This is a genomic window from Fulvimonas sp. R45, from assembly GCF_030504985.1.
Lineage (GTDB): Bacteria > Pseudomonadota > Gammaproteobacteria > Xanthomonadales > Rhodanobacteraceae > Rhodanobacter_A.
In genome coordinates, this window is the sequence record NZ_JASERU010000016.1 from 1 (window position 1) to 56104 (window position 56104).

The window sequence follows — 56104 nt, forward strand, 5'->3', positions numbered from 1 at the left end:
CACTTGCTCGTCTCCCCCTTGCAAATTACCGCCTTTCTTGACAACCATGATCCGGCGATGCATGGCGCCGCGCCGACGCCCCGTCCACATCCGCCTGCGCAGACTGCCGCGCATGGGCGACGAACTCGCCAGGCTCTGGGCGCACGACATCTGGGTGCGGCTGGGCGTGACGGTCGCGGCGGCGCTGCTGCTGGCGGCGCTGCTGCGCAGCGTGGCCTACGCCGTGCTGCGCCGGCTGACCCGGCGGCATCCGGTGGCGGCCGGCATGATCGACCGCGCCAGCGCGCCGATGGAATGGCTGATGCCGCTGCTGATGCTGGTGATCGCGCTGCGCATGCTGCCCGAGGCCGCCACGCTGGGGCCGGTGGTGGTGCTGCGGCGGTTGCTGACGATCGCGCTGGTCGCGGTGGCCACCTGGCTGGCGGTGCGCTGCATCGGCGCGCTGGAAGAGGCGGCGCTGCGCCGCTACCCGGTGGACGTGGCCGACAACCTGCGCGCCCGCCGCGTGGCCACCCAGGTGCGCGTGCTGGGGCGCACCGCCGACATCCTGGCGATCCTGCTGGGCGCGGCGGCGATCCTGCTGACCATCCCGGGCGTGCGCCAGCTCGGCGCCAGCCTGCTGGCCTCGGCCGGGGTGGCGGGGCTGGTGCTGGGCCTGGCGGCCAAGCCGGTGCTGAGCAACGTGGTGGCCGGGCTGCAGATCGCGGTGACCCAGCCGATCCGGCTCGACGACGTGGTGATCATCCAGGGCGAGTGGGGCCGCATCGAGGAGATCACCGGCAGCTACGTGGTGGTGCGCATCTGGGACGAGCGCCGGCTGGTGGTGCCGCTGAACTGGTTCATCGAGAACCCGTTCCAGAACTGGACCCGGACCAGCGCGCAGCTGATCGGCACGGTGTTCCTGTGGCTGGACTACCGCGTGCCGCTGGCGCCGCTGCGCGGCGAGCTGGAGCGATTGTGCCGGGACGCGCCGGAATGGGACGGGCGGGTCTGCGTGCTCCAGGTCACCGACGCCAACGAGCGGGCGATGCAGCTGCGCGCCCTGGTCAGCTCGGTCGATTCCGGGCGCAACTGGGACCTGCGCTGCCGCGTGCGCGAGGGCCTGATCGCCTACGTGCAGGCCAACCACCCGGATGCGCTGCCGCGCTGGCGCGGCGAGATGGAGCCCGCGGCGGGCCGGCCGGCGCCCCCGGGCGGGCCGATCCTGCCCGCCCAGCCGGGCACCCAGCAGAGCCCGTCGCCGGAGGACGGCGGCCCCCGCCGCTGAGTGCTTTCCCGACCGGGTCGGGCCCACGGTGCGGCGCGCATCGACAGCCTGCGCGCGCGACCGTTATAAAGGCTGGCATCGATTCGGAGTATCCGGTGAGCGAAGAAATCCTGATCAACGTCACCCCCCGCGAGACCCGCGTGGGGGTGGTCGAGAACGGCATGCTGCAGGAGGTGCACATCGAGCGCACCTCGCGCCGCGGTTACGTGGGCAACGTGTACAAGGGCCGCGTGCAGCGGGTGATGCCGGGCATGCAGGCGGTGTTCGTGGACATCGGGCTGGAGCGCGCCGCGTTCCTGCACGCCTCCGACATCGTGCGGCCGCCGCTGCCGGAGGGCGCCGAGGGGAACGGCAACGGCCACACGCCGTCGATCAGCGAGCTGGTGCACGAGGGCCAGGAGATCGTGGTGCAGGTGGTGAAGGACCCGATCGGCACCAAGGGGGCGCGGCTGTCCGCGCACCTGTCGATCCCCTCGCGCTACCTGGTGCTGCTGCCCTACGCCAGGACGCTGGGCATCTCCGCCCGCATCGAGGACGAGGACGAGCGCCAGCGCCTGCGCGACGTGCTGGCGCCGCTGGTGGGCGACGACGCGGCCGGCACGAGCCGGCTCGGCTACATCGTGCGCACCAACGCCGAGGGGCAGAGCGCCGAATCGCTGGCCTTCGACGTCACCTACCTGGGCAAGGTGTGGCGCGTGGTGCAGGAGAACATCGCGAAGGCGAAAGTGGGCGAGCGCGTGTACGAGGAACTCTCGCTGCCGCTGCGCAGCCTGCGCGACTCGCTCAACGACGGCATCGAGAAGGTGCGGGTGGACTCGCGCGAGACCTACGAGAAGGTGGTCAAGTTCGTGCACAAGTTCATGCCGAACCTGGACGACCGCGTCGAGCACTACGACGGCGAGCGGCCGATCTTCGACCTCTACGGCGCCGAGGACGAGATGCAGCGCGCGCTGAAGAAGGAGGTGCCGCTGAAGTCCGGCGGCTACCTGATCGTCGACCAGACCGAGGCGATGACCACCATCGACGTGAACACCGGCGGCTACGTCGGCTCGCGCAACCTGGAGGAGACCGTCTACCGCACCAACCTGGAGGCGGCGCAGGCGGCGGCGCGGCAGCTCAGGCTGCGCAACCTGGGCGGCATCGTCATCATCGACTTCATCGACATGGTGGACGAGGAGCACCGCCGCCAGGTCATCCGCATGCTGGAGAAGGGGCTGGCGCGCGACCACGCCAAGACCACCGTCTACCCGATGTCCGCGCTGGGCCTGGTGGAGATGACCCGCAAGCGCACCACCGAGAGCCTGGAGCGCCAGCTGTGCGAGCCGTGTCCGGCCTGCGGCGGGCGCGGCACGGTGAAGACCGCCGAGACGGTGACCTACGAGATCTTCCGCGAGATCACCCGCGCCGTGCGCCAGTTCAACGCCGAGAAGCTGCTGGTGATGGCCAGTCCCGGCGTGGTGGCACGCATCCTCGAGGAAGAATCCGCCGCGGTGGCCGAACTGGAAGAGTTCATCTCCAAGAGCATACGCTTCCAGCCGGAAGAGCATTACGCACAGGAACAGTTCGATGTGGTCCTGCTTTGAGTCCGCGCTGGATCGCCGGACGTGAACGCATCATGGCAACGCCGCCTGCACCGCGTCGCGCGGGCGCTGGGCTGGACCGCCGGCGTCGGCGTGATCGTGCTGGCGATCGCCACCGCGCTGGCGCAGCTGCTGCTGCCGCTGCTGGCACGCCACCCGCAGTGGGTGGCCGCCCAGCTCAGCCAGCGGCTGCACCGCCCGGTGAGCTTCGCCTCGCTGGAAGGGCGCTGGCAGCCGTCCGGCCCGCTGTTCGTGATGCGCGACGTCACCGTGGGCGTGGGGCCCGGCGGCAGCGGCACGCCGCTGCACATTCCCGAGGCGGGGCTGAAGCTGGACTTCGGCGGCTGGCTGCTGCCGGCGCGGCATTTCCTCAACCTGCAGGCGCGCGGGCTGCAGCTCGACCTGGGCCGTGACGCGGACGGCGCCTGGCACGTCAACGGCATCGGCGTGGCCGGCGGCACCGACCGCCAGTCCACCGCGTTCGGCCGGCTGTCGCTGGGCCTGCGGCTGGACGACGTGCGGCTGGACATCGCCGACGCGCGCACCGGCCGCCACTATGCGGTGACGGCGGACGCGCTGCTGCTGAGCCGGCAGGGCCGGCGCATCCGCGTCGGCGCGCTGCTGCGGCGCAGCGGCGTGGCCGGGATGGTGCGCGGCGCCGGCAGTTTCCGCGACGACGGCAGCGCCGGACGGTTGTGGCTGTCCGTCCGCGAGGCCGACCTGCACAGGCTGCTCGATGGCGTCGATCTGGGCGGCTACGCGGTGCAGGCCGGCTACGGCGGCGCCTCGGCCTGGCTGGACTGGAAGCGCGGCAAGGTGACGCGCGGCCTGCTCCGGCTGATGCTGACCGACGTGGTGGTGGACGGCCCCGGCGGAACCCGCGCCACCGTGCCCTCGGTGCGGGGCGTGGCCGACCTGCGCCACATCGACGACGGCTACGCGCTGCGCTGGGCCGGCGACGACGGCGGCGGCCTGGCGCTGGACCTGCACCGCCCCGGCACGCCGCAGGCGGCCGCCGCCGCGGCGGCGCGCGACCTGCAGCTGGCGCCGCTGCTGCCATGGCTGGCGCTGAAGCCGGGGCTGTCGCCCGGGCTGGCCACCTGGCTGGGGCAGGGCCATCCGCACGGCCTGGTGGAAGACGCCGCGCTGCGCTGGAGCCGGGCCGGCGGCCTGCAGTCGCTGCAGGCGGAGTTCAACGACCTCGGCGTCGACCCGGCCGGCACGCTGCCGGGCGTGGACCACCTGCGGGGCACGCTGCGCGGCGACGCGGAGGCGGTGTCGCTGGAGCTGCCCGCCCAGGCCACGGTGTTGCGCTTCCCGCGCGTGTTCCGCCAGCCGTTCGACATGCCGAAGCTGGGCGGCACGCTGGCGCTCTGGCATGCCGGCGGCGACTGGCACCTGGGCATCGCCGCGCTGGACTTCCAGGGTCAGGGCTTCGCCGGCACGGCTCGCGGCGAGGTGGACCTGCACGACGCCGGCGGCCCGCCCTTCCTCGACGTGTACGCCCGGCTCACGCAGGCGGATGTGGTCGCCGCCAAGCTGTTCTGGCCCTCGACCATGCCGGCCTCGGCCATGAAATGGCTGGACCGCGCCTTGGCCGGCGGCCACGTGGACGACGGCGAGGTGCTGCTGCGCGGCGACCTGAAGGACTGGCCGTTCGAGCACAACGAGGGCCGCTTCGAGGCACATGCCGACATCAGCGACCTCGACTTCGACTACGGCGACGCCTGGCCGCGCGCCGAGCATGTCCATGCCAGCGCCTATTTCATCGACAACGGCATGCTGGTGCAGGCCGACGCCGGGCAGGCGCTGGACGTGAAGCTGGACAAGGCGGTCGCGGTGATCCCCGACTTCGCCCACACCACGCTGGACCTCAACATCGACGGCAGCGGCAGCGCCGCCAGCCTGCTCGACTTCGCCCGCAAGAGCCCGATCGCCAGCCGCCAGGCGGACGTGCTGTCCAGGCTGAAGCTGGGCGGCAGCGGCAGCTTCGGCTTCCACCTGTCGCTGCCGGTGGCCGACCCGGGCGACTTCGTCCTGGCCGGCAACGCCCAGCTCAAGGACGTCGACGTGGACGCGCCGGACTGGGGCCTCACGCTGGGCAAGCTGAACGGCCCGGCCACGTTCGACGGCCGCGGCTTCCACGCCGGGCCGCTGGCGGGCGGTTTCCGCGGCGAGCCTTCCACGCTGGACCTGGCCATCGCCGGCGCCACCGGCGATCCGTCCACCGTGCTGTCCGCCCGGCTGCGCGGCAACTACAGCGTGGCCGAGCTGGTGCAGGGCTACCCGCAGCTGGCGTGGCTGGCCGACGTGGCGCACGGCAAGAGCGATTTCACCCTCGGCTTCGACATCGCCACGCCGCCCGGCGGAGGGGCTGCGTCCCAGACGCTGGGCATCGACTCGCCGCTGACCGGCATCGCGCTCGATTTCCCGGTGCCGCTGAAGAAGGCCGCGGACGACGCCGGCCTGCCGCTGCACGCCGTGCTGGGCCTGCCCACCCCGGGGGCCGACCTGCAGGTGGCGCTGGGCGACGCCATGCGCGGGCGCTTCCGCCTGGCGGACGGCGACCAGCGTCCGCTGGCGGCGGACCTGGTCTTCGGCGACCAGATGCCCTCCGCCGCCGCGCTGCCCGCCAAGGGCCTGCGCATCCGCGGCCACGGCCGGCGCATGGACGTCACCGGCTGGGTGCAGTACGCCACCGCCGGCAACAGTGGCAGCGGCCCCGGGCTGGAGAGCCTGGACGTCAGCGCCGACCACGCCGAGGTGTTCGGTCACGACTTCCCCGACATGCGCATCCAGGCCGTGCCCAAGGGCGATGCGCTGGGCATCGACGTGGACAGCGCGGCCATCGCCGGCCACTTCGACGTGCCCGACGCGGACCTGCGCAAGCGCGGCATCACCGCGCGCCTGAAGCGGCTGTACTGGCCGCAGGAGACCTTCGGCAGCGGCGCGTCCGGCGCCACGCCGGCGCAGGACGGGTCGAACGCCGCTGGCGCGAAGGCCGCCGTGGTGCCGGTCGATCCGGCCAACACCGGCATCGAGCCGGCCTCGCTGCCGCCGCTGCACCTGTGGGTGGGCGACCTGCGCCTGGGCCAGGCGCGGCTCGGCGAGGCGCGGCTGGAGACCTGGCCCACCCCGCGCGGCATGCACATCGACCAGTTGCGCGCGCTGTCGCATGGCGTGCAGGTCACCGGCAACGGCAACTGGGACGGCACCGCCAGCAACAGCTACACCCACATGCGCATCGACTTCGCCGCCGACAACCTCGGCGACATGCTCGCCGCGCTGGGCTTCGGCAACATCTTCAACGGCGGCAAGACGCACGACGCGCTGGACGCCACCTGGCCCGGCGCGCCCTCGTCGCTGGCGCTGGCCAACATGACCGGCAAGCTCAGCGTGGAGGTCAGCAACGGGCGCATCCCCGAACTGGCGCCGGGCGTCGGGCGGCTGTTCGGCCTGGTCTCGCTGGGCGAGCTGCCGCGCCGGCTGTCGCTGGATTTCGGCGACGTGTTCGGCAAGGGCCTGGGCTTCGATTCCATCACCGGCGACTTCATCCTCGCCGACGGCAACGCCACCACGCGGAACCTCAAGATCCACGGCCCCGCCGCAGAGATCACCATCACCGGCCGCACCGGCCTGCGCGCCAAGGACTACGACCAGCAGGTGACCGTGGTGCCGCACCTGGGCAACAGCCTGCCGGTGGTCGGCGCGGTGGTGGCCGGACCGGTGGGCGCGGCCGCGGGCCTCGCCGTGCAGGGCCTGCTGGGCAGGGGCCTGAACCACGCCGCGCTGCGCCGCTACCACGTCACCGGCACCTGGGCCAAGCCGGTGATGACCCTGGTCGAGAAGCGCGACCTGCCGGCGCCGCAGGCCGCGTCCGCAGCTTCCGGAAGCCTTCAGCGGGCCCCGGCCGTTTCCGCGCCTGCGCCGCCCCGGCCGGCAGGCTCCGTGCCGTCGCAGCCGGTGCCGGCAACGGACAGGCACACCGGTGCAGCGCCCGCCAATGCCGCATCGGCCGGTGGCCGGCCGTGATCCTGCACCGCGCAGGCTTTAAGCTCCGCGTTTCGCCCCTATCTCCCCTACACGCCGTCGTCATTCCGGCGCAGGCCGGAATCCAGTCGGGTCGCTCGTGCGAAGCACGCAAAGCCTTTTGTTTCGAGTGCTTCGCACGGCATGTTCCACTGGATTCCGGCTGCGCCGGAATGACGGCCAAAGGGCCGGGTCACGCCGTGCCTTCCCTGAACCCCAACCGGTAGCCGCTCCATGGATTCCCTGATCGCCCAGGCCGAAAGCCGCCTGCTTGCCCCCGGCGGCCTCGCCACCGGCGACCTCGATCGCGTGTTCGCCCAGCTGATGGGCCCGTCGATCGACGCCGCCGACCTGTACTTCCAGCATTCGCGCAGCGAGTCGTGGCTGCTGGAGGAGGGCATCGTCAAGGACGGCAGCCACTCCATCGAGCAGGGCGTGGGCGTGCGCGCGATCAGCGGCGAGAAGACCGGCTTCGCCTATTCCGACGAGATCGTGCTGCCGCAGCTGCTGGAGGCCTCGAAGGCCGCGCGCGCCATCGCGCGGGAGGGCCAGGGCGCCGGCAAGCCGCTGGCATTGAACGGCGCGCGCCCGCTCTATCCCGCCATCGACCCGGTGGACAGCCTGCCCAACGCCGACAAGATCGCCCTGCTGCGCGAGGTGGACGCCTACGCGCGCTCGCGCGACCCGCGCGTGAAGCAGGTGATCGTGAGCCTGGCCGCCACGCTGGACACCGTGCTGGTGGCCGCCTCCGACGGCACCCTGGCCGCCGACGTGCGCCCGCTGGTGCGCCTGTCCATCCAGGTGATCGCCGAGGCCAACGGTCGCCGCGAGCAGGCCCATTCCGGCGGCGGCGGGCGCTACGGTTATCGCGAGCTGATCGAGAACGGCCGCGCGCTGGCGCTGGCCGACGAGGCGGTGCGCCAGGCGCTGGTGAACCTCGACGCGGTCGACGCGCCCGCCGGGCAGATGCCGGTGGTGCTCGGCCCCGGCTGGCCCGGCGTGCTGCTGCACGAGGCGGTCGGCCACGGCCTGGAAGGCGACTTCAACCGCAAGGGCAGCTCCGCCTTCGCCGGCCGCCTCGGCCAGCGCGTGGCCGCGCCCGGCGTCACCGTGGTCGACGACGGCACCTTGCAGGGCCGCCGCGGCTCGCTCAGCGTGGACGACGAGGGCACGCCCACCGAATGCACCGTGCTGATCGAGGACGGCATCCTCAAGGGCTACATGCAGGACAAGCTCAACGCCCGCCTGATGGGCATGGCGCCCACCGGCAACGGCCGTCGCGAATCCTTCGCGCAGCTGCCGATGCCGCGCATGACCAACACCTACATGCTCGGCGGCGCGCGCGAGCCGGAGGAAATCATTCGCTCGGTGAAGCGCGGCCTCTACGCGCCCAACTTCGGCGGCGGCCAGGTCGACATCACCAGCGGCAAGTTCGTGTTCTCCGCCAGCGAGGCCTACCTGATCGAGGACGGCCGGATCACCGCCCCGGTGAAGGGCGCCACCCTGATCGGCAACGGCCCCGACGTGCTCACCCGCGTCTCCATGATCGGCAACGACATGCAGCTCGACGACGGCATCGGCGTATGCGGCAAGGACGGCCAGAGCGTGCCGGTCGGCGTGGGCCAGCCGACGCTGAAGATCGATGCGATGACGGTGGGTGGCACGGCGGCGTAGGGAGCAAGCCGACGGGTCCCATGGCCAGCCGCCGGAAGAAGCGGGCCTTCGAACGTGGAGTTCAAGGCACGCCGCGAAGCGGCGTCAGGTTGGGTGGCGCCTGTGGCTGCGCGCCCGATGCGACAGGTTCATTCAAGGAATTTCCAGGTGTCCGCCCCGTCGAACCGCCGGACGACGAGCGAACCCAGCAGCGCGGGGTCGAAGTTCCGCAGGTTCACGCCGTGCCGAGCGCCGGGTACGGGTTCAACCGGTTCCCAGTGAGTGACGATGCCGCAGGTCTTGCACCGGAAGTTCCTGAGCGTCCGGTCGCCCCAGACGTAGCTTTCCGTGTTCCCGGGATGCCCCTGGATGGACACGGATCCAAGGTCGTAATACGCCCAGATTCCGCCAGTGCGCCGACACAGGGAACAGTTGCAGCTCGTGGCCGTTTCAGGCGCTGCCGGCAGCGTGAGGCGCACCGATCCGCAGTGACAGGAACCGTGCAGCGATGGCCGAGGCTGTTCCGTGTTCATGGAATGCACCGCTGGTTGCTGTGCCGCCTATTCGACCGCGCCCGGAGTGACCGACGCAACTCCTCGTTCTGCGGGGAACGTGCCGTTGCCGGCCAGGCCGGCAAGCAGGCGCATGACCGGACGAAAGCCATGAAGGGCCCGCCATGGGTCGGTCGCCAGCAGACGGCTATCGATCGGCCGGGTCGTCAGTCTTGCCCAGCTCCTTCAACACCCGGAAGATTTCCCGGTACGCCTTCGGCGGCTTGTTCGGCGTGGCCTTCTCGATGCGCGCCTGGCGGATCAGCGAGCGCAGGTGCTGGCGGTCGATGCCGGGGTGCCGGGCGAGCAGGGCCGAGAGCGTTTCGTCGCCTTCCTCGTCGACCAGCTGCTCGCGCAGCGCTTCCAGTCGGTGCATGGCGGCGGTTTCCTGGCGCAGGCGCTCGCGGTTCTCGCCCAGCGCGGCGCGCACCGCGTCGAAGGCTTCGTCGTCGTGGCGGCGCATCCGCTTGGCCAGGAAGGCGAGCTGGCGCTTGCGCGCGATGTGCGAGGTGATGCGGCGGACGTTGGCGACCTCGTCGCGCACGTCGTCGGGCAGGTCGAGTTTCGCCAACCGGGACGGCGGCAGCTCGACCAGCTGGCCGGCCAGCTCCAGCACGGCCAGCGCGTCGCGGCGCTGCTGGGTGCGGCTGGGGCCGTAGTCGACGTCGTCGAGTTCGGTCTGGTTGCGGCTGCGGCTGGGGCTCACGGTATCGGTCCGGGTGGTCGGGCTCAGGGAAGCGGGGCGGCGTCGGCCGGGTCGGCCTGTTCCAGCGCGAAGCGGGGGATCGGCTCGCCGTCCAGCTCCACGGTCTCGGCGAACATCGCGGCCGGGCGCACCCACAGGCCGTAGTCGCCGTACAGGGCCCGGTAGACCACCAGCTCGTCCTCCGTCTCGCTGTGGCGGGCGGTACCCAGCACGCGGTAGCGCTGGCCCTTGTAGTGCCGGTAGATGCCGGGCGTGACGGACATGCGCCTCATCCTCGCGCTTTGCAAATGGCCGCGGCGCCCCCATCTCGGGACGGCACGGCGCGGATCGTGCATTCTACCCGTTTGCCTCCCAGGAAAGCCCCCGTGAACCAAGTCGCCGCTCCCGCCGTGCAACGCGCCGAACAGGAACTGGACCGCCTGGCCCAGCTGGCCGAGGACGTGGTCCGCCGCGCACGCGCCGCTGGCGCCAGCCAGGCCGAGGTGGCGGCCGGCATCGACGCCGGGCTCAGCGTCAACGTGCGACTGGGCGAGGTGGAGACGGTGGAGCACACCCGCGACCGCAGCTTCGGCCTCACCGTGTACTTCGGCCGGCGCAAGGGTTCGGCCAGCACGGCCGACCTGCACCCCGACTCGATCCAGGCCACGCTGGACCAGGCCTGCGCCATCGCGCGCTACACCGAGGAAGACCCGGACGCCGGGCTGGCCGACGCCGCGCGCATGGCCACCGACTTCCCCGACCTCGACCTGTGGCATCCGTGGGGCATCGACACCGCGGCGGCGATCGAGCTGGGCCGGCGCATCGAGGATGCGGGCCGCGCGCACGCGGGCATCGCCAATTCCGACGGCGCCAGCGTGCAGGCCGGCGAGAGCCTGTCGGTGTACGCCAATTCGCACGGTTTCACCGGGCGCGAGCGCGGCACGCGGCATGCGCTGTCGCTGTCGCTGATCGCCGGCGAGGGCGACGCCATGCAGCGCGACTACTGGTACGACAGCGTGCGCGCCCCGGGCGATTTCATGGACGCCGCGGCACTGGGCGACAAGGCCGCCGAGCGCACGCTGGCGCGGCTGGGCGCGCGCAGCCTGTCCACGCGCGAATGCCCGGTGCTGTTCGCGCCGGAGATCGCGCGCGGCCTGGTCGGCCACCTGGTGAGCGCGGTCAGCGGCGGCGCGCTGTACCGCCGCGCCAGCTTCCTGCTCGACCACGCCGGCAAGGCGGTGATGCCGTCCTGGCTGGACATCGTGGAGCGGCCGCGCCTGCCGCGCGGCCTGGGCTCGTGCAATTTCGACGCCGAGGGCGTGGCCACCGCCGACAGCGCGCTGGTGGAAGGCGGCGTGCTGGCGCGCTACGTGCTGGGCAGCTATTCGGCGCGCAAGCTGGGGCTCGAGTCCACCGGCAACGCGGGCGGCATCCACAACCTGGTGGTGTCGCCCGGCGCGGCGGACGGCGAGGCCACGGGCTTCGCCGGCATGTTGCGCCGGCTGGGCACCGGCCTGCTGGTCACCGAGGTGATGGGGCACGGCGTGAACACGCTCACCGGCGACTATTCGCGCGGTGCGGCCGGCTACTGGGTGGAGAACGGCGTCGTCGCGCACCCGGTGCAGGAGGTCACCATCGCCTCCAACCTGCGCGAGATGTTCGCCGGCATACGCGCGGTGGGCACGGACGTGGACCCGCGCTCGCACCTGCTCACCGGCTCGATCCTGCTCGGGCGGATGACGGTGGCCGGCGAGTAGCGCCGGCACGCGGGAGCCGGCCGCCGCGCGGCCGCGCGCGGGACTTGCTAGCATCCCGGCACCGGCAGCGAGCCGGCATCCGAAAAGGAGTCGTGCCATGAGCGTTCCTCCCGAATCCAGCATGCCACCCCCGTCGCCGCCTTCGCCCCCGCCATCGACGCCGCCCACCGGCGAGCTGCAGCCGGAAGAGCGCACCTGGGGCATGCTGGCGCACCTGTCCTCGCTGCTGGGCGGACTGCTCACCGCGGCCTTCGGCGGCGGCTGGGGCTGCTTCGTGGGCCCGCTGATCGTGTGGCTGGTGAAGAAGGATTCCATGCCCTTCGTGGACGACCAGGGCAAGGAGGCGCTGAACTTCAACATCACCGTGGCGATCGCCTTCCTGATCCTGATGGTGCTGTCGGTGGCGACCTTCGGCATTGGCCTGGTCATCGCGATCCCGCTGTGGGTGATCATCGGCATCGCCTGGCTGGTGCTGACCATCGTGGCGGCGGTGAAGGCGAACGAGGGCGTGCGCTATCGCTATCCGTTCACGCTGCGGCTGATCAAGTGATGCGCGTGCCCGGCTCGGCAAACGGTCGCCGGGCTTGCTAGGATCGCCGGACGCCGGCGCCGCCGGTTCCGCACGACGAGGAGATGGCCATGAGCGTTCCGCCCGAATCCGCCGTACCGCCTCCGCCGCCGGACGACGTGCCGCCGCCCGAAGGCGGCCCCACCCACGAGGAGCGCCAGTGGGCGCTGTTCGCCCACTTGTCGGCCCTGCTGGGCGGCCTGGTGACCGGGCACTGGCTGGGCATCGGCTGCTTCATCGGCCCGCTGGTGATCTGGCTGGTGAAGCGCGAGAGCCTGCCGTTCGTGGACGACCAGGCCAGGGAAGCGCTGAACTTCAACATCACCGTGGTGATCGCCGCGGTGGTCTGCGGCCTGCTGAAGTTCCTGCTGATCGGCTACCCGCTGTGGTGGCTGCTGGGCGTCGCGTGGCTGGTGTGCGTGATCGTGGCCGCGATCAAGTCCAACGAGGGCGAGCGCTACCGCTATCCGTTCGCGTTGCGGCTGGTGAACTGACCACACCGCCGCGCGGGCGCGGCCGTCCGCGGGATCAGCGCTGGCGCTGGGCGGCGTAGAGCGCCAGCTGCTCCAGCGATGCGGCTTGCGCCCCCAGCGGCGCGATGGCGGCCCGCGCCTCGTCCACCAGCTGCGCCAGCCGCGTGCGCGAGGCGTCCAGCCCCAGCAGGGAAGGGAAGGTGGGCTTGTCGGCGGCGGCGTCCTTGCCGGCAGTCTTGCCGATCACCGCGGATTCGCCTTCCACGTCGAGGATGTCGTCGCGCACCTGGAAGGCCAGGCCCACCGCGGCGGCGTAGCGGTCCAGCATGTCCAGCGCGGCCTGGCCGGCGCCGGCGGCGAGTGCGCCCAGACGCACGGAGGCGCGGATCAGCGCGCCGGTCTTGCAGGCGTGCATGTGCTCCAGCTCGGCCAGCGTGAGCCGGTGGCCCACCGCGGCCAGGTCCAACGCCTGGCCGCCGGCCATACCCTCGGCGCCGCAGGCGGCGCCCAGCGTGCGCAGCATGGCCACGCAGCGGCCGGCGTCGCCGCAGGACTCGGCCAGGATCTCGAAGGCCAGCGCCTGCAGCGCGTCGCCGGCGAGGATCGCCATCGCCTCGCCGAACACGATGTGGCAGGTGGGGCGGCCCCGGCGCAGCGCGTCGTCGTCCATCGCGGGCAGGTCGTCGTGCACCAGCGAGTAGGCGTGGATCAGCTCCACCGCGCAGGCGGGCGCGTCCAGTTCCGGCCCGTCGCGGCCCAGCGCGTGGCCGGCGGCATAGACCAGCAGCGGGCGCAGCCGCTTGCCGCCGCCGAGCACGGCATAGCGCATGGCGCGGTGCAGCTCGGGCGGGGAGCGGTCCGCGGCGGGCAGCACCCGGTCCAGCGCCTGTTCGGCGCGGGCGACCAGGGCTTGCAGCGCGGGGCCGAGTTCAGCGTTCGGGTGCAAACGGTTCGGCGCTATCGGGGGCATCGGGGTCCAGCAGCAGGCGCACGCGCAGTTCAGCCTGTTCCAGCGACTGCTGGCACTGCCGGTAGAGGCCGATGCCACGCTCGAAGGAGGCCAGCGATTCATCCAGGCTCAGCTCGCCGACTTCCATCTTCGCCACCAGCTGCTCGAGTTCGTCCAGCGAGTGCTCGAAGGCGGCGACGGCGGAGGTTTCGGCGGGGGCGGAAGCAGGCTTGGCCATGGGCCGCAACGCTAGCGCAGAGGCGGCCTGGAATCAATGCGGCAGGGCGCCGCCATGCGCTTTCCGGGGCATGCCGGAGGGCGTGGATTCAGGCGCCCGGTCGCCATCGGGGACGGCCGCCGGCAGCGTCGAACAGGGCCGTTCCGGCGGCGCTGATCCAGCGGTCGGCCACGGCCAGCAGCTCGTCGCCGCGGTACAGCAGCGGGCAGGCAGGGCGCCGCCACGGCGGCAGCGCGGCCTGCTGGAACAGGTCGCGCAATTCGCGCGTATGCGCGTCGCCGGCGGGCCGGATGCGTTCGCCGCCGCGGCGCAGGCGCACCGTCAGCGCCGCCGGCAGGCGCGCATCGGGGACGGCCAGGCGCAGTTCACCGCCGTCGGGCAGGGGCAGCGGTTCGCCGTGCCAGTCGTGCCGCCAGGTCGGATCGACCGCCGGCTGCGGCGGCAGCGCCCACAGTCGCCCTTTCCACAGGTGCAGTTCCGCGCCAGGCCAGCGGATGCACGGCGTCTGGCCGGGTTTCGCGTGGCTCTGCCGCTCGATCTGCGCGCGCTGCGCGGCGGTGGGTGCGGGCAGGCCGCGCGCGTGCAGCCAGTAGTCGAGCAGGGGGCCGCGCAGGGCCTGCGGCAGCGCCAGCCAGCCGGGCAGGTCCAGGCTGCCTCCGGTCGGGTCGTGCAGGCGTTCGAAGAGCGGTTGCCATTGCGCGCGCAACGCATCGGCCGCGTCGCGGCTGAGCGCGGCGCTGTGCAGGATCGAATCCACCGCCTGCGGCCAGTGCGCGGCGAGGCGGGGCAGGACTTCGTGGCGCAGGTAGTTGCGCGACAGCCGCGCGTCGGCGTTGGAGGGATCCTCGATGCAGGCCAGCGCATGCGCCTCGGCATAGGCGCGCAACTGCGCCCGGGACAGCGGCAGCAGCGGGCGCCACAGCCGGCCACGGCCGAACGGGCGGCGTTCGCGCATGCCGCCCAGCCCTTCCGGCCCTGCGCCGCGCAGCAGCTTCAGCAGCACGGTCTCGGCCTGGTCGTCGCGATGGTGCGCCAGCAGCAGCCATTCGCCCTCGCGCAGTGCTTGTCCGAAGGCGGCGTGGCGCGCGCGGCGCGCGGCGGCCTCCAGGCCTTCGCCGCGATGGTTCTCCACCCGGACGCGCGTCACGTCGCACGGCACGCCCAGCGCATCACACAGGCTCCGGACATGGTTCGCCCAGGTGCCGCTGTCCGGATGCAGGCCATGGTCCACGTGCAGCGCGCGCAGGCCGCGCGCGCGCGCTTCCGGCAGGCCGGCCAGCGCGTGCAGCAGGGCGGAGGAATCGGCGCCGCCGCTGCAGGCGACGCACAACGCGCCGGTGGATTGTTCGCGCAGTGCGCGGCGCAGCCGGTTCGGCAGCGCGTCAGCCGGATTCACGGGGCGCCGGTTTCTTCTTGTTGCGCACGTAGATCGCCTTGGGGCGGCCTTCGCCGGGGCTGCGCCGGTCCAGCTCGAACAGGTCGATCGCGGCGATCAGCTCGCTGAGCTTGCCGTAGCCCCAGCTGCGCGGGTCGAAGTTGGGCCGCTGCTTGGTGATGATCGAGCCGACCCCACCCAGGCCGGCCCAGCCCTCCTCGTCGGAGGCCGCCTCGATGGCATTGCGCAGCAGGTTGATCAGGCCGCTGTCCTGCTTCAGCTGGGCACTGCTGCGTGGCTTCAGCGGTGCCTCTTCGTCGGGCTTGGCGGCCAGCACTTCGGTGTAGATGAACTTGTCGCAGGCCGCCACGAAGGGCTCGGGCGTCTTGCGCTCGCCGAAGCCGTAGACGATCAGCCCGGATTCGCGGATGCGCGCGGCCAGCCGGGTGAAGTCGCTGTCGCTGGAGACGATGCAGAAGCCGTCGAAGCGCCCGGAGTAGAGCAGGTCCATGGCGTCGATGATCATCGCCGAGTCGGTGGCGTTCTTGCCGCTGGTGTAGCCGAACTGCTGGATCGGCTGGATCGACTGGGTGAGCAGCTGTTCCTTCCAGCCTTTCAGGTGGTTGGACGTCCAGTCGCCGTAGGCGCGCTTGACGTGGGCGGTGCCGTATTTGGCGACTTCGGCCAGGAGTCCCTCGGCCAACCCCGGCTGCGCGTTGTCGGCATCGATCAGGACGGCCAGCTTGGTTTGCGTTTCATTGGCCATGGTCGGCTCCCGCGGTTTGCCGACGATGGTAGCGCGACCTTTCCGGTGCCGCTCCGCTACAAGGCGCCGGCATCGTGCAGCTCCTGTTTGAGCTTGGCCGTGCCCAGCCAGCCCTTGAACTGCTTCGCAAGCCGCCCGTCGCGGAAGACGTAGTAGGTCGGCATGCCCCAGTTGGGCAGCATGGACCATTCGTCCTGGTGCCAGGCGACGTACATCGGGAGGCCGGGGAACTGCCGGTCCCAGGCCGACACGTCCTCGATCGGCTGCGCGGGCGAGGCCAACCAGACGGAGTGTCGCTCGAACAGTGGCCGCAGTTGCGCATCGGCCTCGATCGCTCGCGCGGCATCTTCGCTGAAGTGGCAGCCGGCGATGACCACGATGCGCAGCGGGCCGCCGAGATTGAAAGCCTGGCGCCGCATGGTGTCGGAGTGCACGTCCACGCTGAGCGCTGTGGGCTGGTTGTCGACCGGTGCCGGTCCGGGAGTGAAGGCGGGCAGCGCCGCGACGTGCATGCCGGGGTATTCCCCGCGGAGCCGGGCGGCTGCATCGAACTGGCGTATGCCGATCTCGGCCTTGTAAAGCTCCTCGAAGTCCGCATCCCCGGTCATGCCGCGGCGCTGCATTTCCTGGAGCACGCGCCGCAGTTGCGCGACGTGTGCGGCGTCCGGTACGGCGTACAGCGTCGTGTAGAGGGCGCGCACGAGCAGGCGCAGGTCAGGATCGCCCAGGTTCCGCCATGCAACCGGGTCGTGGAAGAAGCCGCCGAACAGGCGGTCATAGTCGCGCTTCTCGGCGGCGAACCGCTGGGCATCGGGCAGGGAGAAGCGCGGCTTGATCGCGCTCAGCGCGTCGAAGTGCCGCTCGGCTTCGCTCTCGGGGCATTGCGCCGGGATACATCCGCGTCGCCGGGCGTCCTCGACGCGCTCGAGCCGGAGCTGCCGCTGCCGGGCCGGTGTCACGCCCAAGTCGTCGGAGGGTGGTGGCTGGCCGAACAGCGCGTACAGCTGCACGATCTGCGGATGCGTCAGTTCCGCGGCCGGTTCGTCATAGTTGATGTCGATGCCATGCGGGCGGAACCGCAACTGCGCGAGGAAGCGCTTGCGGCTGGCCGGCGGCAGCGGTGCCAGCGGCGTGGACTGGACTGGCGTCTCGCGCAGATAGTGCTGCAGCTCGGCCTGAGAGTGGATTGGCGGTGTGTTCCGCGTGGATGCCGCCAGTGCCGGGGTGGCCAGGCAGGTAGCGAGCAGGACGGAGGGAAGGCGGATCATGGGGCGCTCCATGCGGCCGGACTTCCAGAATCTAACGGATATGGCGCGCAACGGCAGCCGGCGCCGACGATCCCAATTCTATTCCTGGAACGCGCCGTAGCCGCGCAGGCGCCGGTAGCGCTGTTCCAGCAGGTCGGGCAGCGGCATGGCCTCCAGCTCGTCGAGCTGGTTCATCAGCACCGCCTTGAGGCGGATCGCGATCGAGCGCGGGTTGCGGTGGGCGCCGCCCAGCGGTTCGCGGACCACCTTGTCGACCAGGCCGAGTTCCAGCAGGCGCGGCGCGGTGAGGCCCAGCGCCTCGGCGGCGTCGCGGGCCTTGTCGGCGCTCTTCCACAGGATCGAAGCGCAGCCCTCGGGCGAGATCACCGAGTAGGTGGCGTACTGCAGCATGTTCACGCGGTCGCCCACGCCGATCGCCAACGCGCCGCCGGAGCCGCCCTCGCCGATCACCGTGCAGATCACCGGCACCTTGAGTTCGGCCATCACCAGCAGGTTGCGTGCGATGGCTTCGCTCTGGCCGCGCTCCTCGGCGCCCACGCCGGGGTAGGCGCCGGGGGTGTCGATGAAGGTGAGCAGCGGCAGGCCGAAGCGCTCGGCCAGCTGCATCAGGCGCAGCGCCTTGCGGTAGCCCTCGGGTCGCGGCATGCCGAAGTTGCGGCGCACCTTTTCCTTGGTGCTGCGGCCCTTCTGGTGGCCGATGATCATCACCGCGCGGCCGTTGATGCGGCCCAGGCCGCCCACGATGGCGGGGTCGTCGGCGTACATGCGGTCGCCGGCCAGCTCGTGGAATTCCTCGCAGACGGTGCCGATGTAGTCCAGCGTGTACGGCCGCGCCGGGTGGCGCGACAGCTGGGTGACCTGCCACGAACTGAGGTTGCGGAAGATGTCCGCGGTCTTGACCTTCAGCTTCTCGCGCAGGCGACCGACTTCCTCGTCGATGTTGAACGCCTGGCCGTCGCTGGCGTGGCGAAGCTCTTCGATCTTCGCTTCCAGCTCGGCGATGGGTTGTTCGAAGTCGAGGAAGTTGGGGTTCATTCGTTATGGTTCGTTGTCACAAGCGCGGCAGTATACCGGGGCACAGGAGGGGGCGGGAACGGGAGCGTATGGGCCCCTGCTGTTCGCCCTGGGCGCCGGAGTCGAAGGGCAAGGGAACGCATGGGCCCTTCGACTCCGCTTCGCTACGCTCAGGGCGAACGGGTTGGCAGGCCGAGCCCTCAAGCCAGCCCATCTCCCGGAGAGGAAGGCTCAATGGCTGCCTTTTCGCCGAAGGATCAGCTCTCGCTCCTGACCAGCCGCAGCCGTGCCGCCTCGACCCCGGGCAGGCTGCGCACCGCGCGCAGCAGTGCGGGGATGGCGTCCACGCGCCAGTCCTCGCCCAGTTCCAGGTCGGCCTGGGCGGACTGGTTGTGGTAGCCGCCGAGGACCACGCTGGCGCGGCCGCCGCGGTAGCCGGCCAGGGCCTGCTGCAGCTGCTGCACGAAGCCGGGGCCGATGCCGTTCAGCTTCACGTGCAGCAGGCGCGCCTGGCGGCGGCAGGCGTCGCCGAGGGTGGTGACGCCGCGCGCGCGCAGCTGGAAGCCGCCACCGGAGAAATCGTCGATGCGCAGGCCGCCCTCGACCACCAGGATCTCGTCGCGCACCAGCAAGGGCGCCGCCTGCTGGTACAGCTCGCCGAAGAAGCTCACCTCGATGATGCCGGTGCCGTCCTCCAGGCGCACGAAGGCGTCGCTGTCGCCGCGCTTGCGCACGGCCACGACCATGCCGGCCACGGTCCACGGCGTGTCGGGGCCGCGGCGGAAGCGGTTGCCGTCATCGCCGTCGCCCTTGCGCGGCCGGGGCGGCTGGTAGCGCTCGGCGATCTCGCCCAGCGGGCAGGTGGCGAGCTGGGCCAGCTCCTCGCGCCACGGGTCGGTGGGGTGGCCGGAGAGGTAATGGCCCAGGGTGTCGCGCTCGCCCTGCAGCTTCTGTTCGAGCGGCCAGTCGGGCGCGGTGGGCAGGTCCACCTGCACCACCGGCGCGGCGCCGCCCAGCATGGCGCCGAACATGTCGTTCTGGCCGGACTGGCGGTCGCGCAGGTGCTGCTCGGCGGCCTTGATGGCGTCGGGCAGCTGCAGCATCAGGCTGGCGCGGTTGGGTGCCAGTGCGTCCAGCGCGCCGGACAGGACCAGCGCCTCCAGCACGCGGCGGTTGAAACGGGTGGAATCGACCCGGCGGCAGAAATCGGCCAGGTCCTTGTACGGCCCGCCGCGGCGGCGTTCCTCGACGACGGACTCGCACGCGCCCTGGCCCACGCCCTTGATCGCGCCCAGGCCATAGCGGATGGTGCGCGAGCCGCGGCCGGCGGCGAGGCTGTCGTCGGCCATCGCCACGAACATGTAGTCGGAGGCGTTCACGTCCGGCGGCAGCACGGTGAGGCCGATCGCGCGCGACTCGTCGAGGAAGGTCACCACCTTGTCGGTGTTGTCCATGTCCGAGGAGATCGTCGCGGCCATGAACTCGGCCGGGTAGTGCGCCTTCAGCCAGGCGGTCTGGTAGGACACCAGCGCGTAGGCGGCGGCGTGCGACTTGTTGAAGCCGTAGCCGGCGAACTTCTCCATCAGGTCGAAGATGGCGTCGGCCTTGTCGCTGCCGATGCCACCCCGGGCCGCGCCCTCGCGGAAAGTCGCGCGGTGCTTGACCATCTCCTCGACTTTCTTCTTGCCCATCGCGCGGCGCAGCAGGTCGGCGCCGCCGAGCGTGTAGCCGCCCACGATCTGCGCCATCTGCATCACCTGCTCCTGGTAGACCATGATGCCGTAGGTCTCTTTCAGGACGGGCTCGACGCGCGGGTCGGGGTATTCCACGTCCTCGCGGCCGTGCTTGCGCGCCACGAAGCTCGGGATCAGGTCCATCGGGCCGGGGCGGTACAGCGCGCCCAGCGCGATCAGGTCCTCGAAGCGGTCGGGCCTGGCGTCCTTCAGCATGCGCTGCATGCCGGCGGATTCGAACTGGAAGATGGCGACCGTGCGCGCCTTCTTGAATACCTCGTCGTAGGTGGTGGCGTCGTCCAGCGGCAGCTGGGCGATGTCCAGCGGCTCCCCGCCGGCCTCGGCGCGGCGCGCGTTGATGGCCTTCACCGCCCAGTCGATGATGGTCAGCGTGCGCAGGCCGAGGAAGTCGAACTTCACCAGGCCGACCGCTTCCACGTCGTCCTTGTCGTACTGGGTGACCACGCCGCCGCCGCCCGGCTCGCAGTACAGCGGGGCGAACTCGGTCAGCGGCTTGGGGCCGATCACCACGCCGCCGGCATGCTTGCCGACGTTGCGGGTGAGGTTCTCCAGCTTCAGCGCCAGGTCGATCAGCGGGCGCGCCTCGTCCTCGTCCTGCTCGTACAGCTCGCAGAATTCCTTGACGACGCGCTCGGGTTCCTTTTTCGCCTTTTCCGTGCGGTTCAGCGCGTCGGACAAGGTGAGATCGAGCGGGCGCGGCGGGATCAGCTTGGCGATCTTGTCGACCGCGCCGTAGCCCATGCCGAGTACGCGGCCGGAATCGCGCAACACCGCCTTCGCCGCCATCGAGCCGTAGGTGATGATCTGGCTGACGTGGTCGCGGCCGTACTTGCGCGCCACGTAATCGATCACCTCGTCGCGGCGGTCCATGCAGAAGTCGATGTCGAAATCCGGCATCGACACGCGCTCGGGGTTGAGGAAGCGCTCGAACAGCAGCTCGAACTGCAGCGGGTCGAGGTCGGTGATCTTCAGCACCCACGCCACCAGCGAGCCGGCGCCCGAGCCGCGGCCGGGGCCGACCGGGATGCCGTTCTGCTTGCCCCAGTTGATGAAGTCCGCCACGATCAGGAAGTAGCCGGGGAAGCCCATCTCGACGATGACGTCCAGCTCGCGTTCCAGCCGCGCCTCGTAGTCGGCCAGGGTGTGGCCGGGCGCGAGCGGGGCGGAGGCCAGGCGCTCCTTCAGGCCTTCGCGCGCGGTCGCGCGGATGTAGCTGTCGAGGTCGTGGCCCTCGGGCACCGGGAAGTCGGGCAGGTAGTAGGTGCCGAAGCTCAGTTCCAGGTTGCAGCGCCTGGCCAGCTCGACGGTGTTTTCCAGCGCTTCGGGCAGGTCGGCGAACAGCGCCTCCATCTCCTCCGGCGTCTTCAGGTACTGCTGCTCGCTGTAGTCGCGCGGGCGCTTGGGGTCGGCCAGCACGCGGCCCTGGTGGATGCACACGCGCGCCTCGTGCGCCTCGAAGTCCTCGCGGGCGAGGAAGCGCACGTCGTTGCTGGCGACCACCGGCAGGTCCAGTTCGGCGGCCAGCGCCAGCGCGGCGGTGTTCCAGCTTTCCTCGCCCTCGCGGCCGCAGCGGGTCAGCTCCAGGTACAGGCGGTCGGGGAACAGCCGCGCCAGCGGGCGCAACTTCGCCAGCGCGGCGTCGGTGCCCTGGTTCACCGCGATGCGCGCGACTTCGCTCTCGCGCCCGAGCAGGGCGATCAGCCCGTCGCTGCCCTGCGGCGTGAGCCAGCCGGCCTCGACCAGCGCGCGGCCGCCCTGCTGGCCGTCGCGCCAGGCGCGCGAGACCAGCCGCGACAGGTTGAGGTAGCCCTCGCGGTGCTGGCACAGCACGGTGAGCCGCCACGGCCGCGGGTCGTCCGGCGCGGCGATCCACAGGTCGCTGCCGCACAGCGGCTTGATGCCGGCCGCGTTGCACGCCTTGTAGAACTTCACCAGCGCAAACATGTTGCTTTCGTCGGTGAGCGCCACCGCCGGCATGCCCGCGCGCGCGCACGCGCCGACCAGCGCCTTGATGCGGATGGTCGAGTCGACCAGCGAGTATTCGCTGTGCAGGTGCGTGTGGACGAAGCGTGCGGGCATGCGGACCCACCGGGTGAGTCCACGAAGGCTAACCGTGGCGCCGGTCGCGGACAAGCTTGACAGGCGCCATGCCGCGCCGCACGGGGCGCGGGCGCGGCATGCGCGCGGATGCGCGCCGCGCGGCGGTCAGCTCACGCGGAAGCGGCCGTCCTCCAGGCGGCACTCGATGTAGTGCGCGAGGCTCTCGACGGGCAGCGGATGCAGGTCGTAGTCCGCGTGCCGCGCGCCGCGGCCGGCGTCCTCCGGCGGAAGGACGGTCGCTGGCAGGGTGGCGGGTGCGGGTTCCAGGCGTTGGCTGGGCTGGATCATGGCGCGTCTCCTCCCGGGGTACGGGCTAACTGGCGGCAACCCGTGCGTCCATGCGCTGGCGCAGGCGCGGGTCGCAGGCGATCGCGCGTGCGTCCGCTTCCTTCCTATACCCCTTCGGATGCGCCTGCAAGCGATTGGGTTGCAGGAAAGGCGATGGCCGCCATGCGCATGGCAGCGGTTCAAGCCGCGGTTCAGCTACAGGCGAGCCGTTCCAGCAGGACGCGCACCGGCGCGAAGCTGCGGCGGTGCTGCGGGCACGGGCCCAGGCGTTCCAGCGCTTCCAGGTGGGCGGGCGTGGGGTAGCCCTTGTGTTCCGCGAAGCCATAGCCGGGGAAGTGCGCCTCCAGCGAGGCCATCAGGCGGTCGCGGGTGACCTTGGCCAGGATCGAGGCGGCGCTGATCGACGGCTCCAGCGCGTCGCCACCCACGATGGCGCGGCCGGGGCAGGGCAGGCCGGGCGGCAGCCGGTTGCCGTCCACCAGCGCCTCGTGCGGCCGGTGGACCAGCCCGGCCACGGCGCGGCACATGCCGACCATGGTGGCCTGGAAGATGTTGATCCGGTCGATTTCCTCGACCTCCACCAGCACCACGCAACAGGCCAGCGCGCGTTCCATGATCAGCGGGTAGAGCGCCTCGCGTTTCTTCTCGCTGAGCTTCTTGGAATCGTCGAGGCCGTCGATGGGACGGCGTGGATCGAGGATCACCGCCGCCACCGCCACCGGGCCGGCGAGGGGGCCACGGCCGGCCTCGTCCACCCCCGCTCTTAAAAAACCGTCTTCGATCGGAATGGAGCGGACACGGTTCGCGGCAAAGGAATGCTGTGCGGGCCCGCTCGGCGCGTTCGCCTCCTCTCCCCACCGGGGCGAGGATCGAGGTGAGGGGCGGGAGCTCGCGGAAGCATCGATCGAGGCGCGCTCCGATGCTGGTTCTTCGCGAGGGTTGCCCCCCACCCCGGCCCTCTCCCCGGAGGGGAGAGGGGGAACATCGTGCGACCCGAGGGGAAGCTCGAGCGAACCGGATGCCCTAGGACGCACGACCGTCATCCAGCATTTCGGCGATGGCGCTGGCGGCCTGGTCGCCGGCGCGGCTGCCGACGTCGCCACGCAGGGCGCGGTGCAGCTGTTCGAAGGCGGCGACGATGGCGCCGCGCCGCTCGCTGTCGTTGAACAGCGCCAGGGTGGCGTCGGCCAGCTTCGCGGCGGTGAAGTGCTCCTGCATCAGTTCCGGCACCAGCACGGCCTCCCTGCCCAGGCCGCAGGCGCGGGCGAGGATGTTGGGCAGGGTGTAGACGTCGGTCTTCAGCATGTTCATCACGCGCGCCAGCCGGTAGCTCAGCGGCGACACGCGGTAGCCGGCCACCATCGGGCGCTTGGCCAGCATGGCTTCCAGCGCGGCGGTGCCGGAGGCCAGCAGCACCACGTCGGAGGCCAGCATGGCCTCGTGCGCATGGCCGTCGAACAACAGCAGGTGGTCGTCGTGCGGGGCCCTGGACAGCAGCTCGCGCAGGCCGTCCAGCATGCGCGCATTGGCGGCCGGGATCACCACGCGCAGGCCCGGCATGGCGGCGGCCACGCGGCGCGCGGCGTCGAGGAAGGTGGCACCCATGCGCGCCAGCTCGGACGGGCGGCTGCCGGGCAGCAGGGCCAGCACCGGCACGTCCTGCGGCAGGCCGAGGACCTCGCGCGCGCCGGCGCGGTCGGAGACCAGCGCGAAGCGGTCGGCCAGCGGGTGGCCGACGAAGCGGGCATCGACGCCGTGCCTGGCGTAGATCGCCGGCTCCATCGGGAACAGGCACAGCACGCGCGAGGCCGAATGGCCGATCTTCTCCGCGCGCTTCTCGCGCCAGGCCCATACCGAGGGGCTGACGTAGTGCACAGTGCGCAGGCCGGCCTGCTTCAGGCGCTGCTCCACGCCGAGATTGAAATCGGGCGCATCGATGCCGACCACCACGTCGGGCCGCGCCTCCAGCAGCCGGGCGACCAGTTCCCTGCGCAGGCGCAGCAGGCGCGGCAGGTGCCGCACCACTTCGGCGAAGCCGAACAGCGACAGTTCGCGGATGTCGTACCAGGATTCGAAATCCTGCGCCTGCATGCGCTGGCCGCCGATGCCGACGAAACGGGCGGCCGGATAGCGCTGGCGCAGGGCGACGATCAGGTCGGCGCCGAGCTGGTCGCCGGAATCCTCGCCGGCGATCAGGGCGATCAGCGGGACCCGGGGCTCGGAGCCCGGCGGCCGGTGGGGCGGGGCGGGGACGGAGCTCATGGCGGGAGTGTAGCGTGTCCGCGGGGCGAAGCGACCCCGCGGGCGGTCCCGGGCGGGGTTCAGCGCGCCAGCGCGCGCTCGCTGCGGTCGAGGAAGTCGAGCATCGCGCGCACGTCCTCGCTGTCCTGCGCCTGCGCGGCGAGCTGTTCGCGCGCCTCGGCCTGCGACAGCCCGGCCATGTACAGCGTGCGGTAGGCGCGCTTGATGGCCGAGATGCGCGGAGCCTCGAAGCCGCGCCGCTTCAGCCCTTCGGTGTTGATGCCGCGCGGGCGGCCGTGCTGCTCGTTGGCCATGGTCACGAACGGCGGCACGTCGGAGCCGACCAGGCAGCCCATGCCGATGAAGGCGTGCGCGCCGACCTTGCAGAACTGGTGCACGCCGGCGTAGCCCGACACGATCACCCAGTCGCCGATCTCGACGTGCCCGGCCAGCGCCGAGTAGTTGGAGAACACGGTGTGACTGCCCACCTGGCAGTCGTGCGCGATGTGCACGTAGGCCAGCAGCCAGTTGTCGTTGCCGATGCGGGTGATGCCGCCGCCCTCGCCGGTGCCGCGGTTGATGGTGACGAACTCGCGGATCAGGTTGCGGTCGCCGATCACCAGTTCGGTGCGCTCGCCGGCGAATTTCTTGTCCTGCGCCGCGCCACCGATGGAGGCGAACTGCGCGATGCGGTTGTCGCGGCCGATCCGCGTGGGGCCCTCGATCACCACGTGCGGGCCGACCACGGTGCCTTCGCCGATCTCCACCTCGGCGCCGATCACGCTGTAGGCGCCGATGGCGACGTTGGCGCCGATCACGGCGCCGGCATCGATCTGCGCGGTGGGATGGATCAGCGCGGCGACGCTCATTTGTCGCCCCTTGCGGCGCACATCAGTTCGCAGCTCGCCACTTCGCGGCCGTCGACCAGCGAGCGCGCCTCGAACAGGCCCATGCTGCGCATCAGCCGCTTCAGGCGCACTTCCATGCGCAACTGGTCGCCCGGTACCACCGGCGCGTTGAAGCGCGCGTTGTCCACCTTGGCCAGGTAGAACAGCGAATTGCTGTTGTTGCCCTTGAGGCGGTTCGAGATCAGGGTGAGCAGGCCGGCGCTCTGCGCCATCGCCTCCACGATCAGCACGCCGGGCATCACCGGGTGGCCGGGGAAGTGGCCGTTGAAGAACGGCTCGTTGATGGTGACGTTCTTCAGCGTCGCCACGCTCTGGTCCGGATCCAGTTCGATCACCCGGTCCACCAGCAGGAACGGGTAGCGGTGCGGCAGCAGTTCCTGGATCTGTTCCACGTTCACCGGCAGGCGCAGGGTCGCGGCGGCGTTGTCATTCATCGTTCTTGTCCTTCTCCAGCGCCGCCAGGCGGCGCGCGAAATCGTCCAGATGCTTGAAGCGGGCGGCGTTCCTGCGCCACTGCCGGTTCTCCTGCAGGGGAATGCCGGAGGAGTATTCGCCGGGCTCGCGGATCGAATGCGTCACCAGGCTCTTGGCGGTAATGGTAACCCGGTCGGCCAGCTCCAGATGGCCGAGCACGCCGGCGTTGCCGCCGATCATGCAGTAGCGGCCGATCCTGGCGCTGCCGGCCACCGCGGCGCAGCCGGCCATCGCGGTATGCGCGCCCACGTGCACGTTGTGCGCGATCTGGATCTGGTTGTCCAGGCGCACGTCTTCCTCCAGCACGGTGTCGTCCAGCGCGCCGCGGTCGATGGTGGTGTTGGCGCCGATCTCGCAATCGTCGCCGACGCGCACGCCGCCGAGCTGGGGCAGCTTGATCCAGTGGTCGGCGTCGAAGGCGAGGCCGAAGCCGTCCGAGCCGATCACCGCGCCGGGGTGCACCAGCACGCGCTTGCCCAGGGTCACCCGCGTGACCAGGGTGACGCGGGCCACCAGGCGCGACTGCGCGCCCACGGTGCAGTCCTCGCCCACGATGCAGTGCGGGCCGAGCACGGCCCCGTCCTCGATCACCGCGCCCTCGGCCACGGTGCAGCAGGGACCGATGCTGGCGCTGGCGGCGACCCGCGCCCCGGGGGCGACCACCGCGCTGGGATGGATGCCGGGCGGCGCGGACGGCAGGCGCTCGAACAGCGCGGCGATCTTGGCGTAGGCCACGTAGGGATCGCGCGCCACCAGCGCGGGCACCGGGCAATCGGCGAGGTTCTCCTCGCGCAGGATCACCGCGCCGGCGCGGGTGGCGGCCAGCTGCGCGGCGTACTTGCCGTTGGAGAGGAAGCTGAGCTGGCCGGCGCCGGCCCCGGACAGCGTGCCTACGCCGCCGATGCGGGTGGCGTCGTCGCCATGGCAGCTCAGGCCGAAGCGTTCGGCCAGTTCGGCCAGCGTATAGGTGGTATGGGCGTTCAAGGCAGTCTCCGGGACCCGGCGGGCATTGTATCGGTTGCCGCCGCGGGTCGTGGCGCCGGAAAGCGGAAAGCGCGGCCAGGGCCGCGCTTTCCGGAACGCCTGGCGAAGATGGCGGCGGTCAGAACTGGCTGCCGAAGGTGAACTGGATGCGTTCCTCGTAGTGCCGGTCGCTGGGCTGGCTGCGGATCGGCGTGGCCAGGCTGATGATCAGCGGGCCGATCGGCGCCTTCCAGTGCAGCGAGATGCCGGCGGAGGCACGCAGGTCCTTCGCCTCGAAGCTCTGGTAGTTCTTGTAGGCGTTGCCGACGTCCATGAACAGCGACACGCGGGCGGTGTTGATGTCCTTGAGGAACGGCAGCGGCAGGTACACCTCGGCCGTGCCCAGCACCTTGAACGCACCGCCGATCGGCTGCGCGTAGTAGTAGTAGCTGCCGCCGCAGTAGCCGTTCTTGTCGGGCTGGATGGCCTTGCCGGTGGTGGTGTCGAGGCCGGCGCAGACGCGGGGGCCCAGGGTGTTGTCCTGGAAGCCGCGCACGTCGCGCACGCCGCCGGCGTAGAAGTTCTGCCAGAACGGGTAGTCGTATTTCTGGCCCGCCTGGTACTGGCCGAAGGTGCGGTCGTAGGTCTGGTTGCCGTAGGTGGCGCCGTAACCGACCTGGCCGTCCAGGTACAGCACGAAGCCGCCGCCGATCGGCCAGTAGTGGTTGGCCTCGCCGATGAAGCGCCAGTACTGCACGGTGGAGCCGGGCAGGGCGCCGTCCACCGACGCCGACAGCAGGCCGCCGCGGGTGGCCGCCCAGTAGCTGTTGCGGGTGTCGTAGGTCCAGCCGATCGAGCCGGTCCACGAATGGATGGTCTTATGGCCGATCGCGTTCTGGTAGTCGATCAGCACCTGCGGGGTATAGCCCTCGTAGTTGTTGATCTTGGTGCTGCTGAGGCCCAGGCTGAGGTTGAGGCCCTGGAAATCGGTGATCGGGATGCCGAGGCGCGTGGAGAAGGAGCGCGTGCTGTTGGAGTAGCTGGCGTACTCGCTGCCCAGGTCGCTGAAGTCGGCCTTGGAAAGCTGGATGTTGTAGCCGATGCCGACGCCGTTGTCGGTGAGGTAGGGGTTGTAGTAGCTGGCGTTGATCTGGGTGTAGTAGTCGCTCTTCTCCGCGCCCACCGAGAACTGGTCGCCGGTGCCGAGGAAGTTGTTCTGCGACACCGAGCCGGACAGGATGATGCCGGAGTACTGCGAGTAGCCCACGCCGAACATCAGGCTGCCGGAGGATTGCTCCTCCACCTTCACCTTGAGGTCGACCTGGTCCGGCGAGCCCGGCACGCGGGTCTTGTCGATGTCCACCTTCTTGAAGAAGCCCAGCCGCTGCAGGCGGATCTTGGAACGGTCGATCGCCGCCTGCGAGTACCAGGCGCCCTCGAGCTGGCGCATCTCGCGGCGCAGCACGTCGTCCTCGGTGCGCGTGTTGCCTTCCAGCACGATGCGGCGCACGTAGATGCGGTGGCCCGGCTGCACGTACAGGGACAGGTCGACGGTGCGCTTGTCCTTGTCCAGCTTGGGAATGGTGTCCACCTTCGCGTAGGCGTAGCCCATGTCGGCCAGCACGGCCTTCATCGCCTTGGTGCAGTCCTCGATGGCCTGGCGGTTGAAGGTCTGGCCCTTCCTGACGAAGGCGTTCGTCAGCTTGGTCATGTAGTCGGGCAGGATCAGGTCGCCGAGCAGGTGCACGTCGGAGATGGTGTAGATCTCGCCTTCCTTGACGTCGGCGGTGATGTACATCTCGCGCTTGTCGGGCGAGATGGTGACCTGCGAGGAATCCAGGCCGAAGTCGGCGTAGCCGCGGTCCATGTAGTAGGACTGCAGCTTGTTCAGGTCGCCGGACAACTTGTCGCTGGAATACTGGTCGTTCTTGGAATACCAGGACATCCAGTTGGTGGTGCCGGACTCGAAGCCGTCCTCGATCTCCTTGTCGGAGAAGGCATGGTTGCCGACGATGTTGATTTCCTTGATCTTGGCGACCTTGCCCTCGCGGATCTCGATGTCGATGGCGACGCGGTTGCGGTCCAGCCGGGTCACGTGCGGCAGCACCGACACGTTGTACTTGCCGCGGTTGTAGTACTGGTGGATCAGCTCCTGCTGCACGCGGTCCAGCGCGAGGCGGTCGAAGGTCTCGCCTTCGGACAGGCCGATCGACTTCAGGCCCTTCTTCAGGTCGTCGGTCTTGATGTCGTGGTTGCCGCGGATGTTGAGCTTGGCGATGGACGGGCGCTCGGTCACCTTGACCACCAGGATGTCGCCCTGGCGCTCCACCTCCACGTCGCTGAAGAAGTGGGTCTGGTACAGCGCGCGGATCGCACGCTGCACCGAGTCGGTGGTGACGCGGTCGCCCTTGCTGATCGGCAGGTAGTTCAGCACGGTGCCGGCCGAGATGCGGCTGAGGCCGTCGATGCGGATGTCGGAAACGACGAACGGCTCGAAGGCGAGCACGTTGGCGGAGAGTGAGGCGAGCAGGATCAGGGCGGCGATACGCTTCATCGTCGATTCCGTTGGGTTATTCCGTCGGAGCGGCCATGGCGGCCGCTCCGATGCATGCTTGAAGCGCGGGCATGCCCGGCCTCGGAAAGGGGAGCGCGACCAGCCGGGGCGCGCCGGGACGCGACGCCGCAGGGGCTGCCTTGCGGTCGCCCGCATCGGGTGCCCGGGTGCTGGCGCCGCGCATCCGTGTCACGTGGGCAGGACGATGCGGTGGATGTCGTTGTAGAACGCCAGCCCCATCAGCGTGAACAGCAGCAGCAGGCCGACGTACTGGCCGGCGACCATGGCGCGCTCGCTGACCGGGCTGCCCTTGACCAATTCGATAAGGTAATACAGCAGATGGCCCCCGTCCAAGAGCGGGATCGGCAGCAGATTCAGGATCGCCAGGCTCAGCGAGATCAGGCCCAGGAACTCCAGGAAGCTGGACAGGCCGAGCTGCGCCGAGGCGTTGGCGACCTGGGCGATGCCGATCACGCCCGACAGGTTGCTGGTGGAGGCGCGCCCGCTCAGCATCTTGCCGATCATGTTGAACACGCCGCTGGCGCGGTCCCAGCTCATCTGCAGCGAGGCGCCGAGCGCGCGCGCCGGGCCGAAGCGCTGCAGCGCCTGCTCCGGCGGTTCGGCACCCACGCCGATGATCCAGCGCGGCGGTTGGCCATCCAGCGATTGCATGCGCGCGGTGACCTTGAAATCCAGCGGTTTGCCGTCGCGCTGCACGCGGATGTCCAACAGCGGCGATTTCGCGGCGTCGTCGGCGATCTGCTTGCCGAAGTCCTCGAAGTCGGCGACCGGCCGGCCGTTCACGCTGAGCAGCCGGTCGCCACCGTGCAGGCCGGCCAGCGCGGCCGGTTCGCCCGGACGCACGGTGGCGGCGATCGCCGGCGCCGGCGCGGGGCGCAGGCCGAGCTTTTCGAGGTACTGGCCGACGTCCTTGCCGGCGGGCAACTTGTCCAGCGGCAGCACCAGGGCGCGCTGGCCGCCGTCCGGGTCGCGCACGGTCAGCGGCAGCGGTTCGCGGCCGAGCAGGGCGTTGCCGATGACGTCCAGCGAGTCGCTCCAGGTCGCCACCGGCTGCCCGCCGACGCTGAGCAGGCGGTCGCCGGCACGGATGCCGGCCTGGGCGGCCATGCTCTGCGGCGCGGCGCTGACGATGGGGGCGTAGTCGGTGCGGCCCAGCATGAACATCAGCCAGAACGCGGCCACGGTGAAGATCAGGTTGAAGCCGGGGCCGGCGACCACGATGGCGATGCGTTTCCACACCGTCTGGGCGGTGAATTCCTGCGCGCGCAATTCCGGCGGCACCTCGCCTTCGCGCGCGTCCAGCATCTTCACGTAGCCGCCCAGCGGCAGCGCGGCCACCTGGTATTCGCAGCCGTCGCGGCCGGTGCGCTTCCAGATCGCCTTGCCGAAGCCTACCGAGAAGCGCAGCACCTTGACGCCGCAGCGGCGCGCGACCCAGTAATGGCCGAATTCGTGAAAGGTCACCAGCACGCCGAGCGTGACCAGCAACCAGAACACCGAGCCGAAAAAGGGATTCATCAATAAGGACGCGTCAAGGGGAGCTCAAGCTTATCAGCAAGCGTTGCGGAGAACCCGCCGGGCCGCCGCGCGCGCGGCGCGGTCGCGTTCCACCAGGGTCGGGATATCGACCACGCGCCGGGCCGGCAGTTCCGTCAATACCGCCTCCACCACGTCGGCGATGGACAGGAACGGCAGTGCGCCGGCCAGGAAGGCTTCCACCGCCACCTCGTTCGCCGCGTTCAGGACCGCCGGCGCGTCGCCGCCCTCGCGCAGCGCCTGGAAGGCCAGGGCGAGGCAGCGGAAGGTGGCCAGGTCCGGCGACTCGAAGGCCAGCGGGCCGGCGGCGGCCAGGTCCAGCGGCGGCACGCCGGCCTCGACCCGCCCGGGCCAGGCCAGCGCGTGGGCCAGCGCGGTGCGCATGTCGGGGTTGCCGAGCTGGGCCAGCACCGAGCCGTCCACGTATTCCACCAGCGAGTGCACCAGGCTCTGCGGGTGCACCAGCACCTCGATGGCCTCCGGCGCGGCGCCGAACAGGTGGTGCGCCTCGATCACCTCCAGGCCCTTGTTCATCAGGGTGGCCGAGTCGACCGAGATCTTGCGGCCCATCGACCACTTCGGGTGGCGGCAGGCCTGGTCCGGCGTCACCTCGGCCAGCTCGGCGCGGCTGCGGCCTCGGAACGGGCCGCCGGAGGCGGTGAGGATCAGCCGGCGCACGCCGCTCTGCGCCAGCCCGGGCCGGCCGCCGGGCAGGCACTGGAAGATCGCGTTGTGTTCCGAGTCCACCGGGATCAACTCGCCGCCGCCGGCGCGCAGCGCCTCCAGCAGCAGCGGGCCGGCCATCACGATGGATTCCTTGTTTGCCAGCAACAGGCGCTTGCCGGCGCGGGCGGCGGCGAGCGAGGAATCGAGCCCGGCGGCGCCGACGATGGCGGCCACCACGGTGTCGCACAGCGGGCCGGCCGCGGCTGCGGCGATCGCGTCCATGCCGGCGGCGACCTCGCAGCGCACGCCGGCAGCGGCGAGACGGCGGGCCAGTTCACCTTCCAGCGCCGGGTCGGCGATCACCGCCAGCCGTGGCCGGTGCGTGGCGCACAGCGCGGCCAGCGCTTCCGCGTTGCGGTGCGCGGTAAGCACCGTGGCGCGGAAGCGGTCGGGGTGCCGCGCCACCACGTCCAGCGTGCTGCCGCCGATCGAGCCGGTGGCGCCGAGCACGGCGATCTGGCGGGGCGCGACCAAGGCCTTACAGTCCCAGCAGCAGCTTGCCGAGGGCGAACACCGGCAGCGCGGCGAACACGCTGTCCAGGCGGTCGAGCAGGCCGCCGTGGCCGGGGAACAGGGCGCCGGAATCCTTCACCTGGGCATGGCGCTTCATCAGGCTTTCCAGCAGGTCGCCGACGATGGAGGCGGCCACCATCACCGGCGCCAGCACAGCCAGGCCGAGCAGTTGCAGACCGCGTGCATCGAGCATCCAGCCGCCGGCCAGCAGCACTAGGGTGCCGGCGACCAGCGCGCCCCAGGCGCCGGCCCAGGTCTTGCCGGGGCTGATCCGCGGTGCCAGCTTGCGCCGGCCGAACCGGCGGCCGCTGAAATAGGCGCCGATGTCGGCGGCCCACACCACCAGCAGCGCCAGCAGGGTCCAGGCGTGGGCGTGCGGGCGGATCTCGTCGTGCACCTGCACCAGCGCCACCCAGGCCGGCACGATCACGAAGGCGCCGGCCAGCAGCTTCAGGTTGCGGTTCTCGGCGGTGGGCGCGGCGCCGTAGGCGAAGTGGCGCAGCCACACGCAGGCCAGCACCCACCACGCCGCGCCCGCCACCAGCAGCAGCGACCACAGCGCCTGGCTGCGCAGGTACCAGAGCAGGGCGAACAGCAGCGCCTGCACGGCCAGCAGCGCGCCGCGCGGAGCGGGCGACTGCAGACCCGCCAGCCGGGTCCATTCCCAGCCCGCGGCGAGGAAGGCCAGCGCCGCGATCAGCGCGAACGCCGGGTTCGGCGGCAGCAGCACGATCAGTACGGCCAGCGGCGCGAGGATGACGGCGGTGACGATGCGCTGGATCAGCATGCGGAATCCTGGGTGGGGCGCGCCCGGGCGACCTGCTCGCCGGTACGGCCGAAGCGGCGTTCGCGGCTAGCATAGTCGTCGATGGCGCGCTGCAGGCAGGCTTGGTCGAAATCCGGCCACAACGTGTCGGTGAAGTGCAGCTCGGCGTAGGCTGCCTGCCAGAGCAGGAAGTTGCTGATCCGGCACTCGCCGCCGGTGCGGATGAACAGGTCCAGCGGCGGCAGCTCGGCCAGGCTCGTCCAGCGGCCCAGCGTGGCCTCGTCGATGTCCTCGGCGCGCAATTCGCCGCGTCCCACCGCGGCGGCCGCGCGGCGTGCGGCCTGCACGATGTCCCAGCGGCCGCCGTAGTTCACCGCCACGTTCATGTGCAGCCTGTCGTTGCCCGCGGTGCGCGCCATCGCGGCGTGCATGCGCTTGCGCAGCGGCGCGTCGAAGGCGGCCAGGTCGCCGATGAAGCGCAGCCGCACGCCCTGCTGCAGCAGTTCGTCCACTTCCTTGTCCAGCGCGCGCACGAACAGCTCCATCAGCGCACCCACCTCGTCCTGCGGGCGCCGCCAGTTCTCGCTGGAGAAGGCGAACAGGGTAAGCGCCTCCACGCCCTGGCGCAGGCAGCCTTCCACCACCTCGCGCACGGCCTTGCGGCCGGCGTTGTGGCCGAAGCTGCGTGGGCGGTGGCGGGCCTTGGCCCAGCGCCCGTTGCCGTCCATCACGATGGCGATGTGGCGGGGGATGGCGGGGGTGGAAGTCATGGCGCGATTCGAGGTGACCCTTCTCCCCGTCGGGGAGAAGGTGCCCCGAAGGGGCGGATGAGGGGCAGACGCTCGCCCTGGCGCTCGTCGAGGCGGGCTTTGTTGCCGGATTGTCGCAAGGTTGCCCCCTCTCCCTTTGCCCTCTCCCCGCGGGGAGAGGGGAACGCGTGGCGCCGGGCGGGTTCGTATCCGCGTGCGTGGATGTCGACCGCACGTTCCGGTTTTGCTGCGGCCTTTGTCAAAGGGCCATCAGTTCGTCTTCCTTCGCCTTCACCACCGCGTCGACGTCCTTCACGAAGCGGTCGGTGAGCTTCTGGATCTCGTCGTCCGCGCGGCGCTCCTCGTCCTCGGTGATCTGCTTGTCCTTGAGCAGGTCCTTGACCTTCTGCATGGCGTCGCGGCGCACGTTGCGGATGGCGATCTTGGCATTCTCGCCCTCGTGCGCCACGTGCCTGGCCAGCTCGCGGCGGCGTTCCTCGGTGAGCGGCGGCATGTTGAGGCGGATCACGGTGCCGGCGGTGGTCGGCGTGATGCCGATGTCCGAGGCCAGCAGCGCCTTCTCGACCGGGCCCACCAGGGTCTTGTCGAACGGGGTGATCAGGATCGAGCGGGCGTCGCCCAGCGAGATCGAGGCGACCTGGTTGAGCGGCATCTCCGAGCCGTAGGCGGGCACGCGGATGGCGTCCACCAGCGCGGTGCTGGCGCGGCCGGTGCGCAGGCGGGTCAGCTCGTGCTTGAGCGCGTCGATGCTCTTGCCCATGCGGGTCTGGGCATCGGTCTTGATGTCGTTGAGCATGGAGGTGATCCGTGTCGCGTGAAGCGGTCGAGTATAGCAGCGGGGGCGGGGCGTTGCGGCCCGGCGCGGGCGGTGCCTAGCCGGCGTCGACCAGGGTGCCCACGGCCTCGCCGCGCAGGATGCGCATGAGGTTGCCCGGCACGGTCATGTCGTAGATGCGCATCGGCATGCGGTCGTCGCGGCACAGCGCGATGGCGGCGGTGTCCATCACCGCCAGCTTGCGCTCGATCACCTCGTCGTAGGTGAGGCGGTCATAGCGTTGCGCGTCGGCGTGCTTGGCGGGGTCGGCGGTGTAGACGCCGTCCACCTTGGTGGCCTTCAGCAGCAGGTCGGCGCCGATCTCCACCGCGCGCAGCGCGGCGGCCGAGTCGGTGGTGAAGAACGGGTTGCCGATGCCGGCGGCGAACAGCACGATGCGGCCCTTCTCGATGTGGCGGATGGCGCGGCGGCGGATGAAGTCCTCGGCCACGTCGTGGATCTGGATCGCGCTCATCACCCGGGCGAAGCCGCCGCGCTTCTCGATCGCGTCCTGCATCGCCAGCGCGTTCATCACCGTGGCGAGCATGCCCATGTGGTCGCCGGTGACGCGGTCCATGCCGGCGGCGGCCAGGCCGGCGCCGCGGAAGATGTTGCCGCCGCCGATCACCACGCCGACCTGCACGCCGGCCTTCTGCGCCTCGATGATCTCGTCGGCCAGCCGGCCGATCACCTTCGGGTCGATGCCGTAGTCGGCCTCGCCCATCAGCGCTTCACCGGAGAGCTTGAGCAGGATGCGGCGGTACGTGGGCTGGTCGCTCATGAGGTCTCCGGATTGTGGGTGTAAACCTGCGCATTATAACGGCGCGAGGGTGGGGCGCGACGCGTCGAGGCCGTGTGATTCATGCACGATGCGGCTTGGCGGCGCGCGTCGCGTCCGCAGAAAAAACGAAGGCCGCGATCGCTCGCGGCCTTCGTTCGAAGCGTGTTTTTAGTGAAGAGTCCGGCCATGGATGGCCGGTTTCACGGTCAGGGACGAACCATTTCGTCGAGGAGTCCGGCCATGGATGGCCGGTTTTCACGGTCAGGGACGAACCATGTTGTCGAGGTGTCCGGCCACGGATGGCCGGTTCCATGGTCAGGGACGGGCCATCAAGCCAGGCCGGCCTGCTTCATGACCTCGGCGTGGAAATCCTCTTCCACCTTCTCGATGCCCTCGCCCACGGCCAGGCGGGCCACCGCCACCACATCCGCGCCTTCCTTCTTCAGCGCGTCGCCCACGGTGACGTTGGTGTCCAGCACGTAGGGCTGGCCGACCAGGGTGACCTCGGAGACGATCTTGTTGATCTTGCCCGAGACGATCTTGTCCAGGATGTCGGCCGGCTTGCTCTTTTCCTTGTCCGACATCGCGGCCAGCGCGATGTCCTTTTCCTTGGCGATGAAGTCGGCGGGGACGTCCTCGGCCTTCACGTACTGCGGGTTCATCGCCGCCACGTGCATCGCCACGCCCTTGGCCAGCTCCTCGGAACCACCCTTGAGCGCCACCAGCACGCCGATGCGGCCGCCGTGGATGTAGCTGCCGATCACGCCGTCGGTCTCCACGCGCGCCATGCGGCGCACCTGGATGTTCTCGCCGATGGTGGCGACCAGGGCCTTGGCGGCTTCCTCGACGCTGCCGGCGCCCGGGTAGGCGGCGGTCTTCAGCGCATCGACGTCGGCGGCGCCGGACTTCAGCGCGACATCGGCGACGGCATCGCTGAACTTCACGAAGTCGGGGTTCTTGGTGACGAAGTCGGTCTCGCAGTTCACCTCGACCAGCACGGCCTTGCCGTCCTTCTGCGCGGCGACGATGCGGCCCTCGGCGGCGACGCGGCCGGCCTTCTTGTCGGCCTTGGCCAGGCCCGACTTGCGCAGCCACTCCATCGCGGCTTCGATGTCGCCGTTGTTCTCGACCAGCGCCTTCTTGCATTCCATCATGCCGGCGCCGGAACGCTCGCGCAGTTCCTTGACCAGTTGTGCGGAAATAGTGCTCATCAGGTTTCCTCGATGCTTGGTGCGCGGCGGCGCCAGGGCGCCGCCGCGGCGGGATCACTTACTCGGCGGCCGGGGCGTTGGCGCGGGGCGCGCGGCCATCGCGGCGCGGGGCGCCCTTCTTGGCCGGGGCGCCGCGGCGCGGGGCGGCCTTGCGCTCCTCGTCCTTGGCGACCGGGTTGCCTTCCTCGTCCAGCTCGACGAACTCGTCGGCGTCGCCCTGGGCGGCGGCCGGCGCGGCGGCCTTGCCTTCCAGGATCGAGTCGGCGGCGGCGCGGGCATACAGCTGGATGGCGCGGATGGCGTCGTCGTTGCCCGGGATGGCGTAGTCCACCAGCTCCGGGTTGTAGTTGGTGTCGACCACCGCGATCACCGGGATGCCGAGCTTCTTGGCTTCCTGCACCGCGATGTCCTCGTGGCCGATGTCGATCACGAACAGGGCGTCGGGCAGGCGGTTCATGTTCTTGATGCCGCCCAGCGAGTTCTCCAGCTTCTCGCGCTCGCGGCGCAGGGCCAGCACCTCGTGCTTGACCAGCTTGTCGAAGCTGCCGTCGGTCTCGGCCGCTTCCAGTTCCTTCAGGCGGGCCACCGACTGCTTCACGGTGCGGAAGTTGGTCAGCATGCCGCCCAGCCAGCGGGCGGTGACGAAGGGCATGCCGGCGCGGGTGGCTTCCTCGGCCAGCGACTCGCGCGCCGAGCGCTTGGTGCCCACGAACAGGATGGTGCCGCGCTTCTGCGCCAGGCCCGACAGGAAGTTCATCGCGTCGGTGAACAGCGGCAGGGTCTTCTCGAGGTTGATGATGTGGATCTTGCCGCGCGCGCCGAAGATGTACGGGGCCATCTTCGGGTTCCAGTAGCGGGTCTGGTGGCCGAAATGCACGCCGGCTTCGAGCATCTGGCGCATGGTGACTTGTGCCATGGTGGTATTCCTGATTGTTGGGCCGGTGAAACGGCCCGGGGGTTGGGACCTCCACGCATCCCCGGCCTCGACCGCGGCAGGCCCGTTCGGAATGGGCGGCCGCGGCACCCCGAGAACGGTGCCGATGCGTGTGTGGCGTTGGTTTGGGTGTTGTACCGCGGGGCGGTTACAATTCCCGTTCGTTTTGCGCCGCGCTGGCGTGAAATGCGCCGTTGGCGGCCTGCAGAACCGGGCAATTGTAGCCGGTGCGCCGGTGGCACGGCAAGCTACTGGAATCCGGGCAGTTTTGCCGCCACATAGACGAGATCATGGCGATCACCCTGAAAACCCCCGCAGACCTCGAAGGCATGCGCGTTGCCGGCCAGCTGGCGGCCGAGGTGCTGGCGATGCTCAAGGAGCACGTCAGGCCCGGCGTCACCACCGAGGACCTGGACCGCCTGGCCTACGAGCACATCGTCAACGTGCAGAAGGCGATCCCCGCCAACGTGGGCTACCACGGCTTCCCGAAGACGCTGTGCACCTCGGTCAACCACGTGATCTGCCACGGCATCCCCAGCCCCGGCAAGGTGTTGAAGGACGGCGACATCGTCAACCTCGACGTCACGGTGATCAAGGACGGCTGGCACGGCGACACCAGCCGCATGTACTTCGTGGGCACGCCCTCGGTGCTGGCGAAAAGGCTGGTGGAGACCACCTTTGATGCGATGATGCAGGGCATCCGGGCGGTGCGCCCGGGCGCCACCCTGGGCGACGTCGGCCACGCCATCCAGAAGCACGCCGAGGCGGCGGGCTTCAGCGTGGTGCGCGAGTACTGCGGCCACGGCATCGGCAAGGTCTACCACGACGAGCCACAGGTGCTGCACTACGGCCGGCCCGGCACCGGCATCGAGCTGAAGCAGGGCATGACCTTCACCGTCGAGCCGATGATCAACGCCGGCAAGCCGCAGACCCGCCAGCTGCCCGACGGCTGGACGGTGGTCACCAAAGACCACTCGCTGTCGGCGCAGTGGGAACACACCATCGCGGTCACCGCCGACGGCTTCGAGATCCTTACGCCCTGGCCGGACGCCTGAGCGGGCGCCCGGTCCGGCGAGGCGACGCATGAGCATCCTGCTGCCCGTGTCGGTGGCGCTGATCGCGCTGTGCATCCTGTGGCTGCCGACGTACTCCGTGGCGCTGATGCTGCGCGGCATGGGCGCGCCGCGCCCGTTCGCCGGGCTGAAGGTGGTCCTGGCGCTGCAACTGGCGGGCAGCGTGGGCCTGGTCCTGCTGGCCGGCGCCCTGGGGTTGCGCAACCCGGCCGGCTACACGCTGGCGATCCTGCTGGTCGCCAGCATGGCGGGCGCGGTGTTCGTCTGGCGCCGGGGACGCGCCGGTATTTGATGGTGGCGGCCCGCGTGCTGTACTGGGCGCCATGACGACCGAGACCGCCGCCCCGCGCCTGCCACCCCTGCCGCGCCTGCCTCCGGCAGTGCCGCGCTCCGGCGTGTCCGCCGACGCGCGGCGCGCGCTGCGGCAGTTGCTGGGCGACGTCGACCGTGCCCTGGCCACCGCCTTCCGCGACGGCGCCGACGCCAGCGCGCTGGCGCGGCGGCGCGGCGAATCGGTGGCGCGGGTGGTGGCGCACGTGTGGACCGCCTGCCTCGGCGAGGTGGCCGGCGCGGCGCTGTTCGCGGTGGGCGGCTTCGGCCGCGGCCTGCTGTTCCCGCACTCGGACGTGGACCTGCTGGTGCTGGCCGAACGGCCCGACCCGGCGCGCCTGCGCGCGCTGGAACAGTGCTTCGCCACGCTGTGGGACGTGGGCCTGAAGGTGGGCCATGCGGTGCGCGAGCCGGCGCAGTGCCGCGCGCTGGCCGCCGAGGACGCCAGCGTGTTCACCAGCCTGCTCGACGCGCGCCGGCTGGCCGGCGACCCGGCGCTGGAGGCGGCCCTGCGCGCCATCGTGGACGACCCCGCGCTGTGGCCGCCGCAGGCCTACCTCGCCGCGCGGCTGGCCGAGCGCGACGCCCGCCACGCCCGCTACGACGACACCGCCTACAACCTCGAGCCCAACCTCAAGGACGGCCCCGGCGGCCTGCGCACGCTCGATTCGCTGCGCTGGCTGGGGCGCCGGCTGGCGCACGCGGGCGGCTTCGAGGACATGCAGAACGAGGGCCTGCTGGACCCGGCCGAACGCGCCAGCCTGTGCGAGGCCGAGGCCACCCTGCGCCGCTACCGCTACGCCCTGCACCTGGAGGCCGGGCGGCCGGAGGAGCGGCTGCTGTTCGACTACCAGCGCGCGCTGGCCGCGCGGCTGGGCTTCGAGGACGAGCACGCGAAGAACCTCGGCGTGGAGCAGTTCATGCAGGGCTACTACCGCGCCGCCAGCCAGGTCGAGCGGCTGGGCATGCAGATCGCCGAGCGCTTCGTGGAACTGCTCGAGCCGCCCAGCGCGGCGCAGCTGGTGGGCGAGGACTTCGTGCGCTACGGGCCGCGGCTGGCGGCGCGCGACCCGGAGCTGTTCGCGCGCCGGCCGGCGGCGCTGGTGGAGATCTTCATCGCGCGGCTGGACCAGCCGGGACTGATCGGCTTCACCGCCGACACCATGCGCCGCATCCACCAGGCCACCGCCGCGCACGGCGCCGCGCTGGGCGAGGACGCGGATGTCCTGGCCGCCTTCCTGCGCCTGCTGCGCCGCGGCGCGCCGGCGGTGGACGCGCTGTGGCGGATGAACCGGCACGGCCTGCTGGCGGCGGTGCTGCCCGCGTTCGGCACCGTGTTCGGGCGCATGCAGTACGACCTGTTCCACGTCTACACCGTGGACGAGCACACCCTGCGCGTGCTGCGCAACATCGCGCGCTTCGCCGACCCGGCGGCGCGGCGCGACTTCCCCATCGCCTGCGAGATCTGGCCCACCCTGGACAAGCCGGAACTGATGCTGCTGGCCGGGCTGTTCCACGACATCGCCAAGGGGCGCGGCGGCGACCACTCGGTGCTGGGCGAGGGCGACGCGCGCGCGTTCTGCGCCCGGCTGGGCCTGCCCGCCGAAGACGTCGAACTGGTCGCCTGGCTGGTGCGCTGGCACCTGCTGATGAGCACCACCGCGCAGCGGCAGGACATCACCGACCCCGCGGTGGTGCAGCGCTTCGCCGACGAGGTGGGCGACTGGGCGCGGCTGGACCATCTCTACCTGCTCACCGTGGCCGACATCATCGGCACCAGCCCGCGGCTGTGGAACGCGTGGAAGGACCGCCTGCTGGCCGACCTCTACACCGCCGCGCGCTACGCGCTGCGCAGCGACGTGCAGCTGCCGCTGCACGCCTCCGCCCGCGTGCGCGAATGCCGGGCGCGCGCCCTGAACCTGCTGCTGGCCGAGGGCGTGGGCGCGGACGCCATCGCGGCGGTATGGGCGGACTTCCCCGACCTCAGCTTCCTGCGCCACCGGTCGGAGCAGATCGCATGGCAGACCCTGGCGATCCTGCGCGCGGACGGCGCCATGCCGCTGGTCGAGGTGCACCCGTTTTCGGTGCGCGGCAGCACCGAGCTGTTCGTCTACGCGCCCGACCGCGACGGCCTGTTCGCCACGGTGACGGCGATGCTCGACCGCATGCGCTTCTCGGTGGTGGAGGCACGCATCCTGAAATCGCCGGCCGGCCGCGCGCTGGACACCTTCCTGCTGCTGGAGTCCGACAGCCAGGAGCCGGCCACCCTGCCGCGCGCGGAGGAACTGCGCGGCCGGCTGCAGCGCGCGCTGGCGCAGACCGCGCCGGTGGCGCCAGCCAAGCGCAGCATGTCGCGCCACCTCCGGCACTTCCAGATGCCGCCGCAGGTCGCCTTCAGCGCCGCCGGCGGACGCACCCAGCTGGCCCTGGTCTGCACCGACCGGCCCGGACTGCTGGCGGCTGCCGCGCAGGCGATGCTGGAATCCGGCGTGCGCGTGCACGACGCGCGCATCGCCACCTTCGGCGAGCGCGTGGAAGATTTCTTCGAGGTCACCGACCGCCACGACGCGCCGCTGCCGGCGGAGCTGCAGGAACGGCTGCGGCAGGAACTGCAGCGCCGGCTGGGTGGCGCGCGCGCGGATGCCTGAGTTGGCCATGGCCCTCTGTACGCGGACGCGTGCCGCAGCGCGCGGCCTGCGATGCGGTTAGCATGCGGCGTCCGTTCCCCGGCAACCCACACGGAGCTTCACATGGGCAAGACGCATCTCCTCCTCGCGCTGGCCGGCGCGACGCTGCTGGTGCCCGCGGCCCGCGCCACCAGCGTGTCGGCCAGCGGCGGCGACGGCGCCTTCGGCGTGCATGCCGACACCGCGCTGCTGCCCACGCTGCACGCCGACGCGGACTACCTGCGCACCGGCAGCGACCGCGGCGACGCGAAGGTCTACGGCCTGGGCCTGTCGATCGCGCCGCCCACGCCGCTGCTGCACTGGAGCATCGGCGCGCGCTACCAGTACCAGCGCACGCGCTGGGGCGACGGCGGCGGCGTGCAGGTGGGCGCCTCGCTGTTCGTGGACACGCCGATCCCGCTGCTGACGGTGGGCGGCTACGGCTACTACCTGCCGCCGGGCGCGGCGCATGGCCGGGTACGCCACGCCAGCGACTACGGCGCGCAGCTGCGGCTGGGCCTGACCCGTTCGATCTATGCCTGGGCCGGCTACCGCTACATGCGTACCAGCTTCGAGGGTTTCGGCACGCAGACGCTGTACAAGGGCCCGTCGCTGGGCGTCAGCGTGGGTTTCTGAAGCGTGGGTTTCCAAGGCATGGGCTTCTGAGCTTCCGCGCCGCGCCGCCGGCAGGCACAATGGCGGCGTTTCCACCCGACCGTTTGGACGTCCATTTGCCATGCAGAGCATCGAATCCCTGATCGACGACGCCTTCGAGCGCCGCAACGAGCTCACCCAGAGCGAGATCGAGACCCACCTGCGCCCCGCGGTGGAGCAGGCGCTGGGCCTGCTCGAATCCGGCGAGCGCCGCGTGGCCGAGCCGGACGGGCAGGGCGGCTGGACGGTCAACCAGTGGCTGAAGAAGGCGGTGCTGCTGTACTTCCGCATCAACGGCAACCGCGTGGTCGACGGCGGCCCCGCGCTGGCGTTCGACAAGGTGCCGCTGCGCTTCGCCCACGGCAACGACGCGGAACTGCAGGACCTGGGCGCGCGCGTGGTGCCCGGCGCGCTGGTGCGCCGCGGCGCGCACGTCGCCAGGGACGCGGTGCTGATGCCCAGCTACGTCAACATCGGCGCCTACGTGGGACCGGGCACGATGGTCGACACCTGGGCCACGGTCGGCTCCTGCGCGCAGATCGGCGCCGGCGTGCACCTGTCCGGCGGCGTGGGCATCGGCGGCGTGCTGGAGCCGCTGCAGGCCGGCCCCACCATCATCGAGGACCACTGCTTCATCGGCGCGCGTTCGGAAGTGGTCGAGGGCGTGGTGGTGGAGAAGGGCAGCGTGATCGGCATGGGCGTGTTCCTGGGCCAGTCCACGCGCATCTACGACCGCGCCACCGGCGAGGTCAGCTACGGCCGCATCCCCGCCGGCAGCGTGGTGGTGGCCGGCAGCCTGCCGGCGAAGGACGGCTCGCACAGCCTGTACGCGGCGGTGATCGTGAAACGGGTGGACGAGAAGACGCGCAGCAAGACCGGCATCAACGAGCTGCTGAGGAGTGCCGAATGAGCGTCACGATCTACGGCCTGTCCACCTGCGACACCTGCCGCAAGGCGCGCAACTGGCTCGACCGCTTCGGGGTGCCGTACGCGTTCGTGGACTACCGCGCCAACCCGGTGCCGGCGGCGACGCTGAAGGCCTGGGCGCAGCAGCTCGGCGGCTGGGAGAAGCTGGTCAACAAGTCCTCCACCACCTGGCGCAACCTGCTGCCGCAGCGCAAGAACCCGGGCAGCGACCCGGAATGGACGCTGCTGCTGAAGGAATACCCGGCGCTGGTGCGCCGCCCGGTGGTGCTGCAGGATGACGGCAGCGTCAGCACGGGCTTCAGCGACAACGGCTTCAAGAAGCTGTTCGGAAAATAAGGGAGCGCCGATGATCGTGCGCCTGTGCAAGATCGCGGTGCTGGCGGCGGTCGCGCTGTGGATCGCGCTGGTCGCCTTCGGCAACCTTACCGACTACGGCAGCAACTGGCCGTTCGTGCAGCACGTGCTGGCGATGGACACGATCTTCCCCGGCGCGCATATCCGCTACCGCGCGATCGCCTCGCCGCTGCTGCAGCATGCCGCCTATGCGCTGATCATCGCCGTCGAGGCGCTGGCCGCGGTGTTGTGCTGGCTGGGCGCATGGCGGCTGTGGCGCGCGCGGCACGGCACGGCCGCCGCGTTCCAGCGCGCCAAGCGCATGGCCGTGCTCGGCCTGGCCACGGGCGTACTGCTGTGGCTGGGCGGCTTCGTGGCGATCGGCGGCGAGTGGTTCGGCATGTGGATGTCGAGCCAGTGGAACGGCATCGAAAGCGCGTTCCGCTTCGCCGTCGTGCTGCTGGCGATGCTGGTCTGGCTGGGCCAGCGCGACGACGAGACGGAGTGAGCGGATGGCCGGCCGCCGCACCCGCCGCTATCTGCTCAACCTGCGCATCGAGCGCGACAACGCCGCGCTGTACGCCCGGCTGGCCGAGCTGGCCGACGACGCGCGGCTGGCGCGTGCGTACCGGCGCATCGCCGAGGGCGAGCGGGCCAACGCCGCGTTCTGGGAGTCGCGCCTGCACGAACTGGGCGCGGTCGTGCCTCCGCCGCGCGCCCGCCTGCGCGTGCGCGCGCTGGGCCGGCTCGCGCAGGCCTTCGGCACCGAGTTCGTGATGCCCACCGTGGTGCGGCTGGAGCACGCCGACCACGGCGCCACGCCAGTGGACCGCAGCGGCCACCGCGACCATTTCCTGCCCGCTCCGGCGCGCACGGCGCGCGGCCACAGCCATCGCGCGCAGAGCGGCAACACGCTGCGCGCGGCCGTGCTGGGCGCCAACGACGGCCTGGTCTCCAACGCCAGCCTGGTGATGGGCATGGCCGGCGCCGCCGCCAGCGACCGCGCCGTGCTGCTGGCCGGCCTGGCCGGGCTGGTCGCCGGCGCCTGCTCGATGGCGCTGGGCGAGTGGCTCAGCGTGAACAGCTCGCGCGAGTTCTACCAGGCGCAGATCACCGAGCGCGCCGAGCGCCTGGCGGTGGCGCCGGAGGACGGTGTGCGCCACATCGCCGGCATCTACCGGGACAAGGGGCTGGGCCGCGCCGAGGCCGAGCACCTGGCCGAACACCTCGCCGAAACGCCGCGCGCCGCGCTGGACGCCGTGGTGCGCGAAGACCTGGGCGTGGACCCGGCCGAACTGGGCGGTTCGGCCTGGAGCGCGGCGGCGTCCTCGTTCTGCCTGTTCGCGTTCGGCGCCGCGTTCCCGGTGGCGCCGTACCTGTTCCTGCACGGCCATGGCGCCCTGTTCGGCAGCATGGCCGCCGCCGCGGTGGGATTGGCGGTCATCGGCACCGGCACCTCGCTGTTCACCGGGCGCGGCGTGCTGTTCTCGGTCGCGCGGCAGTTCGGGATCACCGTGGCCGCGGCGGCGGTCACCTACGGCGTGGGGCACCTGCTGGGCGCGGCGGTCGCCGGCTGACCGGCCGGGTCAGAGCCGGCGCGACCAGATCTGGCCGACCAGGTCGTGGCCGAAGCTGCGGTGGGGGTATTCCTTCGCCAGCGCGAAGCCCGCCGCCTCGTAGATGCGCCGCGCAGCCACCAGCACGTCGTTCGTCCACAGCATCATGTCCCGGTAGCCGGCCTCGCGGGCGAAGGCGATGCAGCGCTCCACCAAGCGTCGGCCGACGCCACGGCCGCGGCCGGCGGGATCGACCAGCAGGCAGCGCAGTTGCGCGACGTCGGCATCGTCCGCGTTGCGCACCACGAACACGCAGCCCACGCGCACGCCGTCGAGTTCGGCGACCCACATGCGCTCGCGCGCCGGATCGTGCCGGGTGGCGAAGCCGGCGAACAGCGTGGCCACCAGCGCCTCGAACTCCTGGTTCCAGCCGTACTCGTCCGCGTACAGCCGGCCGTGGCGCTCGATCGCCCAGCCGATGTCGCCCGGGCGGTGGGTGCGGATCACGGGACGCCCGCCGCGTTCCTCAGGCGCTTCCAACACCCGGCGCATGGCAAGCATGTTGCCGAGCAGGCGCTCGCGGTCGGCGGGCGACAGCTGGCCCAGCATGGCCGCGGCCTGGGCCCGGGAACGGCGGTCCAGCTCCGCGAAGGCCCGCTGGCCGGCGGCGGTGAGCGACAGCAGCGTGCGCCGGCGGTCCTGCGGCGACGGCTTGCGCGCGACCAGCCCCGCACCCGCGAAACCGCGGACGATGCGGCTGAGGTAACCCGCGTCGAGCCCGAGATCGTCGCCGATCTCGTTGGCGCTGGCCTGGCCGCGCTGCGCCAGCTCGAACAGGACGCGGGCCTGGGTGAGCGAGAACGGGCTGGACAGCAGGCCTTCCTCCAGCACGCCGATGCTTCGCGTGTAGGAGCGGTTGAACGCGCGCAGCGCTTCCACGTGGGCGGCCGGGACGGCTTTCGGCATGACGCGTCTCCTGTCTGGAGTCCCCATGCTAGCGAAATGGTTGACTCGGTCAACTATGGGTTGAGGCCATGGGGCCGGCCCGTCCGCCTGATATGCTGCGCCATCGCCGACTTCCAGCCTGCCGCATGTCCGATGTCCTCGCTCTCGCCTGCGAACTGATCCGCCGCCGCTCCGTGACCCCCGACGACGCCGGCTGCCAGGCGTTGCTGGCGGAGCGGCTGCAACGCGCGGGCTTCCGCGTCGAACACCTGCGCCACGGCGAGGTGGACAACCTGTGGGCGGTGCATGGCTCGGACGGCCCCACGCTGGCCTTCCTCGGCCATACCGACGTGGTGCCGAGCGGCCCGGAGGCGGCGTGGCGCAGCCTGCCGTTCGAGCCGACGCTGGAGGATGGCCGTCTATACGGCCGCGGCGCCGCCGACATGAAGGGCGCGGTGGCGGCGATGGCGGTGGCGCTGGAGCGTTTCGTCGCCGCGCATCCCGGCCATCCGGGGCACGTCGCGCTGCTGCTCACCAGCGACGAGGAAGGGCCGACCAACCTCGACGGCGTGCGCAAGGTGGCCGAAACCTTCCGCGCCCGCGGCGAGCGCATCGACTGGTGCGTGGTGGGCGAGCCGTCGGCGAAGGCGACGCTGGGCGACCTGATCCGGGTGGGCCGCCGCGGCTCGCTGTCGGGCACCCTGACGGTGCGTGGGGTGCAGGGCCACGTGGCCTACCCGGAGAAGGCGCTCAACCCGATCCACGCCTTCGCGCCGGCGCTGGCCGAGCTGGCCGCCGAGCGCTGGGACGAGGGCAACGCCGACTTCCCGCCCACTTCGTTCCAGGTCTCCAACCTCAACGCGGGCACCGGCGCGAACAACGTGATCCCGGGCGAACTCGTCGCGCTGGTCAATTTCCGCTACTGCACCGCCAGCCGCGCGGAGGACCTGCGCGAACGCGCCGAGGCGATCCTGCGCCGGCACGGGCTGGCCTTCTCGCTGGAATGGAACCTGTCCGGCGAACCCTTCCTCACGCCGCCGGGCGGGCGCCTGCGCGAGACGGTGGTGGGCGTGTGCCGCGACCTGTGCGGGCGCGAGCCGGAGCAGAGCACCGGCGGCGGCACCTCGGACGGACGGTTCATCGCGCCGCTGGGTGCCGAGGTGGTGGAACTGGGGCCGGTGAACGCCAGCATCCACAAGGTGGACGAGTGGGTGGACGTGGCCGAGCTTCAGCGCCTGCCGGGGCTGTATCTGGCGATTTGCGAGAGGTTGCTGGCAGGGTGAGGGGGGCGCTTACGCTTGATGGCCGCAGCCTGCCGTGCTTTGCGTTCTCCAGCGTGGCGAGTCGCTGCATTCTTGCTTCGCGCCCCAACCTCCCTCACCGTCATTCCGGCGCAGGCCGGAATCCAGTCCGGTACTCGTGCGAAGCACGCAAAACCGTTTCGTATGCTCCGCACGCATGCCTCGCTGGATGACCAGACCTTCGTCTGTTGAAAAGCGCCTCCGGCCTGCGCCGGAATGACGGGGGATGGCGAGAGGGTTTGCGGCGGCATCTATTTCGCCGCCCGCTCCAGCATCAATCGACGCTCGCGCTCGTTGCCCGCGAGTCCGGCGGCGCGGGTGAATTCGGCGCGGGCCTCGTCGGTGCGGCCGAGTTTTTCCAGCAGATCGCCGCGCACGGCGGGCAGCAGGTGGTAGCGGGACAGGGCGGGTTCGTCGCGCAGCGCGTCGACCAGGGCCAGCGCGGCGGCGGGGCCGTCGGCCATGCCCACGGCGACGGCGCGGTTGAGTTCCACCACGGGCGAGGGTGTGGCCTGGGCCAGCCTGGCATAGAGCGCGGCGATGCGCTTCCAGTCGGTATCCTCGGCGCGGGCGGCGCGGGCGTGGCAGGCGGCGATGGCGGCCTGCAGCGCATAGGGGCCGCCGGCGCCGCCGAGTTGCTGCGCGCGTTCCAGCCCGGCGAGGCCGCGATGGATCAGCAACGGGTCCCACAGCGCGCGGTTCTGCACCATCAGCAGCACCGGCGCGCCGTCGGGCGCGGTGCGCGCACGCTGGCGCGAGGCCTGGATCTCCATCAGCGCGAGCAGGCCGTGCGCCTCCGGTTCGCGCGGCATCAGCGCGGCCAGGGTGCGGCCCAGCCGCAGCGCTTCCTCGCACAGTGCCGGGCGCATCCAGTCGCCGCCGGAGGTGGCGGCGTAGCCTTCGTTGAAGATCAGGTAGATCACGCCCAGCACCGCGGCCAGGCGCTTGCCGAGCTCGTCGCCGCGCGGCACCTCGTAGGCGATGTTCGCCCTCGCCAGGGTGCGCTTGGCGCGCACGATGCGCTGGGCGATGGTGGGCTCGGGGGTGAGGAAGGCGCGCGCGATCTCCTCGGTGGTGAGCCCGCCGAGCAGGCGCAGGGTGAGCGCGATCTGCGCCTCGGCCGACAGCGCCGGGTGGCAGGCGGTGAAGATCAGCCGCAGCAGGTCGTCGCCGATGTCGTCGTCGAGCGCTTCCAGGTTGGGCATGACGAAGGCTTCGTCTTCCGGGTCCATGGCGGCGTGCTTGCGTTCGATCAGCTGGCGCCGGCGCAACTGGTCGATGCCGCGCCGCTTGGCGGCGGTCATCAGCCAGGCGCCGGGGTTGTCGGGCACGCCCTCGGCCGGCCAGTGCTCCAGTGCGGCGACGAGGGCGTCCTGCGCCAGTTCCTCGGCCAGGTCGATGTCGCGCACCACGCGGATCAGCGCGGCGATCAGGCGCGGGGATTCGAGTCGCCAGACGGTTTCGATAGCGCGGTGGGCATGGGCTTCGCTCATGCCCCCGATCAGACCATCTCCGCCGCGCAGCGGCAAGGCGCCGCGGTCACCCTCCCGGCAGGCGCCGCCAGGGCAGCAGGGCGCGCAGCCGCGGCGAGCGCAGGTACAGCCCGCCCCAGGCCAGCAGCCCCAGGTAGGCGCCGAACAGGAAATGCGTGAACAGCGGGCTGCCGGCGCGCAGGTGGGTGGCCATGGCGCCGCCGAACAGGCCGGTCAGCAGGATCGCGCCCAGCACGGCGGTACGCGGCCAGGCGTAGAGCGCGGCGCAGGCCAGGGTGAGCACGCCCAGCCCGCGCGCCAGCGTTTCGCCGGGCGGGTAGCCGAGCTGCTGCAGCGTCTGCGTCACCACCGGCAGCGGCAGCAGCTTGATCGCGCCGTCGAACAGCAGGAACAGCACCACCAGGGCGCTGAGCGCGCGGCCGCTCCAGCGGGCGGCGGGCGCGATGGGGGAAACGTCGTTCATGGCGGACTCTCCCTGGCCTCAGGCGGATTTGGATGCCAGCGCGGCGCGTATGCGTTCCTCGCTCGCGCGCACCTCGGGCGTCAGCGCCTCGCCGAAGTCCTCGGCCTCGAACAGCGGGCGGATCTCGATCTCGCACTCGCCGTCGAAGGGCGGCGGGCAGCGCTGCGCCCAGGCCAGCGCCTCGTCCATCGAGCGAACCTGCCACAGCCAGAAACCGGCGATCAGCTCCTTCGCCTCGGCGAACGGGCCGTCGATCACGCTGCGCCGGTCGCCGGCGAACCGGACCCGGGCCCCGGCGGCGCTGGGCCTCAGGCCTTCGCCGGCCAGCAGCACGCCGGCCTGCATCAGTTCCTCGTTGAAGCGGTTCATCTCCGCCAGCCGCCGCTGGCTGGGCATCGCCGGCGGGCTGGCCTCGGACTCGGCCGTGGCCCGCACCATCACCATGCATCGCATCGTCGTCCTCCGGTGGCCGGTACGATGCCGGCCTTCATGGTCAAGACGAACGGCGCGGGCCGGAATCGACATGCGCCGGCCCCTCGCGGCGCGCGAAGGCGCCGGGCGCCAGGCCGGTGAGGCGGCGGAAATCGCGTGCGAAGTGGGCCTGGTCGTAATAGCCCAGCGCCAGCGCGAGTTCGGCCCAGGCCACCTCGCCGCCGGCCTGCAGCCTGGCCACCGCCTCGTGCAGGCGGTAGCGGTTGATCGTCCACTTGGGGCTGGCGCCCACGTAGTCGCGGAACAGCCGCTGCAGCGCGCGCAGGCCGAGCCCGGCGCGTTCGGCCAGCTGTTCGGCGCGGGTCAGGTCGTGCGCGGTGGCGGCCAGGGCGACCAGTTCGCGCGCCCGCGCGGCCAGCGGGTCGGGCGGCGGCGATCGCGCCAGCAGCAGCGGCTCGACCCGCGCGACCATCGCGGCGAGGTCCGCGCAGCCGGGGATCGCCGGCACCAGGGTGTCGATGGCGTCGCCGAACAGTGCATGCGCCGGCAGGCTGCGGTTGGCCAGCGTGGCCACCGGCCGGCCGAGGATGGGACGGAAGCCTCCGGCGGCGAACTTCACCCCGAACACCGTCTCGCGGCCTTCCAGCACGCGGCTGAAGCGTCCGGCATGGACGCCCCAGATGCGCGCCTCGCCGCGCTCGATCACCAGGTGCACGGTGGGGTGGGGCAGGGTTTCCTGCAGTTGCGGCGGGCAGCCGCGCAGGTCCCAGCGCACGCACCAGTAGTGCTCGACGAAGGGCGCGAGCGCCGTTGCCGGCGCCTGCCGCGCGTGCTCGAAGCGGCCTTCGCCCAGGCGCGTATGCAGTACGCCGCGCGGCGGCCCGGGGGCTTCGCTCATGCACGGTCCCCGGTGGGTCGTCGCGTTTTTCCAATCCCCGATGGCCTGCCCATGCTGCAATGTCGCCGATGCTGGAACGGCGAGCATAGACGACGCCGGGCCACGCCTTCCGACGGACGACCAGGAGACCCGCGCCATGCAAGCCCAAGGCCGCTTCGATGTGACCCTGACACCCCAGCCGGCCGACCCCGGCGACGACGCGGCGTGCCCCGGGCGCCGTCGCATCGACAAGCATTTCCACGGCGAGCTGGAGGCGCACAGCCGCGGCCAGATGCTCGCCGTCGGCACCGCGGTGCCGGGCTCGGCCGGCTACGTGGCGCTGGAGCGCGTAGCCGGCACGCTGCACGGCCGGCGCGGCTCCTTCGCCCTGCAGCACCATGGCCTGATGAAGCGCGGCGAATCCAGCCTCGTGGTGGTGGTCGTGCCGGACTCGGGCACCGGCGAACTGGCCGGGCTGGAAGGCGCGATGACGATCCGCATCGAGGACGGCCAGCACCACTACACGCTGGATTACCGCCTGCCCTGAGAGCCTGGCGCGTCGCCGCCCAGCCGGTGGCCATACACCAGCCGGCCGCCGAGCCAGCCGGCGGCGGCGAGCGCGGCGAAGCCGGCCAGGTCCAGCGCGATGCCCGTGGTGCCCGGCGCCGCCAGCGCGCCGCCGCGCCAGCGCAGCAGCAGGGCGAGGGCGTACAGCGCCGTCGCTGCCAGCGCGGCGCCCATGTGCAGGTACACGTCGCGCCATGCGGGACTGTCGTCGGCCAGCCGGGTCAGCTCGTAGAGGCCGGCGAGCATGGCGGGCAGCGCCGCCAGCGTGCCGGCCGCCAGCAGCAGGCCGCCCAGCCGCCAGGCGGGCATGCCCCAGTGCAGGCCGGCCAGGTCGGCCGCCGTGCCCAGCGACCAGCAGGCAACTGGGAAGTGGACCAGCGCGGGATGCAGCGGATGGCGCATGCGCGCAGGCTCAATGCAGCAACAGGCTGAGCAGGGTGAGGAAGCCGACCACCGCCACGCCGGCGTGCACGAGCACCGCGGGCTTCGGCGCGATCCGCTTGCGCAGGTGGAACGAGGCGACGAAGAAGCCGCCCAGCGCCGCGAGCACCAGCAGCGCCAGCGCGGCGGTGAGCCGGCCCGGCGCGGTCCCTTGCAGCGCCAGCGCGACCAGCAGCACCAGGCCGGTGGCGCCGAGCAGCGCGTGCAGCACCGACAGCGCCCACGGCGCGAAGCGGTTGCGCAGCACGTGGCTGGCGAGGATCAGTCCGCCGACGGCGGCGATGGCGAACACGACGATGGCGTAGAGCAGCATGGCGGATCTCCGGTATGGAAAGGCGAGGCGCCGGTGTGGCGCGAAGGCCGGGTCGTGATGCAGCGAAGCGGCCGCCACGACGTCGGGTGCGGGTTCAGCGGCCCGGTGGCGCGCGGTCGTCCTGCGTGGCGCGGGTATCCATCCGCCGCAGCACCGCGTCGGTGATCCGGGCGCAGCGGGGACCGAGGAAGGGGAAGGCGTCGGCCAGCGCACCGGCCAGGCTGTCGTGCAGCGCCTCGTGCAGCAGCCGGCGCGCCCGGTGCAGGCGGGTCTTCACCGTCTCCGGGCGGATGCCCAGCGCGGCGGCGGTTTCCTCGATGCTGCAGCCCTCGACCTCGCGCAACACGAACACCACGCGGAACGGCCCGGGCAACGCCTCGATGGCGTGCTCGGCCAGCTCGCGCAGCTGGGCGCGGGCGGCGTGCGTGGCCGGGTCCTCGATGCCGTAGCGCGACGGGAACGCGAGCACGCGGCCGTCGTCCTGCTGCGCCGCCTCGATCTGCGCCACGTCCACCGTGGGGCGCCGCCGGCGCAGGCGGCCGTAGGCCTCGTTCAGCACGATGCGGGTCATCCAGGTCAGCACGTTCGCCTCGCCGCGGAAGCCGTCGAGGTGTTCGAAGGCGTGCGCGTAGGCGTCCTGCAGCGCGTCCTCGGCCTCGGCGTCGTCGTTGAGCACGGCGCGGGCGACGCGGAACAGCCGCTGGTTGCCGCGCTGCATGATGTAGCGGAACGCCTCGCGCCGGCCGTCGCGGGCCAGCGCGACCAACTCGTCGTCGGACAGTGCCGCGTAGGCGATGGCGTGGGCGTGTTCAGACATGGCGCGACTTCCCCCTTTGCCGATCGGATGCGGGAGACGCCGCAAAGGTTCCCGACGCCGCGCCGGCCGGCTCAGCGAGCCGGCGGCGCCAGCGTCAGCATATGCTCGGCCGGGCCGGGCAGCAGCGGGGTGGGGCGACCCCGCACCCAGTCCTCGTGGCCGGCGCCGTAGTACGGCGACAGCGGGTTGTCGCTCTGGCCGCCGGGCATTTCCAGGATGCCGTGCGCCTCGTGGCCGGGCGCCACGTCCAGCCGCTCGGAGGCGCCGAAGCCGGGCGCGGCCACGCGCGGCATGTCGCGGTCGCCGGGCAGCTCGTCGTCGGGCATGTCGAGGAAGCGGGCCAGGACGCCGGGCAGGGCGCGCGCCAGCGGATGGTCGATGCCGGCGTGGTTGATCTCGCCCCAGCGGCGCGCCGCGAGGCCGCCCGGCTCGCGGCCCAGCGTGTCGGTCACGTGCCTGGCGGCATCGAGCAGCAGGGCGTTCCAGTCCTTGTAGCGCGGGTCGAGCAGGTTCGGCGGCTGGCGCGAGACCAGTTCCCACACCGCCGCCTCGGGGTCGGCCAGGCGCGGCCAGGCGAAGCCGGGGAAGCGCCGCTGCACGATGGCCACGAACGGCGCCAGCGCCGCCGCCTTCACCTGCGCCCGGAAGGCGCGCACCAGGCGGTAGTCCACGCTGTCGGGGCTGGCATGGTCGCGCCATGCGGCGGTGAGCCGGCGCAACTGCGCCAGCGCCGGATCGTCGGCACGCGCCAGCGTGCGCTGCAGCAGCTGCTGCCAGCGGCGCAGGAACACCGCGCGGTCGTCGAGCTGGATGTCGAGCAGGCTGCCGGGGCCAAAGCCGGCGCGTGCGTGCAGGTCGTCGCGGATCTGCTGCGCGCGCGCGCCGAGGTCGTGGCCGCCGTTGCCGAGCAGGGCCAGCGCCGCGCCGCCCACGGTGCGGTTGTTGGCGGTCCACAGGCGCTGGCCGGCCGGGTCCTCGATGCGCGGGTACTGCGCGGGCGCGGCCCAGCCAGTCCAGCCGGTGCCGGGCTGCGACCAGTCGGCCGGCCGCTGCGGGTCGAAGCCGTTGCGCAGCGGGATGCCGTTGCCGGCGATGGTCCAGCCGATATGGCCTTCGCGGTCGGCCACCAGCAGGTTCTGCGGCGGCATGCCGAAGCCGGGCGCGAGGTCCAGCGCCTGCCTCGCGCTGCCGGCCCGCTCCAGCTGCATCAGGCCGAGGTCGTAGGCGCGCGGCTGCTGCGCGATCCAGGCCAGCGCCAGCGGCGTGCCGTCGGTGTCCTTGCCGAGGATCGGCCCCCAGCGGGTGTCTTCCACCACCAGCGTGCGCGACGGCGCGCCCTTGATGCGGATGGTTTCCTGGTGCGTACGGATCTCGGCCCAGCCGCCGGGGACCTTGTAGCGTGCGGGGTCGTGCGGGTCGCGCTGCACGCGCACCCAGTCCAGCCAGTCGCCGTAGCTGTTGGTGAAGCCCCAGGCGACCTGGCCGTTGGAGCCGACCACCATCGCCGGCGTGCCGGGCAGGCTCACGCCGACCACGTCGCGCTGCCCGCCCGGCGCGGTGGCGTCGGGATAGCGCAGGCGGGTGCGGAACCAGATGTCGGGCACGCGCAGGCCCAGGTGCATGTCGTTGGCGAGCAGGGCCGCGCCGCTCGTGGTGAGCCGGCCGCTGACGGCGAAGCTGTTGCTGCCGGGGCGCTCCGCGCCCGTCGCGGACGCCATCGCCGCGGCCAGTTTCGCGTCCGCGGCGGCGGGCTTGGCCTGGCGCAGGTCGAGCACGTCCGCGCCCGGCGGGTACGGTGCACGCGACAGGTCGCCGTCCAGCGGTGCTTCCCAGGTCGGATCGGGCGAGAGCAGGAAATCCGCCACCGCGCCGGGCAGCGCCGCGCGCATCTGCGCGATGTGCAGCTCGCGCTCGTTGCGGCCGTCGCCGTTGAGGTCGAAGTACATCGCGGCGATCACCAGCAGGCTGTCCGCGGGCTTCCACGGCTGCGGCTTGGCGCGCAGCAGCAGGTATTCCCACGGCCGCACGCGCAGAGCGGCGAGGCCGGCGTCGACGCCGGCGGCGTACAGCTCCAGCTGGTGGCGTTGCGCGGCGGGCAGTTGCGCGTACGCGGCCTCGGTCACCGCGCGCAGGCGATGGCGGCGGTGGTCGATGTCGACGTCCAGCGCGGCGGGGCCGACCAGCTCCGACAGCTCGCCGGCGGCCATGCGGCGCATCAGGTCCATCTCGAAGAAGCGTTCCTGCGCGTGTACGTAGCCGAGCGCGAAGTCGAGGTCGTCGCGGGATTGCCCGCTGAGCGTGGCGGTGCCCAGCGCATCGCGCTCGATCGTCACCGGATGCGCCAGCCGGGCGAAGCGGCGGGTGCCGTCCAGTTGCGCGCGGCTGCCGGCCAGCAACCACCCGCCGGCGAGGAAGGTGGCCAGCAGCAGCGCCAGCACGGCCGGCACCGTCCAGCGCAGCCAGCCGGCGCGGCGCGGTGGCCTGGTCATCGCGAGAACACCGCGAAGATGCCGGCGTAGGGCTTCACCATGAAGGCGGGCGCGCCGGCGTATCCCACGCCATCCACGTAGACCTGCGAGATGCTGCCGTCCAGGTACAGCGCGTCGCGGCAGCCGAGCTTGTCGCGGAACAGACGGGCGAAGTCGTGGAAGTTCACCGGCGCCTCGCTCACCGCGAACACGGCCTCGTGCGGGTTGGGCGCGCACACGCCGCTGCGCCACTTCATGCTGCTGGAGCCGTCGACGAACTGCGGGTTGAGCTTGCCGCCCACCACCAGCATCGGGCCGGACTGGGTGGCCCAGCGCGCCGGCTTGCCGTCGGCCTTGAAGTCGGCGCTGGTGCGCACCGCGGCGCTGCCGTCGGGATAGATCGCGAACACGCCGTTGGGCAGCAGCGAGAAGTTGCCCGACGCCGGGTTGCCGTGCGCCAGGTTCAGTGGCACCAGGGTCTTGCCGTCTTCCACGTACAGGCCCAATGGCGCGGACTGGCGGTCGTAGATGCCGGCGTTGGCGGCGAACAGCAGCCGCTTGCCGTGCGCCTCGCCCCACTGGCGCAGCGTGTCGATGTCGCCGTAGGGCTGGCCGGTGTCGGGATCGCGCCAGCGCAGGCTGAGCGCTTCGCGGCGCAGGTCGATGCGCACCACGCGAAAGGCGAGGCCGTCGAACTGCACTTCGCGGCTGTCCAGCGCCTGCGCTGACGGAGCGCAGCCGGCCAGGGGCCCCGCGAGCAGCAGCATCGAGGCCAGGCCGCGGAGGGCGCGGGGTAGGAACGTGCGTGCAGACATCCCCCGATGGTCGCCGTCCCGGCCGGTCCGATGCAAGCCCGCGGCGCGACAGCGCGCGGCACAGCGCTTAAACTGACCGCTTTCCGCCCGTTTCCCGCCATGCCCT

At 71.4% G+C, this 56104-nt stretch carries 53 protein-coding genes (1 of these 53 cut by a window edge); 18 read left to right on the top strand and 35 right to left on the bottom strand.

Going from position 1 to position 56104, the window contains the following annotated elements; all coding sequences use genetic code 11:
• Positions 1–112: 112 nt before the first annotated feature.
• The 4 genes from QMK61_RS13595 to tldD all read left to right on the top strand — a co-directional run bounded on the left by QMK61_RS13595 (position 113) and on the right by tldD (position 8550).
• Positions 113–1267: a mechanosensitive ion channel family protein gene (locus tag QMK61_RS13595; protein WP_302072763.1), complete on the top strand. Its 1155-nt coding sequence runs from the start codon at positions 113–115 to the stop codon at positions 1265–1267.
• Positions 1268–1362: 95 nt separating this feature from the next.
• Positions 1363–2850, top strand: coding sequence for a ribonuclease G (rng, locus tag QMK61_RS13600; protein WP_302072764.1), 1488 nt, complete (start codon positions 1363–1365; stop codon positions 2848–2850).
• Between the two features lie 21 nt (positions 2851–2871).
• Complete coding sequence (locus QMK61_RS13605) at positions 2872–6879, top strand: YhdP family protein (RefSeq protein ID WP_302072765.1); 4008 nt, start codon at positions 2872–2874, stop codon at positions 6877–6879.
• Positions 6880–7110: 231 nt separating this feature from the next.
• Positions 7111–8550, top strand: coding sequence for a metalloprotease TldD (gene tldD / locus QMK61_RS13610; RefSeq protein ID WP_302072766.1), 1440 nt, complete (start codon positions 7111–7113; stop codon positions 8548–8550).
• Between the two features lie 128 nt (positions 8551–8678).
• On the opposite strand, the gene QMK61_RS13615 is transcribed toward tldD, so the two are convergent.
• The 3 genes from QMK61_RS13615 to QMK61_RS13625 all read right to left on the bottom strand — a co-directional run bounded on the left by QMK61_RS13615 (position 8679) and on the right by QMK61_RS13625 (position 10049).
• Positions 8679–9062, bottom strand: coding sequence for a GFA family protein (locus QMK61_RS13615; RefSeq protein ID WP_302072767.1), 384 nt, complete (start codon positions 9060–9062; stop codon positions 8679–8681).
• A gap of 166 nt (positions 9063–9228) precedes the next feature.
• Entirely contained in the window at positions 9229–9786 is a 558-nt protein-coding gene (yjgA, locus tag QMK61_RS13620; protein ID WP_302072768.1) for a ribosome biogenesis factor YjgA, read from the bottom strand.
• A 23-nt stretch (positions 9787–9809) separates the two neighbouring features.
• Positions 9810–10049: a DUF1653 domain-containing protein gene (locus QMK61_RS13625; RefSeq protein WP_302072769.1), complete on the bottom strand. Its 240-nt coding sequence runs from the start codon at positions 10047–10049 to the stop codon at positions 9810–9812.
• 102 nt (positions 10050–10151) lie between these two features.
• Here QMK61_RS13625 and pmbA point away from each other — a divergent pair, with 102 nt between their 5' ends.
• The 3 genes from pmbA to QMK61_RS13640 all read left to right on the top strand — a co-directional run bounded on the left by pmbA (position 10152) and on the right by QMK61_RS13640 (position 12584).
• Complete coding sequence (gene pmbA, locus QMK61_RS13630; RefSeq protein WP_302072770.1) at positions 10152–11522, top strand: metalloprotease PmbA; 1371 nt, start codon at positions 10152–10154, stop codon at positions 11520–11522.
• 97 nt (positions 11523–11619) lie between these two features.
• The gene (locus QMK61_RS13635; RefSeq protein ID WP_345783634.1) at positions 11620–12072 is read left to right on the top strand and encodes a DUF4870 domain-containing protein; all 453 of its coding nucleotides are present in this window, start codon (positions 11620–11622) and stop codon (positions 12070–12072) included.
• 89 nt (positions 12073–12161) lie between these two features.
• Positions 12162–12584, top strand: a complete 423-nt coding sequence (locus QMK61_RS13640) for a DUF4870 domain-containing protein (protein WP_345783635.1) — start codon at positions 12162–12164, stop codon at positions 12582–12584.
• A gap of 34 nt (positions 12585–12618) precedes the next feature.
• On the opposite strand, the gene ispA is transcribed toward QMK61_RS13640, so the two are convergent.
• From ispA to rpsB, 22 genes are all read right to left on the bottom strand, one after another.
• Positions 12619–13509 (bottom strand): (2E,6E)-farnesyl diphosphate synthase, encoded by an 891-nt coding sequence (gene ispA, locus QMK61_RS13645; protein WP_302072771.1) that lies wholly within the window; start codon positions 13507–13509, stop codon positions 12619–12621.
• On the bottom strand, positions 13493–13750 hold the full coding sequence (locus QMK61_RS13650) for an exodeoxyribonuclease VII small subunit (protein ID WP_302072772.1): 258 nt from the start codon (positions 13748–13750) through the stop codon (positions 13493–13495). Before QMK61_RS13650 ends, ispA begins: the two co-directional genes overlap by 17 nt.
• Positions 13751–13838: 88 nt before the next feature.
• A complete protein-coding gene (gene tilS / locus QMK61_RS13655) occupies positions 13839–15116 on the bottom strand; it encodes a tRNA lysidine(34) synthetase TilS (protein WP_302072854.1) in 1278 nt (425 codons plus the stop codon).
• Between the two features lie 16 nt (positions 15117–15132).
• A complete protein-coding gene (locus QMK61_RS13660; RefSeq protein WP_302072773.1) occupies positions 15133–15891 on the bottom strand; it encodes an NYN domain-containing protein in 759 nt (252 codons plus the stop codon).
• Positions 15892–15947: 56 nt separating this feature from the next.
• On the bottom strand, positions 15948–17159 hold the full coding sequence (locus QMK61_RS13665; protein WP_302072774.1) for a hypothetical protein: 1212 nt from the start codon (positions 17157–17159) through the stop codon (positions 15948–15950).
• Between the two features lie 78 nt (positions 17160–17237).
• Positions 17238–18194: an acetyl-CoA carboxylase carboxyltransferase subunit alpha gene (locus QMK61_RS13670; RefSeq protein ID WP_302072775.1), complete on the bottom strand. Its 957-nt coding sequence runs from the start codon at positions 18192–18194 to the stop codon at positions 17238–17240.
• Positions 18195–18430: 236 nt separating this feature from the next.
• Complete coding sequence (gene dnaE / locus QMK61_RS13675) at positions 18431–22006, bottom strand: DNA polymerase III subunit alpha (protein ID WP_302072776.1); 3576 nt, start codon at positions 22004–22006, stop codon at positions 18431–18433.
• 126 nt (positions 22007–22132) lie between these two features.
• Positions 22133–22315, bottom strand: a complete 183-nt coding sequence (locus QMK61_RS13680) for a hypothetical protein (protein WP_302072777.1) — start codon at positions 22313–22315, stop codon at positions 22133–22135.
• A 191-nt stretch (positions 22316–22506) separates the two neighbouring features.
• Entirely contained in the window at positions 22507–23103 is a 597-nt protein-coding gene (gene rnhB, locus QMK61_RS13685; RefSeq protein WP_302072855.1) for a ribonuclease HII, read from the bottom strand.
• Between the two features lie 235 nt (positions 23104–23338).
• Positions 23339–24577 (bottom strand): lipid-A-disaccharide synthase, encoded by a 1239-nt coding sequence (lpxB, locus tag QMK61_RS13690; protein WP_302072778.1) that lies wholly within the window; start codon positions 24575–24577, stop codon positions 23339–23341.
• Positions 24578–24636: 59 nt separating this feature from the next.
• Positions 24637–25425 (bottom strand): acyl-ACP--UDP-N-acetylglucosamine O-acyltransferase, encoded by a 789-nt coding sequence (gene lpxA / locus QMK61_RS13695; RefSeq protein ID WP_302072779.1) that lies wholly within the window; start codon positions 25423–25425, stop codon positions 24637–24639.
• Positions 25422–25898, bottom strand: coding sequence for a 3-hydroxyacyl-ACP dehydratase FabZ (gene fabZ, locus QMK61_RS13700; protein ID WP_302072780.1), 477 nt, complete (start codon positions 25896–25898; stop codon positions 25422–25424). Before fabZ ends, lpxA begins: the two co-directional genes overlap by 4 nt.
• Positions 25891–26922: a UDP-3-O-(3-hydroxymyristoyl)glucosamine N-acyltransferase gene (lpxD, locus tag QMK61_RS13705; protein ID WP_302072781.1), complete on the bottom strand. Its 1032-nt coding sequence runs from the start codon at positions 26920–26922 to the stop codon at positions 25891–25893. The genes fabZ and lpxD overlap by 8 nt, the downstream gene beginning before the upstream one ends.
• Before the next feature lie 118 nt (positions 26923–27040).
• Entirely contained in the window at positions 27041–29455 is a 2415-nt protein-coding gene (bamA, locus tag QMK61_RS13710) for an outer membrane protein assembly factor BamA (protein ID WP_302072782.1), read from the bottom strand.
• Between the two features lie 189 nt (positions 29456–29644).
• Entirely contained in the window at positions 29645–30994 is a 1350-nt protein-coding gene (gene rseP, locus QMK61_RS13715) for an RIP metalloprotease RseP (protein WP_302072783.1), read from the bottom strand.
• Between the two features lie 33 nt (positions 30995–31027).
• Positions 31028–32212, bottom strand: coding sequence for a 1-deoxy-D-xylulose-5-phosphate reductoisomerase (locus tag QMK61_RS13720; protein ID WP_302072784.1), 1185 nt, complete (start codon positions 32210–32212; stop codon positions 31028–31030).
• Positions 32213–32216: 4 nt separating this feature from the next.
• Complete coding sequence (locus tag QMK61_RS13725; RefSeq protein ID WP_302072785.1) at positions 32217–33038, bottom strand: phosphatidate cytidylyltransferase; 822 nt, start codon at positions 33036–33038, stop codon at positions 32217–32219.
• A complete protein-coding gene (gene uppS / locus QMK61_RS13730; RefSeq protein ID WP_302072786.1) occupies positions 33032–33787 on the bottom strand; it encodes a polyprenyl diphosphate synthase in 756 nt (251 codons plus the stop codon). The genes QMK61_RS13725 and uppS overlap by 7 nt, the downstream gene beginning before the upstream one ends.
• Before the next feature lie 238 nt (positions 33788–34025).
• Positions 34026–34583, bottom strand: a complete 558-nt coding sequence (gene frr / locus QMK61_RS13735) for a ribosome recycling factor (protein ID WP_302072787.1) — start codon at positions 34581–34583, stop codon at positions 34026–34028.
• Between the two features lie 76 nt (positions 34584–34659).
• Positions 34660–35382: a UMP kinase gene (gene pyrH, locus QMK61_RS13740; protein ID WP_302072788.1), complete on the bottom strand. Its 723-nt coding sequence runs from the start codon at positions 35380–35382 to the stop codon at positions 34660–34662.
• A 329-nt stretch (positions 35383–35711) separates the two neighbouring features.
• Complete coding sequence (gene tsf, locus QMK61_RS13745) at positions 35712–36593, bottom strand: translation elongation factor Ts (RefSeq protein WP_302072789.1); 882 nt, start codon at positions 36591–36593, stop codon at positions 35712–35714.
• Between the two features lie 58 nt (positions 36594–36651).
• Positions 36652–37509: a 30S ribosomal protein S2 gene (gene rpsB / locus QMK61_RS13750; RefSeq protein WP_302072790.1), complete on the bottom strand. Its 858-nt coding sequence runs from the start codon at positions 37507–37509 to the stop codon at positions 36652–36654.
• Positions 37510–37817: 308 nt separating this feature from the next.
• On the opposite strand from rpsB, the gene map reads away from it, so the two are divergent.
• From map to QMK61_RS13790, 8 genes are all read left to right on the top strand, one after another.
• Positions 37818–38582 carry a type I methionyl aminopeptidase gene (gene map, locus QMK61_RS13755; RefSeq protein WP_302072791.1) on the top strand — a complete coding sequence of 255 codons (765 nt, stop codon included), beginning with the start codon at positions 37818–37820 and terminating at the stop codon, positions 38580–38582.
• Positions 38583–38610: 28 nt separating this feature from the next.
• Positions 38611–38892 carry a hypothetical protein gene (locus tag QMK61_RS13760; RefSeq protein WP_302072792.1) on the top strand — a complete coding sequence of 94 codons (282 nt, stop codon included), beginning with the start codon at positions 38611–38613 and terminating at the stop codon, positions 38890–38892.
• Between the two features lie 31 nt (positions 38893–38923).
• Complete coding sequence (glnD, locus tag QMK61_RS13765) at positions 38924–41578, top strand: [protein-PII] uridylyltransferase (protein WP_302072793.1); 2655 nt, start codon at positions 38924–38926, stop codon at positions 41576–41578.
• Positions 41579–41680: 102 nt separating this feature from the next.
• Positions 41681–42232 carry a YfaZ family outer membrane protein gene (locus QMK61_RS13770; RefSeq protein ID WP_302072794.1) on the top strand — a complete coding sequence of 184 codons (552 nt, stop codon included), beginning with the start codon at positions 41681–41683 and terminating at the stop codon, positions 42230–42232.
• A 100-nt stretch (positions 42233–42332) separates the two neighbouring features.
• Complete coding sequence (gene dapD / locus QMK61_RS13775) at positions 42333–43160, top strand: 2,3,4,5-tetrahydropyridine-2,6-dicarboxylate N-succinyltransferase (protein WP_302072795.1); 828 nt, start codon at positions 42333–42335, stop codon at positions 43158–43160.
• A complete protein-coding gene (locus tag QMK61_RS13780) occupies positions 43157–43513 on the top strand; it encodes a Spx/MgsR family RNA polymerase-binding regulatory protein (RefSeq protein WP_302072796.1) in 357 nt (118 codons plus the stop codon). The genes dapD and QMK61_RS13780 overlap by 4 nt, the downstream gene beginning before the upstream one ends.
• A gap of 10 nt (positions 43514–43523) precedes the next feature.
• Positions 43524–44018 (top strand): DUF2165 domain-containing protein, encoded by a 495-nt coding sequence (locus QMK61_RS13785; RefSeq protein ID WP_302072797.1) that lies wholly within the window; start codon positions 43524–43526, stop codon positions 44016–44018.
• A 4-nt stretch (positions 44019–44022) separates the two neighbouring features.
• Positions 44023–45087 carry a VIT1/CCC1 transporter family protein gene (locus tag QMK61_RS13790; RefSeq protein WP_302072798.1) on the top strand — a complete coding sequence of 355 codons (1065 nt, stop codon included), beginning with the start codon at positions 44023–44025 and terminating at the stop codon, positions 45085–45087.
• Positions 45088–45096: 9 nt separating this feature from the next.
• Here QMK61_RS13790 and QMK61_RS13795 read toward each other — a convergent pair whose 3' ends face one another.
• Positions 45097–46032, bottom strand: a complete 936-nt coding sequence (locus tag QMK61_RS13795; protein WP_302072799.1) for a helix-turn-helix domain-containing GNAT family N-acetyltransferase — start codon at positions 46030–46032, stop codon at positions 45097–45099.
• A 125-nt stretch (positions 46033–46157) separates the two neighbouring features.
• Here QMK61_RS13795 and dapE point away from each other — a divergent pair, with 125 nt between their 5' ends.
• Entirely contained in the window at positions 46158–47294 is a 1137-nt protein-coding gene (dapE, locus tag QMK61_RS13800; protein ID WP_302072800.1) for a succinyl-diaminopimelate desuccinylase, read from the top strand.
• Between the two features lie 269 nt (positions 47295–47563).
• Here dapE and QMK61_RS13805 read toward each other — a convergent pair whose 3' ends face one another.
• Genes QMK61_RS13805 through QMK61_RS13820 form a run of 4 tightly spaced genes read right to left on the bottom strand, consistent with a single transcriptional unit; the run spans position 47564 to position 50598 of the window.
• A complete protein-coding gene (locus QMK61_RS13805; RefSeq protein WP_302072801.1) occupies positions 47564–48805 on the bottom strand; it encodes a DUF6596 domain-containing protein in 1242 nt (413 codons plus the stop codon).
• A gap of 46 nt (positions 48806–48851) precedes the next feature.
• A complete protein-coding gene (locus tag QMK61_RS13810) occupies positions 48852–49268 on the bottom strand; it encodes a DoxX family protein (protein ID WP_302072802.1) in 417 nt (138 codons plus the stop codon).
• A gap of 18 nt (positions 49269–49286) precedes the next feature.
• A complete protein-coding gene (locus QMK61_RS13815; protein ID WP_302072803.1) occupies positions 49287–49721 on the bottom strand; it encodes a YciI family protein in 435 nt (144 codons plus the stop codon).
• 40 nt (positions 49722–49761) lie between these two features.
• Positions 49762–50598: a helix-turn-helix domain-containing protein gene (locus QMK61_RS13820; protein ID WP_302072804.1), complete on the bottom strand. Its 837-nt coding sequence runs from the start codon at positions 50596–50598 to the stop codon at positions 49762–49764.
• 136 nt (positions 50599–50734) lie between these two features.
• Here QMK61_RS13820 and QMK61_RS13825 point away from each other — a divergent pair, with 136 nt between their 5' ends.
• Entirely contained in the window at positions 50735–51124 is a 390-nt protein-coding gene (locus QMK61_RS13825; RefSeq protein ID WP_302072805.1) for a DUF3224 domain-containing protein, read from the top strand.
• Here the strand turns inward: QMK61_RS13825 and QMK61_RS13830 are convergent.
• The 5 genes from QMK61_RS13830 to QMK61_RS13850 form a co-directional block, all read right to left on the bottom strand.
• Positions 51109–51546: a DUF2231 domain-containing protein gene (locus QMK61_RS13830; RefSeq protein ID WP_302072806.1), complete on the bottom strand. Its 438-nt coding sequence runs from the start codon at positions 51544–51546 to the stop codon at positions 51109–51111. The genes QMK61_RS13825 and QMK61_RS13830 overlap by 16 nt on opposite strands.
• Before the next feature lie 10 nt (positions 51547–51556).
• Positions 51557–51898: a hypothetical protein gene (locus QMK61_RS13835; protein WP_302072807.1), complete on the bottom strand. Its 342-nt coding sequence runs from the start codon at positions 51896–51898 to the stop codon at positions 51557–51559.
• 94 nt (positions 51899–51992) lie between these two features.
• Entirely contained in the window at positions 51993–52715 is a 723-nt protein-coding gene (locus QMK61_RS13840) for an RNA polymerase sigma factor (RefSeq protein WP_302072808.1), read from the bottom strand.
• A 71-nt stretch (positions 52716–52786) separates the two neighbouring features.
• Positions 52787–55204 carry a penicillin acylase family protein gene (locus tag QMK61_RS13845; RefSeq protein ID WP_302072809.1) on the bottom strand — a complete coding sequence of 806 codons (2418 nt, stop codon included), beginning with the start codon at positions 55202–55204 and terminating at the stop codon, positions 52787–52789.
• On the bottom strand, positions 55201–55998 hold the full coding sequence (locus QMK61_RS13850; RefSeq protein WP_302072810.1) for a phosphodiester glycosidase family protein: 798 nt from the start codon (positions 55996–55998) through the stop codon (positions 55201–55203). The genes QMK61_RS13845 and QMK61_RS13850 overlap by 4 nt, the downstream gene beginning before the upstream one ends.
• 99 nt (positions 55999–56097) lie before the next feature.
• On the opposite strand from QMK61_RS13850, the gene QMK61_RS13855 reads away from it, so the two are divergent.
• A protein-coding gene (locus QMK61_RS13855; RefSeq protein ID WP_302072811.1) for an 8-oxo-dGTP diphosphatase crosses the window boundary here: on the top strand, positions 56098–56104 show its 5' portion. The gene runs 482 nt beyond the window's last position; only the first 7 of its 489 coding nucleotides appear in the window; the start codon lies at positions 56098–56100; its stop codon lies off the right edge, out of view.

Coding starts and splice junctions, on each gene's coding strand:
- uppS (WP_302072786.1), bottom strand. CDS start 33,787: ATGACTTCCACCCCCGCCATCCCCCGCCACATCGCCATCGTGATGGAC.
- tldD (WP_302072766.1), top strand. CDS start 7,111: ATGGATTCCCTGATCGCCCAGGCCGAAAGCCGCCTGCTTGCCCCCGGC.
- QMK61_RS13635 (WP_345783634.1), top strand. CDS start 11,620: ATGAGCGTTCCTCCCGAATCCAGCATGCCACCCCCGTCGCCGCCTTCG.
- QMK61_RS13680 (WP_302072777.1), bottom strand. CDS start 22,315: ATGATCCAGCCCAGCCAACGCCTGGAACCCGCACCCGCCACCCTGCCA.
- QMK61_RS13770 (WP_302072794.1), top strand. CDS start 41,681: ATGGGCAAGACGCATCTCCTCCTCGCGCTGGCCGGCGCGACGCTGCTG.
- QMK61_RS13650 (WP_302072772.1), bottom strand. CDS start 13,750: ATGGCCAAGCCTGCTTCCGCCCCCGCCGAAACCTCCGCCGTCGCCGCC.
- frr (WP_302072787.1), bottom strand. CDS start 34,583: ATGCTCAACGACATCAAGACCGATGCCCAGACCCGCATGGGCAAGAGC.
- lpxA (WP_302072779.1), bottom strand. CDS start 25,425: ATGAGCGTCGCCGCGCTGATCCATCCCACCGCGCAGATCGATGCCGGC.
- QMK61_RS13850 (WP_302072810.1), bottom strand. CDS start 55,998: ATGTCTGCACGCACGTTCCTACCCCGCGCCCTCCGCGGCCTGGCCTCG.
- QMK61_RS13830 (WP_302072806.1), bottom strand. CDS start 51,546: ATGCGCCATCCGCTGCATCCCGCGCTGGTCCACTTCCCAGTTGCCTGC.
- bamA (WP_302072782.1), bottom strand. CDS start 29,455: ATGAAGCGTATCGCCGCCCTGATCCTGCTCGCCTCACTCTCCGCCAAC.
- QMK61_RS13785 (WP_302072797.1), top strand. CDS start 43,524: ATGATCGTGCGCCTGTGCAAGATCGCGGTGCTGGCGGCGGTCGCGCTG.
- QMK61_RS13845 (WP_302072809.1), bottom strand. CDS start 55,204: ATGACCAGGCCACCGCGCCGCGCCGGCTGGCTGCGCTGGACGGTGCCG.
- QMK61_RS13725 (WP_302072785.1), bottom strand. CDS start 33,038: ATGCTGATCCAGCGCATCGTCACCGCCGTCATCCTCGCGCCGCTGGCC.
- tsf (WP_302072789.1), bottom strand. CDS start 36,593: ATGAGCACTATTTCCGCACAACTGGTCAAGGAACTGCGCGAGCGTTCC.
- QMK61_RS13820 (WP_302072804.1), bottom strand. CDS start 50,598: ATGAGCGAAGCCCCCGGGCCGCCGCGCGGCGTACTGCATACGCGCCTG.
- QMK61_RS13805 (WP_302072801.1), bottom strand. CDS start 48,805: ATGAGCGAAGCCCATGCCCACCGCGCTATCGAAACCGTCTGGCGACTC.
- dnaE (WP_302072776.1), bottom strand. CDS start 22,006: ATGCCCGCACGCTTCGTCCACACGCACCTGCACAGCGAATACTCGCTG.
- dapD (WP_302072795.1), top strand. CDS start 42,333: ATGCAGAGCATCGAATCCCTGATCGACGACGCCTTCGAGCGCCGCAAC.
- QMK61_RS13840 (WP_302072808.1), bottom strand. CDS start 52,715: ATGTCTGAACACGCCCACGCCATCGCCTACGCGGCACTGTCCGACGAC.
- QMK61_RS13760 (WP_302072792.1), top strand. CDS start 38,611: ATGAGCATCCTGCTGCCCGTGTCGGTGGCGCTGATCGCGCTGTGCATC.
- QMK61_RS13825 (WP_302072805.1), top strand. CDS start 50,735: ATGCAAGCCCAAGGCCGCTTCGATGTGACCCTGACACCCCAGCCGGCC.
- QMK61_RS13595 (WP_302072763.1), top strand. CDS start 113: ATGGGCGACGAACTCGCCAGGCTCTGGGCGCACGACATCTGGGTGCGG.
- glnD (WP_302072793.1), top strand. CDS start 38,924: ATGACGACCGAGACCGCCGCCCCGCGCCTGCCACCCCTGCCGCGCCTG.
- QMK61_RS13815 (WP_302072803.1), bottom strand. CDS start 49,721: ATGCGATGCATGGTGATGGTGCGGGCCACGGCCGAGTCCGAGGCCAGC.
- QMK61_RS13790 (WP_302072798.1), top strand. CDS start 44,023: ATGGCCGGCCGCCGCACCCGCCGCTATCTGCTCAACCTGCGCATCGAG.
- QMK61_RS13780 (WP_302072796.1), top strand. CDS start 43,157: ATGAGCGTCACGATCTACGGCCTGTCCACCTGCGACACCTGCCGCAAG.
- fabZ (WP_302072780.1), bottom strand. CDS start 25,898: ATGAATGACAACGCCGCCGCGACCCTGCGCCTGCCGGTGAACGTGGAA.
- QMK61_RS13615 (WP_302072767.1), bottom strand. CDS start 9,062: ATGAACACGGAACAGCCTCGGCCATCGCTGCACGGTTCCTGTCACTGC.
- QMK61_RS13810 (WP_302072802.1), bottom strand. CDS start 49,268: ATGAACGACGTTTCCCCCATCGCGCCCGCCGCCCGCTGGAGCGGCCGC.
- QMK61_RS13660 (WP_302072773.1), bottom strand. CDS start 15,891: ATGGCCAATGAAACGCAAACCAAGCTGGCCGTCCTGATCGATGCCGAC.
- dapE (WP_302072800.1), top strand. CDS start 46,158: ATGTCCGATGTCCTCGCTCTCGCCTGCGAACTGATCCGCCGCCGCTCC.
- QMK61_RS13795 (WP_302072799.1), bottom strand. CDS start 46,032: ATGCCGAAAGCCGTCCCGGCCGCCCACGTGGAAGCGCTGCGCGCGTTC.
- lpxB (WP_302072778.1), bottom strand. CDS start 24,577: ATGAGCTCCGTCCCCGCCCCGCCCCACCGGCCGCCGGGCTCCGAGCCC.
- QMK61_RS13640 (WP_345783635.1), top strand. CDS start 12,162: ATGAGCGTTCCGCCCGAATCCGCCGTACCGCCTCCGCCGCCGGACGAC.
- QMK61_RS13665 (WP_302072774.1), bottom strand. CDS start 17,159: ATGATCCGCCTTCCCTCCGTCCTGCTCGCTACCTGCCTGGCCACCCCG.
- rseP (WP_302072783.1), bottom strand. CDS start 30,994: ATGAATCCCTTTTTCGGCTCGGTGTTCTGGTTGCTGGTCACGCTCGGC.
- QMK61_RS13670 (WP_302072775.1), bottom strand. CDS start 18,194: ATGAACCCCAACTTCCTCGACTTCGAACAACCCATCGCCGAGCTGGAA.
- pyrH (WP_302072788.1), bottom strand. CDS start 35,382: ATGAGCGACCAGCCCACGTACCGCCGCATCCTGCTCAAGCTCTCCGGT.
- QMK61_RS13625 (WP_302072769.1), bottom strand. CDS start 10,049: ATGTCCGTCACGCCCGGCATCTACCGGCACTACAAGGGCCAGCGCTAC.
- map (WP_302072791.1), top strand. CDS start 37,818: ATGGCGATCACCCTGAAAACCCCCGCAGACCTCGAAGGCATGCGCGTT.
- QMK61_RS13835 (WP_302072807.1), bottom strand. CDS start 51,898: ATGCTGCTCTACGCCATCGTCGTGTTCGCCATCGCCGCCGTCGGCGGA.
- rpsB (WP_302072790.1), bottom strand. CDS start 37,509: ATGGCACAAGTCACCATGCGCCAGATGCTCGAAGCCGGCGTGCATTTC.